This is a genomic window from Hyphomonas oceanitis SCH89 (genome assembly GCF_000685295.1).
Taxonomy (GTDB): domain Bacteria; phylum Pseudomonadota; class Alphaproteobacteria; order Caulobacterales; family Hyphomonadaceae; genus Hyphomonas; species Hyphomonas oceanitis.
Window position 1 is genome coordinate 1 of sequence record NZ_ARYL01000015.1, and the last position, 54634, is coordinate 54634.

Below are 54634 nucleotides of genomic sequence, written 5' to 3' on the forward strand. Positions count from 1 at the left end.
GTCAGTTACACCACGCGCTGGGACACGATCTGGCCGGTCTTTTGCGTGCCATTGAGCCCCTCGTCCAACCCGGCCGCAATCCCTGCAGAATAGTCAGATTTCAAGTCCGATTGGAGGCTGCTGACACCAACCGGAACATAGCCGGCATTCCCCAATGGGAAGTCGGTCGCGCTGTAGGATTCCAGATCATATTTATAGTAGCGCCCACCGACAGTGACACTCCACTTGTCGGTAATGTCGTAACCAACCTCCCCAAAGATCGCGCTCTCTTCCAAGGTTGAATAGAACTTGGAGTAATATTCCAGATCCGCAGCCGGTGAGATGCCGAGATAGGACGAATAGCCGGGTGTGTATTCAGCGGAATAGTTCGCTTGGTCAAACTGGTTATAGAAGGCGCCAACGATCCAGTTGAAACGACTCTCAGTCGTGGACACGAGCCGGACTTCCTGGTTGATCCGGTCCTCCTTGCCTTTTTCATGCGTAAACGCGGTGAACGTCGGAAACAGCTCATAGCTGTATTCAAGGGAGATCAGTAGGTCGGTCTGGTCGCGCTGGCCATTGTCATCAAAGCGCGAATAACCGGTGGCCGATGTCAGTTCGGCAAAGCCGAGATCTGCGGTCACTTCCAGTGCGACCAGCTGGTTCGTAACTTCGTTTGGCTCTTCGACGCGCATGCCGGCTTCATATTTGCCAGCCGGCACCGTTGACCGGGCGCTCGAAATCTGACGGCCTTCGATATCGGCTTTCTGGTAATAATAGGTCAGCGTGCCATCAAGCCAGGAGACCGGTTCCCAGCGCGCCGCGACACGGCCCGACAGGACCTGCTCGCCGTCGGCATCCTTCACGCGCTTGAGGTTTGACCCGACATCTACCGGATCGCTGAAATCGGGGTCTGGCTCAGACACGCCAATCTCGCGCACAACAAAAGGATAGTCCGTAAAGCCGCTATTATCTTCGTAATCAACCGATGCGCGCACGGCGAAATTCGGCGCAATCACCTTGTTCACCGTGAAGCCGGTATCATAGCTGAGGTTTTCCGCCTCGAAATTCTGCGACAGCTCACCGCGCACGTTCAGCATGTCGCCGTCAAATTTCGGCTTGGCCGGGATGTAGCGGATGGCGCCGCCCAGCGTGCCTGCGCCGTAAAGTGTGCCCTGTGGCCCGAGCAGAACTTCGACCCGCTCCAGGTCATTCAGCTTCAGATCCACAAACAGCGGCACTTCGCCGATATAGGTCGCAACCGTACCGCCGCCGTCATTATTGCCGTCGCCGGAGCCAAGTCCGTCAGCATTAAGGCCCCGCACAATGATCGGGTTGCCCTGTCGGCCACCGCGATCGACGACGTTGATGCCCGGAACATAGGCAAGTACATCCGCCAGCTCGTCAAAGCCCTGTTCCTCGATTTGCGCCCCACCGACGGCTGCTATGTTCAGCGGCACGTCCTGCACGCTTTCAGCGCGGCGCGTTGCTGTCACGGTAATTGTCTGGGCGCGAAGCTCGGTGTCATCTGCAGCATCCTGTGCGTGTGCCGCTAATGCAGCACTCGCCACGAGGACAAAGGCACTTGTTGTCTTCAGAAGATTGGTTCTCATGGTGTTTCCCTTGTGATGTGTCGGGCCCGCCTCACACAGGAAGTCTTCGCAAGCGGCGTCGCATAGGCAAGAGACCTGTCCAGAGGACTTCTCTTTTGTCGGAACGCGCGTCAAAATGGGCAAAGCGGGCAGTTTCTGCCTCAAAAAGGGACACACCTGCTAAAGATGTTCGCATGATGACTTTCGGCAACACTCAGCTCCAGGAAGCTGCGGAGCGACTTGGCGCCAAGGACTACAAGTCGGCGCATGCGATCTGCATGGACGTGCTGCGCACGGACCCGGCCTCATCGCAGGCCTATTACCTGCTCGGCATCCTCACCGCAGACCATGCCAATCACGCCAAGGCCATCGAACTGTTCGAGCGCGCGCTCCAGTTCAACCCGGATCACGCCGCCGCCCTCGCCCAGATCGCGCGCAGTCATATCGCCCGCCTGAAACGCGAACCCGCCTTACAGGCAGCGCGGGCATCAGCCGCGCTCCAGCCAAAGGATGCCTTCACACTGGACACGCTCGGCGTCGTCTTCAGCCGCGCCGGCCTCCATGCCGAAGCCGCGCCCTTCTATGCCGCCGCAACCAGCGCCGCCCCCGGCATCGCGGACTATCACTACAATCACGGCGCCGCGCTGCAGTTTCTCGGCGACATGGACGCCGCCCGCGCAGCCTTCGAACGCTGCCTCGCAATCGATCCGCTCGAAACGCGCGCGCTCTCATCCATCGTCCAGATTACGCGGCAGACGGCAGATCATAACCGCCTCGCCGAACTGGAAGCGGCCTTCAACGCCACAAAAGACGACGCCGACCATGCCCTGCGCACCGGCCACGCGCTGGCCAAGGCCCACGAGGATATCGGCAACCCCGCCGAAGCACTCAACTGGCTCGCCCGCGCCAAGACAAAGAAGCGCGAGGTTATCCAGCATGACCCGGCTTTCGACACGGCCCTCTTCAATACCGCGCAATCAACCATCGGTGCACTCGCCAGCAAACCGGGATACGAAGACGCCGCCCCGATCTTCATCGTCGGCATGCCGCGCACCGGCACCACGCTGGTCGAGCGTATCCTCTCCAGCCACAGCGCGATCACATCGGCCGGCGAGCTCACGGATTTTGGCCTTTGCCTGAAGCGCCAGTCCGGTACGCGCTCAAACTATGTGCTCGATCCCGAAACACTAGAGGCTGCAGAAAACCTCGACCTCGCCGCGCTCGGCAAGGCCTATATGGACAGCGTGCGGACTACGCAGAACGTCTCCGGCCGCTTCATCGACAAGATGCCCCTCAACGCCTTCTACAGCGCCGTTATTCTCGCCGCGCTGCCAAATGCGCGCGTCATATGCCTGCGCCGGCACCCGGCAGACACGGTGCTCAGCAACTATCGCCAGATGTTTGCGACCAGCTTCTCCTATTACAATTATGCCTTCAGCCTTGAAGACACGGCGCGTTACTATGTCGGCTTCGACAAGATGATGAAGACGTTTGCCCGCGTCCTGCCGGCAGACCGCTTTTGCGAAGTCCACTACGAGCATGTCGTCGCTGATATCGAGACCGAGACCCGCCGCCTGCTGGACTTCTGCGGCCTGCCCTTTGAGGCCGCCTGCCTTGCCTTCCATGAAAACGCCGCGCCAGTGGCCACCGCAAGTTCCGCCCAGGTGCGCCAGCCGCTCTATACCGGGTCGCTTGCGCGCTGGAAGCGCTATGAGGCGGGCCTCGCCGACGCGCTCGACATACTTGTCGAAGCTGGCTGCATGACCTCGGGTGAACGCACGCTCTAATAGTCGCGCCAGCTCTGGCGCTTGCGCCATTTGCCGCTAGTCTTGATTCACAAACAAAAAACCCTGGGGGAAACCATGAAACATCGTCGTCTCGGCAAAAGCGGCATCTACGTCTCAGACATCTGCATGGGCACCATGACCTTTGGCTCGCAGACCGACGAGAAGGAAGCCTTCCGCATTCTCGATGAATGCTATGATGCGGGCATCAATTTCTATGACGCCGCCGAAAACTATCCCGTCCCGCCTGATCCCAAATGGGCCGGCCGCACTGAAGAGATTGTCGGGCGCTGGATGAAGACCAAGGACCGCGACAGCCTGATCATCGCCACCAAGGTCTCAGGGCCCTCGCATGGCTGGATCAAGTCGTCCCAGCGCGCCGGCATGACCGCCATGGACCGGCACAATATCACCCGCGCTGTCGAAGCCAGCCTTGCTCGCCTCGATACGGACTATATAGACCTCTACCAGACACACTGGCCCGACCATGGCACAGACTTCGACGAGACGATGGAAACCCTGGACGAACTGATCCGCGCCGGCCTCGTGCGGATCATCGGCAGCAGCAATGAAAATGCCTGGGGCACGATGAAAAGCATCGCGACCTCCGAACGTCTCGGGACGGCACGCTACCAGACCATCCAGAACAATTTCAGTCTCAACAATCGCCGCTTTGAGGACGAGCTGGCCAATATCTGCCGCAAGGAAGGTATCAGCCTGATCCCCTATTCGCCCATCGCGGGCGGAGTCCTTTCCGGCAAGTATAATGGCGGCGCGACGCCCGAAGGCGCGCGTTTCTCCAGCTATATCAACAAGGGCGGACGTCACACGCTCATGGCGCAGCGCTTCGTCAACGAAAAGTCGCTGTCAGCCACCGAACGCTATATGGCAATCGCCGAAGAGGCCGGCATGTCACCCGTCACGCTGGCAACGGCCTGGTCGAAACAGCATGACTTCGTTGCCTCCACCATTGTTGGCGTCAGCACCCTGGAGCAAGTCGCTCCAATCCTCGCCGCAGCCGACATGGTCCTCTCCGACGATGTCATGAAGGCCTGCGATCAGGTCTCGAAAGATATCCTCTACCCGATGGGCTGAGGGCTAAAAAAGAAACTCCCGGCCGCTTCTTGTGGCGACCGGGAGCTCGTCTTCTTGCCCACCAAAACTGTAATCAGTCGCTGCTCGGCGCCCCATTGGCCAGCACTTCGCGCCGGCCGGCATGGTTGGGCGCCGAAACGATGCCCTCTTCTTCCAATCGGTCGATCAGGCCCGCCGCCTTGTTATAACCAACCTTCAAGCGGCGCTGCAGATAGGACGTCGAGGCACGCTTGTCGCGAACGACAATGGCGATTGATTGCGCGAACAGGTCTTCGTCATCATCGCCCGTGGACGTACCAAGCATCGCGTCCATCACGGCCGATCCCGTCGAGCCATCTTCCGGCGCCTCAAGGATGTCCATCACATAGTCAGGCTCGCCCTGCTCTTTCAGCCAGTCGACCACGGCGCCCACTTCCTCATCCGAAACGAACGGGCCATGCAGGCGCTGCGATTTCTTGCCCGGCGCCTGATACAGGAGGTCGCCCATGCCGAGCAATTGCTCCGCACCCTGCTCGTTCAGGATGGTGCGCGAGTCGATCTTCGTCGTCACCATGTAGGAAATCCGTGTCGGGAAGTTCGCCTTGATTGTACCTGTAATAACGTCCACGGACGGACGCTGCGTCGCGGTGATCAGGTGGATGCCTGCTGCACGCGCCATCTGCGCAAGGCGCTGCACGCAGCCTTCGATTTCCTTGCCTGCAACCATCATCAGGTCCGCCATCTCGTCGATCACGACGACAATGTTCGGGATATGGTCAACCGGCAGCACTTCCGTCTCGTGGATCGGCTTGCCACGATCATCGTAGCCGGTCTGGACCTTGCGGACCATTTCCTCGCCCGAGGCCCGGTATTTGGCCGCCTTGTCATTGAAGCCAGCCAGGTTCCGCACGCCAGCTTTCGACATCAGCTCGTAACGGCCTTCCATCTCGCGCACGGTCCATTGCAGCGCGTTCACGGCCTTCTTCGGATCGGTCACAACCGGTGCCAGAAGGTGCGGGATGCCTTCATAGATCGAGAGTTCGAGCATTTTCGGGTCGATCATGATGAACCGGCACTGCTCCGGCGTGTGCCGGTAAAGCAGCGACAGGATCATCGCGTTGACGCCCACCGACTTACCCGAACCGGTCGTACCGGCGATCAGCAGGTGAGGCATCTTCGCGAGATCAACAACGGTCGGAATGCCGCCAATGTCTTCGCCCAGCGCCATGGGCAGGCTGGCCCGTGTCGCGGTATAAGGATCGGCCTGCAGCAGCGTGCGCAAGTAGACCGTATCACGGTCATCATTCGGAAGTTCGATACCAATCGCGTTCTTGCCCGGCACAACAGCCACACGCGCAGACACGGCGCTCATCGAGCGGGCAATGTCATCGGCCAGCGAAATCACGCGGGATGATTTCACGCCCGGTGCAGGCTCCATTTCGAAAAGCGTGATCACGGGGCCAGGACGCACTTCCTTGATCCGGCCGCGCACGCCGAACTCCTTCAGCACTTCGGAAAGCCGCGCCGCCTTGGCGATCAACGCTTCCTCGTCGACCGTATCGCCGCGCTCTTCAGGCATCTGAAGCAGGTCGATCGACGGCAGGCGCGTTGCCTTTGTGCGGCGCGACGACTTTGTCACTTTCGGTTTTGCAGAAGGCTTTGGCGCCGTCATGCGCGGGGCACGGATCGGCACTTCCTCGACCTCGTCGAGATCATCCTCGTCGAAGTCTTCTTCCTCGATATCCTCGTCGTAGATCTCCTCGAGATCTTCCTCGTCCTCGTCATAATCGACAGGCGTCTTCTTCGGTATGCGAAGGAAGCGGCGCGCTTCGCCGGAGAGTTCATCATCGCCCTTCACGACGCGGGCACGGTCATTGATGTCCTCAGGCCGGCGCTTCGGCTTCAGGAAACGGCCAAGCGAGGCAAGCAGGCCCACGGCGCCCTGTGCCCGGCGCGCAGCGCGCAGGCCGGATGAGGTCGCAGCCTCCTGTAGCAGATGCGCATCCCTGCGGCGGAAACCGAGAGCCGACAGGGCGGCCCAGATTGCCACAGCGCCGAGAACCAGACCCGCCCATGTGCCAGGTGATGGCAGGAGCAACGCCTTGAACGGCATTTGCGCATAATAGAAGAGCGCATCGCCCACGATACCGCCAAGCCCCGCGCTCAATGGCCAGGATTGCGGAACAGGCCATCCGGCGAAACAGGCCGCCGACAGCGGCACAAAGGCTGCGCCCAGCAGCCAGCGGCGCACGCTCGGCGCGCCGATCAACACGGCCCGCATCGCCCCACCAATCATCAGTGCCAGGCCGGCGGTCCAGCTCGACCAGCCAAACCCCTGGCGTGCAAAGTCCGCAAAGATCGCACCCGGTCCGCCAAACAGGTTCTGCACAGCTGCATCGGTCGCGGCATTCCAGCTCGGATCGCTCGGCACATAGGAACCCACGCTACCGCACACGAAGACGCCTGCACCGAAAGCCGCGGCACCCGTCAGGATCCGCCATACAGGATCGCTCAGGCTCGGGGCATCGTCGTCTGTATAGGCGTAGTCAGTCATGTGTGGGGGCAACTCCGCGTCTCGAGAAGGAAGCGCCCACTTTGCCGGGTCAGCCTTAACACCGCGCAAACATGGAATGTCGCAATTCTGTAGCTTGGTTAACGATTTGGGGGCGATTTTAGGATCCCGTTTACGCTCCCCGCGCGCCTCCATCGAAGGCATAAATCACCCCAAAACGGCGCTCTAACATGAATTTAATGCACGTAATCAGGGAACATGAGGCCCCTGCGGCCCGTTGGTTGCGCATAAGAAACGATCAAGGAGACGACCATGAAACGCCTACTCATCATTCCCGCCACAGTTGCCCTGTTAACAGGTCTGACGGCCACTGCGCAGGAGTCTAACGAAAACGCAGACGCCGTTAAGACTCCCGCCCCTGTCATGGCTGAGTCAAATGACCAAGCTTCGCTTGACGGCATGACCATTGAGCAGCTGAACGCGATGCAGCTTGAACGCTTGCAGACAGGCGCGACAACCACCGCAGACAATGAGTCCACATTTCAGGTGGCCGAGGCTTCCACCTCATCAGCCGACGCTGATACGTCGCCAATGGACATGAATGCCATGGCCGATAGCGAAGCAGACATGGCGGCCACCATGTCGACGGAAACCGTGACGCCTTACGCCGACACGGAAACGACCGAGATGGGCGGTCCAGACTACAAGTCTGAAGCTGACGCCTCGACACATGCTGACATGCCCGGCACGCTTGCACAGGTCGCCATGGACGATGCCCGCTTCACGACGCTGGTCTCGCTGGTCAAGCTGGCCGGTCTCGACGACACACTCACGAATTACGGTCCCTACACGCTTTTCGCGCCGACAAATGATGCGTTCGACAAGCTTGATCCGTCCGTTGTCGCCCACTTGACGTCCGAAGAAGGCAAGCCCGAGCTTGTGGCCCTCCTGAAAGGCCATTTGATCGACGGCAAGTATAAAGCTGCCGACATTGCCCAGGGCGAAACCGACCTGACGACGCTTGCCAGCACCACGATGGACATCGAACGCGCAGGCGACATGGTTACAGCTGACAACGTTGATGTTGTGGCGACCGACATCAAGGCCTCGAACGGTGTCATCCACGCCATCGATACGGTCATCATGGAACCAGCTGATGTCGATGCAACATCCACCGAAGAGATGAGCACCAGCGCCGACATGTAAGGCCAACAGGCCAAGTCCATAGACTGAAGCTGAAACGCAAACATCCCGCAGCACACGCTGCGGGATGTTTTCATTGCGGCAAAGAAAAACCCCGGCGAACGCATGGTCCGCCGGGGTCGATATTCCCTGGAAGGCCCCCTCAGCCCCGAGAGAATTCCGGATAGGCTTCGAGACCGATCTCTGCCTTGTCGAGACCCATTTCTTCGGCCTCGAGGCTGCAGCGAACGCCGATGGTGAACTTCAGGGCCAGCCAGACAACGGTCGAAGCCAGAACAACGAAGACACCCGTCAGACCAACACCGACAGCCTGGCCGAGGTAGGTCGCGCCGTCATTGGTAGCCGCAACGATCAGCGTGCCCCAGATGCCGCACACGAGGTGGACAGGGATGGCGCCGACAACGTCATCGATCTTGAACTTGTCGAGCAGCGGAACCGTCAGCACGGCGAGCACACCGCCCACACCACCGATCAGAACAGCCTGGCCCATGGTCGGGGTCAGCGGCTCAGCGGTGATCGACACAAGACCGGCAAGGGCGCCGTTGAACACCATGGTTGCATCGACCTTGCCTTTATAAAGGACAGCCGTTGTGACCATCGCGAACAGCGTGCCACCGACAGCGGCCATGTTCGTGTTGGCAAAGATCTGCGCGACCGAGTTGATGTCGGCCACAGTGCCGGCAGCAAGCTGCGAGGCACCGTTGAAGCCGAACCAGCCGAACCAAAGGATGAATGTACCAAGGGCAGCGAGCGGAATGTTCGAACCCGGCATCGGGTGAACGACATTGCCGATATATTTGCCGGTACGTGGACCGATGATGATAGCGCCGACAAGTGCTGCCCAGCCACCAACCGAGTGGACCAGTGTTGAACCGGCAAAGTCGGAGAATGACCAGACCGTATCAAGGTAACCGCCGCCCCATTCCCAGGACACGACGATTGGATAGATCACGGCGGTCAGGATTGCCGTGAAGATTAGGAAAGGCCAGATTTTGACGCGCTCGGCCACAGTGCCCGAAACGATTGAGGCAGCCGTTGCAACGAACACCATCTGGAAGAACCAGTCGGAAGCCGGCGCGTAGCCTGCTTCGCTCATCACGCTGAGGTCGCCGCCGGACCATGGTCCGGGCGTCACGCCGAGAAGACCATTCAGGATGGTCGTGCCCGGATAGGCCATGTTGTAGCCGACAACCCAGAACATCAGGCCGGCAACAGCATAAAGAAGTACGTTTTTGGTGGACTGCATGGCAGCGTTCTTCGACCGCACGAGGCCTGCTTCGAGCATGCAGAAGCCGGCCGCCATGAACATGACAATGATGCCGCCAATGAGGAACAGGTAGCTGTTGTCGACATAGGCGCTTGCGCTGCCGTTGACGGTTTCCTCAAGCGCCGCAAGCCGTGTTGCGACATCGTCCTCCTGGGCGTAGGCGAGGACCCCCGCCGTAAGCGCGACCGGCAGCAATGCCGCGCCGCGTATCCATCTTCCAATCGACTGACCCATCAGGCCCCTCCTTCGTCAATGACACTGGAGCTCGGGACCCCCCGCGCTCTCCCAAATGTGATATGATTAGGGCGTTGACTGAAAGTCGCTTGCCGCACGGGGGTCAGGCCGGATTCTGAGCTTGGGTGGTCAATTGATGTGCAGTGTTGCGGCCAATCGCCCAAAACTAGGTCATCGCTGGACGGCTTGGTTACTCCACCCTAACTAGGGAGCATGACTGAAATATCTGACTCCTCATCCCTGAAGGTTGAATTGGCCATTATCGGTGCCGGCCCTGTCGGAACATCGCTGGCCATTCTGGCTGCGCGTGCCGGATTTACCACACTACTGGTGGATGCACGCGATCCCGATGCCGCGCCGCCGCAGGACACACGGAATTTTGCCATTGTGCGCGGCAGCTGGCGCCTGCTCGGCGCGACGGGCGTCCATCAGGCGCTGGCCGGACAAACCGAGCCATTGCTGGGACTGGAAGCAACCGATGGCGGCCGTCATTGGTTCGGCGCGCCCTCTGTCCTGTTTGATACAGTGGACCTTCCCGAGGATGATCAGGGCGAACCGCTCGGTCAGATGGTCCCCGCTGCCGCCCTTCAGGCAGCGCTCGATACGGTTGCCGCGGATGAGCCAAACCTCACCTGGTGGCGCAACACCCGCTTTGCCGGTCTCACAACGGGCCCGGCCCATGCGCTCATCACCATGGAAGACGGACGCACTGTCCTTGCGGGCCTCGTGGCAGCCTGCGACGGCGTCAATTCCGGCGTTCGCAAGGCGCTCGGCATCACCACCGAGGGACGCGCCTACGGCAAGTCTGTTTTCGCGGCAGATGTTAAGCTTTCTCGCCCGCATGAAGGCCTTGCCCGGCAATTGTTCACGCCCGAAGGCCCCTTCGCCACCCTGCCGCTGCCCGGAAATCGTGCAAACCTCGCCTGGTACATGAAGACGGGTGCCGCTGAAGCCATGGCGAAACAGCCCGTGGACGCCATCGAAGCCGAACTGAATGCAAGGTTCTCGAACTTTGCGGGTCCGATGACCCTTGATGGTCCGCCCCTCGCCTATCCACTCCACCTCAAGTTGGCGACCAGACTTGTCGCTCAGCGCGGCGCGCTGCTGGGTGACGCTGCCCACCGGATCAATCCGCTGGCTGGCCAGGGCCTCAATCTCGGCTTCAAGGATGTCGGCGCCCTTATCGACGTGATGACCGAGTCCCGTTCGGTCGGTCTTGACCCGGGCTCAGACACATCACTTCAGCGCTACCAGCAATGGCGCCGCTTCGATGCGGCCACTGCCGCCATGTTCATGGATGTTGTCGACCGCGCCTTCTCGAACGATAACGCGATCCTGAAACCGCTGCGCGGGCTTGCGCTGACTGCGGCCAGCCGTATCGGGCCCATTCGCCGCGCGATGGCCCGTCAGGCCAGCGCCGACCAGCCATCCCTGCCCAGCCTGATGCGCTAGGCGCCGACGGTCAGCCGCCGCAGCAGGTCCCACGTATAAAGCCCACTCGAATGCCCATCGGAAAAGAAGATGCGCAATGCGTAGCGCCCGACGGGTTCGGCCCGCTCCACCTTGATATCGGCGGGTACGGGGGCCTGAACAGGTTTCGGTCCGGAGCCATGCCCCTGCACTTCGGCTGACGGGCTTTCCTCGCGCAGGCGCACATAGTCCACCGTGCCAGACGTGCCATCGTCAAAGGCGGCGCTGAGTTCGCCCGCACCACGCCGGAAAGTCAGCCGCACAGGCCATGCAGGCTGGCTCATGCCGCATCCCCGCCATGGTCGTCTGCATTCAGATCGCGCGCCTCATCCGCCAGCATGATCGGAATGCCGCCGCGGATCGGATAGGCAAGGCCCGCCTTCTTCGAGATCAGCTCTCCGGCGGCACGGTCATAGCTCAGCGGTTGACGCGAGACCGGACAGATCAGGATTTCCAGCAGGCGCGGATCGACGCCCGAGGCGCGTTCAGGATTGACCGGGGTCTCATCGCTCATGGCGCGTATCCTATTGCATCGTCCCGCCGGCATCGTTGCCGGGGACATCCATCTTCAGCAGCGTGATGAGCGTTTCAGCCCGCGCTTTCAAGGTCGGTGCTTCGATCAGCGCCTGTTTCTCCATCGTCGTGAAGGGGCAGCCAGAGCAAAGCGCATTCACCAGCGTCTCGATGGGCGCTTCTTCCACGGCCGACCAGTCCGCGTGCATCTGGTTGATCTCGACATAGGCGCGCAGGGCACCGAGCAATTTCTCGCGGCTTGGCAGCGATACGTTCGTCGCACTGACCAGATCGCCCGCAAACGGCTCCCAGTCCGGCGTCACCTGTCGATAGGGCGTCATCACGTCCAGTTCCTGCGCAATCGCAAAGCGGGCAATTCCCGTCAGCGTGATCAGGTAACGACCGTCATCCGTTTCTGAGTAGGAGGTTATCCGGCCCGCACACCCGACCATCGCAATGTCAGGCCGCGCCTTGTCCCCACCCATGGCCTGAACCATGCCGATCAGGCGGGTGCCCGACATCGCATCGTCCACCATGTTGAGATAGCGCGGCTCGAATATGTTCAGCGGCAGCGGCCAGCGTGGGAATAACAGCGCGCCCGGCAACGGAAACACCGCCAGCGTACCCGGCAGGTCGCTTGTCTTCCTGTAGTCACCAGCGCTCATCGGTCCAGGTTTTGACTCCATCATTCTCTACAAGATGGCCCGAAAGGCCGATCAGGCAAACATCAGCGATGCCAAACGCCGGCGACCTTCAACAGTTGCCGGGTCTGTCGGGCCCGCGGCCTCGAACACTTGCAGCAGCTTTTCCTTCGCCTTGCCGCCTTCCCAGTCGAGCTTCGCACCGAGAATGATCAACAGGTGATCGATCGCATCCTTGTAGCGCGTCGCGCCGGCAAATTTCTCCGCCAGCTCGAACCGTTTGGCATGATCGTTCGGCGCGGCAGTCACCGCTTCAAGCGCTTCGTCAAACTCGCCCGGCGCGGGTGCATCCTCCATCATCTCGATGGCCATCCGCACACCCTTCACGCCCGAATCATGCTTCTTCGACTCCGGTACCATGTCCAGCGTCGCCGAAGCGCGTTCCTTGTCGCCATTGGCGAGGTAGCAGCGCGCGAGGCCCGCGATCGCCGTCACATTCTCCGGGTCTTCCTGGATCACGCTGGCATAGATCTGCGCCGCCGTGCTGATATCGCCCGCCTGGCTTGCCGTTTCGGCCTGCGCCAGCGCTTCTGCAATCACCTGCGCGCTATCCGTGCCGCTCAGTAGTTTGTCGATGAAACCCTTCACCTGGCTTTCCGGCAACGCGCCCATGAACGCATCGACCGGGCGGCCCTTGTCAAAAGCATAGACCGCCGGGATAGACCGCACGCCAAGCTGGCCCGCATAGGCCGGGTTCTCGTCGATATTGATCTTCACCAGTTTGACCGCGCCCTTCTTGCCCTCGACGACGCGTTCGATCACCGGGCCAAGCTGTTTGCACGGCCCGCACCACGGCGCCCAGAAATCAACGATCACCGGCTGCGTGTTCGAGGCTTCGACCACGTCCGCCATGAAATCCTGGTCGGTGCTGTCCTTGGTATTGAGCGCGGCAATATCGGTCATCGCTTGGGTTCCTTTATATACCGGCCAAAGATGGGCCCCTGAGGCCGATTCCGCAAGCAGACACTGTGCGAAGTCCGGAACCGGGCCTACACACCCCGTGTTCATGCTGCGGTCGGTTTGGCCTGCATGGCCCGCCAGCATGAACAGGGCCCAACGAAAAGCGGCCGAAATACCTTTATCCCGCCCTGTTTAGGTGGGGTTCAGGCCCTTAAGTTTAAGCCCATGGTCATAAGGAGGCCGAAACGATGATGAACTTGTTGACAACCCTGGGCGCAATCACGGCGCTGGCCACTGCGCCGCTTGCCGTATCCCTGCAGGGCGCCGCCCCGGCTGCGCCGGCCATCGCCGCACCTGCCACAACCGGCGCCCTCTCGGCGGCCGAGCGCAGCGCCATCCTGAAAGAGGTTGCCAAGGCCCTCTCCGACGTGAAAACGGCCAAGGGCAAATTCGAACAGGTCGCGCCAGACTATTCCGAATCCACCGGCACATTCGCCATCTCGCGCCCCGGCAAGGTCCGCTTCGACTATAACGATCCAACACCGATCCTGATCGTCAGCGACGGCGCCACAGTCGCCATGCAGGACAGCGATCTGGAAACGACCGACCGCGTGCCGCTCAGCTCCACGCCCCTGTCCCTGCTCCTCGACGACAATCTCGACTTCGAACGTGAAGCCCAGGTGCTCGACGTGATCCGCACCAATGGCCGCATCGGTGTCACGCTGCGTGACCGCTCAGGCGAGATGGACGGCACGCTGACGCTTGTCATGTCGGACGTCACCAAGGAGCTGATCGGCTGGCGTACGGAAGATTCCGGCGGCAACATCACCTCGGTTCAATTGTCTGACGTGGAATATGGCAAGAAGCTCAATCCGCGCCTCTTCATCATGAAGGATTTCGAAGACGACTAGGCGCTTTCTGCAGCCATTAAAGCGGCTCGGATGACGTCGGGGCCGTCGCAAAAATTTCATGAACTAAAAAAAGCAAGTCTCTAACATTTATTTTACTTGAAAATATCTGAAGGAGTGACATCTTTGCAACTGTCGATGAAACGGAAATACCCCGCGCAGCACTTGACCCCCCGCTGTGAACCAATCCGCGACATCGCCGCCGGAATTCCCTTGCCGGCGAGACGTTAAGACCCGCGTCAGGCGCGCCCGAACTCCCCCGCGTTCGGGCGCGTTGACGTTTCAGGGATCAGTGCTAGGCAGATCCCATGTCAAAGCCTCTCAAGATCGTCAGCTGGAACATCAACTCGGTCCGCCTGCGCGCGCCGAATGTCGCTGAATTCGTTGCCGCCGAAGCGCCCGATGTCATCTGCCTGCAGGAGACCAAGTGCCAGGACGGCGAATTCCCGGAAAAGCAGTTCCGCGAAATGGGCCTGCCCCACCTCGTGCTGAACGGACAGAAAGGCGGCCATCACGGCGTCGCCATCGCCTCGCGCTTCCCGCTTGAGCGCGCTGACGTGCCGGACCTCTGCCGCCATGGCCATGCCCGCGCCATTGCCGCCCGGGTCAAAGGCATCGAAATCCACAATATCTACCTGCCCGCCGGCGGCGACGAGCCAGACCCGGTCAAGAACGACAAGTTCGCCCACAAGCTCGACTTCCTCGAAAAGCTCGGCCCCGGCTACAAGACACTGAAGAAGGCCCCGCGCATCCTCGTCGGCGACCTCAACGTCGCCCCGCACGAGAACGATGTCTGGTCGCACAAACAGCTCCTGAAAATCGTCTCGCACACGCCGGTCGAAACCGAGTCCCTCGAACATTCGCGCCAGACCGCCGGCTTTGCCGACATTGCCCGCATGGCGGTGCCTGACGAGCAGAAGCTTTATTCCTGGTGGAGCTATCGCGCCAAGGACTGGGCCGCCTCCAACAAGGGCCGCCGCCTCGACCATATCTGGGCTAACCCAGAGGCCCTGCCCGACACGAAAGTCGACACCTACCGCATCCACCTCGCCTGGCGCGGCGGCTGGAAACCCTCCGACCACGCCCCCATCAGCGTGAAGGTGAGCGTCTAGGCTTTCCCCAAGGGAAGAAGGAAGTCGCATCCCCGCCGACCCCTGCGAAGGCAGGGGTCAATGTACTGGCTTCTCCTCACAGCGCTTTGGTAAAGTCCGCTTCATGGATACCTGCCTCCACAGGCATCCCCGGCCCGAGAGCGAGATTCTCAAAGGGCCCAGGCTGAGCGCTTATTAACCCCCCCTCCCCCACGCCGCAGTCCCGGCGAAAGCCGGGACCTCAGGCAATTGAAGAAAGTTTTCACCCGCGAGAGACCCCGGCTTTCGCCGGGGATACGGACGAGATTTGCTCCACCTTATCCAACCCTAATCCCGCCCGGCCTATACTGGTCGCCATGACAAACCCGTCCGCCTTCGTCACCCATGGCATCGCCCAGGCGCAACGCGCCTTGGCGAGTGTTGCCGTGATAACGGAAGCGCACCTCAACCCCTCCACACTGAAGCGCACACTGGCTCAGCGCGCCCGGGCTGAATTGGCCCGCCTCGAAATCATCATCCGGCGCCTGCTCACGCTGATGGCGCTCGGACTCGTGCTGCCTCCGGTCCCTGTTCGGGCATCGTCCGGGCATCATTCGGGCACCGAGCGCGTTGAAACCAAGGCCTCGGGCCGCCTCACAGGCCTGTCGCCCCGCCTCCTGGGGCCAGACATGGACCGGGATGGGCTCGCCACAGCGGCGCGATCCTGCGGACCCGTTCAAGCTGCCCCGATCCTCGCCCGCCTCGCAGCGCTGCAGGAACTGCTCGCCGCCCCGGAAGCTCACGCCAGACGCCTCGCCCGCACGCTGGACCGCCAGCGCAAGGCCGGCGACGCTGCACCCATGGCACTTCCCATGCACTGCACCCACCGCATGCCGCCAGAGCTAGGCGCCATCGCAACCGCGCTGCCGGAACTCCTCCGCACCGCATTCAAAAGCTGGGAAAGCTCAGGCTGAATCCCCCGCATAATCAGACCAGTTTGCCGGGCATCGCAGGATGTTTCCGGTTAAGCGCGCACCCCTCTCCCTCTGGGAGAGGGGCCGGGGGTGAGGGGTCACAAAACGCAAAGCAAACACAAGCCCCTGCCGCAACGCCGCTGCCCCTCATCCCCAACCCTTCTCCCGAGGGAGAAGGGGGCAAGAAGCCCTAAGGCTGCAGCCGATAGCCGCCCGCGTCCGTCAGCAACAGGCGCGCATGGGCCGGGTCAGGCTCCACTTTCTGCCGCAGGCGGTAGATATGGGTTTCCAGCGTGTGTGTTGTCACGGCGGCATTATAGCCCCAGACTTCCGAGAGAAGCTCTTCGCGCGCAACCGACTTGCCGCCCGCGCGGTAGAGGTATTTCAGGATATTGGTTTCCTTCTCCGTCAGGCGCACCTTGCGGCCCTCGGCAGTCACCAGCAGCTTCATCGAGGGGCGGAAATCATAAGGCCCCACCTGGAAGGTCGCGTCTTCCGACTGTTCGAAACTGCGCAGATGCGCCCGCACCCGCGCCAGCAGCACGGAAAACTTGAACGGCTTGGTGACATAATCATTGGCCCCGGATTCGAGCCCCAGGATCGTATCGGCATCGCCATCCTGCCCTGTCAGCATGATGATCGGCGCGCGCACGCCCTTCTGTCGCATCACCTTGCAGGCCTCGCGGCCATCAAGGTCCGGCATGTCGACATCGAGCAAGATGAGGTCGAGCCGCTCGTTCACGGCCAGGTCGATCCCCTCGCGGGCATTAGCCGCCTGCAACGTCTCGAACCCGTCATGCAACTCAAATTGTTCCGCCAGCGCTTCGCGCAGGTCAGAATCATCATCGACAAGCAGGATTGTCTTTTTTGCAGACATTATGGCGCTCCATTCGCTCCAAATTCGTCTTGCACATATCCAAGACACGCAAGGATGTCATAAGAATGTGCCGGAAAGGCGATCACAACACAGGGAGATGCGCGTGAACAGCCACTTCATAGCCCGGTCAGATGGCAGTTTTTTCGGCATGGACATGTCCTGCCGCTGCGCGCTGGGTGTTGGCGGCGTCATTGGCGCCGACCTCAAGCGCGAAGGCGATGGCGCCTCCCCCATCGGCATCTGGCAGACGCGGCGCCTGTTCTACCGGCCAGATCGCACCCAGCCGCCCGAAACGCGCCTGCCCAAGGTGCCTCTCCGCGCCCATGACGGCTGGTGCGATGCGCCAGGCGATCCGCTCTATAACCGTCCCGTCGCCTTGCCCTATCCCGCCTCCGCGGAGAAACTCTGGCGCCCCGATCATGTCTACAATCTCATCGTCGAGCTTGGGTACAACGACGCGCCACCCGTCCCGGGTCATGGCAGCGCGATTTTCCTGCATCTTGCCCGCGAGGCCTACCAGCCGACCGAAGGCTGCATCGCGCTCGCCGAACCCGACCTGCGCAATGTCCTGCGCTTCCTCACACCGGACTCCGTCATCGAGATCGCGATCTAGCGCGCCCCGAAAAGCGCCGTCCCCACGCGCACATGCGTCGAGCCAAAGCTCGCGGCGACGGCATAATCACTGCTCATCCCCATCGAGAGGCCCGTCAGGCCATGGCGTTTGGCGAGCTTCGCCAGCAGCGCAAAATGCGGCCCGGCCGGTTCATCGACCGGCGGAATGCACATCAGGCCCTGCACATCGAGCCCGCATTCCTCTCGCGCACAGGCCAGCAGCGCTTCGAGATCATCCGGCAACACGCCTGCCTTCTGCGGCTCCTCGCCCGTGTTCACCTGAATGAACACCGGCACACGCCGATCAAGCTTGTCCATCGCCTTGGCAAGCGCCCGCGCCAGCTTCTCCCGGTCCAGCGTTTCGATCACATCGAACAGGGCGACCGCATCTTCTGACTTGTTGGTCTGCAGCGGCCCGATCAGGCGCAGCTCAAGATCCGGATATTTCGCGCGACGGTCCGCCCAATGGGCCTGCGCCTCCTGAACCTTGTTCTCGCCGAACACGCGCTGGCCAGCCGCCAGCATCGCCTCGAGCTTTTCGTCAGGCTGGGTTTTCGAAACGGCGACCAGCACCGGCGCGGGATGAGCCGCCGCCGAAAGCTCCGCCAGAATCTCGCTGCGCCGCTTGGCAAGTGTGAGGGAAACCGTATCAGTCATGCTGATGACGTTGAAACGCCAATCCTCGCCAAAGCGCAAGCTCATGACCGCTGCCCGCATTGCCGCAGCGCACCTGCCGGCCGGCTTGCCACCGGTCTTTTTCCTCACCGATCCGCAAAGAACACCCGACCCGGCCAGCATTGCGCGACACCTGCCTGAGGGCTGGGGCATCATCCATCGCCACTTCGGTGCTGCAGACGCGGCAGTCGGCGCCGCACAACTCGCAGACATCTCCCGCCAACGCCGCCTGCGCCTGCTCATCGCGGCTGATCCGCATCTGGCTCTTCAGGTCGGCGCCGATGGCGTGCACTGGCCGCACGCCCGTCTAAGCCAATCCCGCCAATGGAAGGACCGCATGGGCCTCATAACCGCCAGCGCTCATTCGCCCGCAGAGCTACGCGCCATTGCTGGCTTTCCGATCGATGCAGCCCTCGTCTCGGCAATCTTCCCGTCAGCCAGCCCCTCTGCTGGCAAGCCGCTCGGCGCCCCAGCGTTTCGCCGCCTTGCCCTGAGCGCGCCCTGCCCCGTCTATGCCCTTGGCGGCGTCACTGCAGGGAATGCCGCTGAGGTCGCGCCTTTCGCAGGGCTGGCAGCTGTCGATGGGCTCACGCTGTAAAGCACATCAGCCGCCTTCGGCCGGTGTGCCCAGTATGGCGATCATGAATCCGAGAACGGCGAGGCTGGCATAAAGCGCGGTCTTTCCCTTGTGGCCCAGCACCCGGTGGGCTGAAGCGGCCGCAATCGCCGACTGGACGCCATAATAGATCGCGAAGGCCCGTGACGCGTAGGAGATGATCTCGAACAGGTCGACCGTCCACGTAAACACAAGGGCAATCCCGACAAGGATCGCATAGGCTTGCCGCTCGCTGACCACTCCGCCCGTCAGCTCCGCCACCAGCCCGCCCGACCCGCTCGTATCCGCTATCGCCGCGCTGAACTGAGCGGTCAGGGCAGCCGCGACGAGCAGCAAAGGCAGGATCGGCGCGACGACTTTCATCATGTCGATGATTGCCGTCTCTTCGAGGTGAAGCTCATTGCCCTGAAACACATAGGCGACAAAGCCGATATAGATCATGTAGATGGCCGAGGAGACCACCTGCGCGAGCTTCATCGAGCGTATCCGTGTGACGTGATCGTAAGTGGCGCCAAGATAGCGCGATGTCTCAAAGCCCTGAACCGTCACGATCAAACCGAACGCCAGCGAGATCGCCGCCCAGCCAGATGATTTCGGCTCCAGAAAAACAAGCTTGTCCGCGCTCGCTTCCTTGCCGAAGAAGATGGCGAGGCCAACCAGCAGGCCGAGGATGATTGCCAGCTTCACGCTGACCGAGACCTGCTCCATCCGCTCGAGCGCGCGAAAGCCCTTGAACCAGCCAACTGCCAGGATCAGCACCAAGATCGCACTGGTCAGAATGCGGGCTGCGAATTGGGTGTCCCACGGGGTGAGACTGACCCCAAAGGCGCCGAACAGGTTCAGGTAATAGGCAACCGAAATCACGTAAGCTAGGGCAAGGGTCCACGAACCGCCCACTTCGAGCCGCGCCACGAACTTGTCCGGGTCTTCGTCATGCGCGCCGCGTAAGCGGATATTGTGCCGTATCGCCCCGCCAAACAGGTAGGCCCCGACACAGAGCGCCAGCATGACCAGCGGCGCATACTTTCCATATTGGAAATCTAGGATCGGCCCGAGAACCAGGAAGCCACTGCCGATGATCGACGCCAGCGGTGTCATGGTGGCGCGCCACAACTTCACATTCGCCACGCGTGGCCACAACAGGACAGCGCCCGCTATCAGCGTGACGACAAGGATCAAGCCACTCACAAACATGGCGCCACCGATTGTGATTCCCGATTGCGCGCCCGACCGAATGACAGCGCCTGAATAGCAATAGGCCTAACCCCAGTCGCAAGCGTCAGGCAACACGCAAAAAGCCGCCTGCCACGCGATGGCCAAATCGAAAATTGGATAAACTAGAACTTGAAGGCGGACTTGAGCCGGATACCCGTCTCGACCTGACTTTCTTCCCACTGGGTAGAATCATTCAGGCGCTCAGCGCCAAGGCTGACTTCACCACCAACCGAGAAGCGCGGTGTCACGCGGAATGTCGCGCCTGCCTGCATCTGCTCGCGCGGCAAGGGAGACGAATTCGGACGGGTCAGCATATCGAGATTGAGCTGCCAGCGGGCATTGCGGCCGAACTGGACAGAGAAATCATCGGTCGGTTCCGGTTGCCAGACCGGCTTGGTGTCCGCAGGCTTTGGGCGGGCAAACTGGCGATACCAGTCAGCTTCTGCGGCCTTGCTTTCGGAAAGGGATGGCGCATCCACGTTCATGGCGGTTTCTGCCATAGCCGGATCGGCCATGGCTGGCATTGCCAGCACAGCCGAGAACAGCATGAGAGAGAGGACCAAGCCCGATTTCATAATTCTGCACCTTACCCGTAAAGAGAATAGTCAGCGGCCCCAGTAAATAGAAGATTAACATTCGTTGAGGCGGCCAAATTAAAGCGATAGTGTGATTTCTAACACAATACCGTCCGCCGAATCCTCATTTTGAGGCACTCCGAGGGGCAGGACTCGCCTGAAGCGGGTTGTCTGGCTACGGTATCCTCCTGCAACACGCAGGCTGTCGGTAAGTTCCTTTGCCGCTCCAATGCTCCACGATTCGCTTTTGAGCCCTGTCAGGTCGTCCGTGGCCTCGCCATAGTCGACACCGAATTCCATCGAAAAGGCCTGCTTGGTGGCGCCAATCGTCCAGGCGGAATAGTCGCCGCTGCCGGAATCGAGGCCATTGTTGCTGCCCAGCACGCTGGCACCCAGCGTGATCGTGTCGAACTCCGCCGATGCGCCAGCAGACCAGGTCTCGACGGTTCCATAGATATCCGGTCGCAGCGCCGAGCTGACATCCGCGCGGCTATAGGCCAAGGCCCCACGCACACGCACGCCGCTCTCCCGCAACCGGCGCGACACATTTATGGCCGCCTCAGCCGCCGAATCCACGCTCACCTGCGGATTACCCGCCACACGTCGCTCCGGATCGCGGTCCAGTCCGCGCACATCGGCCGTCGGTGTATACGAAACGCCCGCGCGCACGCCAAGGATTCGCGGGCTGGCATAGCTTACCTTCAGCGCAGGTCCCGTCAGGTCATTGTCGGTGCGTATATAGGCTCGGCCGGTCGGGTCGAGCACCGGATTGGCTGTACTGGCCTTCAGGAATAGGCTCGGCGCGCCTTCGTAAAAGCGCGCGGCAACGCTCTTGTCGCGACCAAGCCGCACCTCGCCATAGCCCCCTTCAGCATAGACATAGGCCTGTTCCAGCTGCGCCCGCGTCCCGACATGTTCATGGCCAGTCCCGGGGGCAAGTCCGCTGAAAGCCCCCTGCCCGAGCCCGAAATCGCTGCCTGTCGCGCCGCTGAAGCCCGCCCTGTGGGGATTGTCCTGTTGGAGTTCAAACCGGCCAACGGCGCCGATCTCCAGCCCATTATCCAGAATGCGGTTGGTCGAGAGGTTCAGCGCTGTCGCCCAGGTCACCGGCGCGCCATCAGCAGTCGATGCAGCGACGGCAACTTCGGCCCCGCTTTCGGTTTCCCAGACCTCCCAGTCTTCCTGGGCAATGGCCTGTCCGGCCAATGGGCCCAACAAGGCCAGCAGTGTCAGTGGTTTCCACATGGTTTCTCTCCTGCAAACCCCTCGCGCCCTCTTCGGCATATCAGCACTGGCGAGCCCGGACTCCCCTTGTTATACAAACGCACGTCAACAAGGTCTTGCACTCAGGAACAATCTTCATGGTCAAACACATCCTCACCGCCGCCATGGCTGGCATGCTGATCGTTTCCGGCTGCCAGTTCGGCGGCAGCAAGTCCAACGATGCCAACATCACCCAGAAAAATGTCGGCACTGTGAACCCTTATCTCTGGCGCGCGACCCTGGACACGTTCGAGAACATGCCGGTCGACAGCGCTGATCCCGTCGGCGGCATCGTCAACTATGACTGGAAGTCCTTCCCGGACTCGCCGGACGAGCGCATCAAGGCCACAGTCTACATTCTCGACACGCGGCTACGCGCCGATGGCGTGAAGGTTTCGGTTTTCCGCCAGACCAACACAGACGGCACCTGGACCGACGCGACCGTCGACCCGGAAACCGGAATCCAGCTTGAGAACAAGATCCTTCAACGTGCGCGCACGCTTAAGGCTTCACAGATCGGCTAGAAAGCCACCAATCATACGTCTTTAAAGGAGCGGGACATGGCCACCCGTTATGATCCGCAGGCCGCGGAAAGCAGATGGCGTGCCGAGTGGGACGCAGCAAACCTGTTCAAGGCGAAATCACCGGCTGAGGCCGGGGACGCCCCCAAGGCATACATCCTCGAGATGTTCCCCTACCCGTCGGGCCGCCTGCACATGGGCCATGTGCGCAACTATGCCATGGGCGATGTCGTTGCCCGCCACCGCCGCGCCAAGGGCTATAACGTGCTCCACCCGATGGGCTGGGATGCGTTCGGCATGCCGGCCGAGAACGCCGCCATGCAGCGCGGCGTCCATCCCGGTAAATGGACCTACCAGAACATTGATGCGATGCGCGCCCAGCTGAAAAAGCTCGGCCTGTCGCTCGACTGGAGCCGCGAGTTCGCGACATGCGACCCGGAATATTATGGCGCCCAGCAGGGCCTCTTCCTGAAGATGCTGGAAAAAGGCCTCGTCTACCGCAAGGCCAGCAAGGTGAACTGGGATCCGGTCGATAATACTGTCCTGGCCAACGAGCAGGTCGTTGACGGTCGCGGCTGGCGCTCCGGCGCCGTGGTCGAACAGCGCGAACTGACCCAATGGTTTTTCCGCATCACGCATTATGCCGAGGACCTGCTGGCGGAAGTCCAGAAGCTCGAGCGCTGGCCCGAGAAGGTCCGCACGATGCAGGCCAACTGGATCGGCCGGTCGGAAGGCCTGCAGATGCGGTTCGAGTTCGCAGGCAATGCGCCAGCGAACTATGAAAAAGGCGTTGAGATTTTCACCACACGGCCGGACACATTGTTCGGTGCGAGCTTTATTGCGCTCTCTCCTGATCACCCGCTCGTGCTGCAACTGGCTGAAGGCAATGAAGCGCTCACGGCCTTCCGCGCCGAGTGCGCTGCTGTCGGCACAAGCGAAGAAGCCATCGAGAAGGCCCCGAAGCTCGGCTTCGATACAGGCCTCACCGTGCAGCATCCGTTTGAGCCCGGCCGCACGCTTCCGGTCTGGGTCGCGAACTTCGTGCTGATGGGCTATGGCACGGGCGCCATTTTCGGCTGCCCGGCGCACGACCAGCGCGACATTGAATTTGCCCGCAAGTATGGCCTCTCGGTCACGCCGGTTGTCCTGCCGCCAAACGCAGACGCCGCAACGTTCGACGTCGAAGACGATGCCTATACAGGCCCCGGTACGATCTTCCATTCCGGCTTCCTCGATGGCCAATCCATCGACGACGCCAAGCGCATGGCAATCGCCAAGATCGAATCCATGGGCCTCGGCGAGGGCAAGGTGAACTATCGCCTGCGCGACTGGGGCGTCTCGCGCCAGCGCTATTGGGGCTGCCCGATCCCGGTCGTGCATTGCGAAACCTGCGGTATCGTTCCGGTTCCGGCAGCTGACTTGCCGATCCGCCTGCCCGATGACGTTACCTTCGACGTGCCCGGCAACCCGCTGGAGCGCCATCCGACCTGGAAGCACACGACCTGCCCGAGCTGTAACGGCAAGGCCCGCCGCGAAACGGACACGCTGGACACGTTCGTAGACAGCTCCTGGTACTATGCGCGCTTCGCCAGCCCCGACGACATGGAAGAGCGCGCCTATTGGCTGCCGGTCGATCAATATGTCGGCGGCGTTGAGCATGCCGTGCTCCACCTGCTTTATGCTCGCTTCTTCGCCCGCGCCATGCGCGATGTCGGTGAGCTGGACTTGCCAAGCGGCGAGCCGTTCGCGGGCCTCTTCACGCAAGGCATGGTGACCCACGAAACCTACAAGTCAGACAGCGGCGTCTGGCTGGAGCCTTCCGAAGTCGAACAGCGCGACGGGAACTGGATCGAGATTTCGACCGGCGCGCCTGCAAGCGTTGGCCCGATCGAGAAAATGTCCAAGTCGAAGAAGAACACGGTCGACCCGGACGCCATCATCGGGGCCTTTGGCGCCGATATCGCGCGCTGGTTTGTCCTCTCGGACTCACCGCCGGAGCGCGACGTCGAATGGACACAGTCCGGCGCCGAAGGTGCAGCCCGCTTTGCGCAGCGCATCTGGAGCGTCTTCGATGCCCTGCCCCAAACGGGATCGACCGCTATTGGCGCAGACGATGGCTCGGTCGCACTGCGCAAGACGTCCCACAAGGCCGTCGCCTCCATCGACAAGGCGATCTCCGAGTTCCGGTTCAACTCGGCCGTCGCGACGATCTATGAATGGGTCACCGCGCTGAAAAAGGCTGAGACGGGTTCGGATGAGCTGGTCGGTGCGCGCATGGAAGGCGCTTCGATGCTGGCGCGCTGCCTGACATTGTTCATGCCGCACCTGGCCGAAACGTGCTGGGAACGCATTGGCGGCGAAGGCTTCGTCTCTGCAGCGGCCTGGCCTGAGCCTGACCCGGCCCTGCTGGTGGACGACAGTGTGACAATGGCCGTGCAGGTAAATGGCAAACGCCGCGGTGAAATCACTGTTTCCAAGGACCTCGCCAAGGAAGCCGTCGAGGCTGCAGCCTTCGCGGATCCCGAGGTTGCTGCCTTCCTCGATGGCAAGGACGTCAAGAAAACCATTGTCGTTCCCGGCCGCATCGTGAATATCGTGGTGGCATGAAACACTTCCTCGCTGCCTTCGCCCTGCTCAGCCTGAGCGCCTGTGGCTTCCAGCCGGTCTATGCACCGGGCAATAGTGCTCTGGCAGCCGGTGGGCCCATTACGGTCGAGCCGATCAACGGGCGTTCCGGATACATATTGCGCCGCGCGCTTCAGCAAGAGCTGGCCATCGGCCTGCCCGGCGTAACGGAGCCGGCGACCCTCAATGTGGTCTTGACCGAAAACCTCACGCGCCTGGCTTTCAAACCTGATGGGGCGGCCTCACGATCCAGCCTCTCAGCCGGGGCGCGATACGTCCTCGCACGTGACAACTCAGCCATTTCAGGCTCCACGGATGCGGTGACAGACTTTTCCGTACCGGCGCAGCCCTATGGCGACATCGCCGCTCAAACGAGCGCTGCGGACCGTACGATGCGCGAGCTGGCCAAACGTATCGTCCAGGATTTGCGTCTCCAGCTTATGGCTGACTGATGCTGCTAAAGGGCAAGCAAGCCGTCGCTTTCGCTCGCAGGCCTGATCCCGCCATTTGGGCCGTTCTGGCATTCGGTGAGGACGAAGGCCTCGCAAGCGATGCTGCCAGCAGCCTGATCAAGGCGTGGAAGCCCAGAGCCGGCGAGCTGGAAGTGACCGTCCTCGACGACGACGCCATCAAGAAAGATCCCTCCCTCCTGTTCGACAATCTGGAAGCTGTGTCCCTCCTTGGTGACCCACGGGCAATCCGTATACGGACCAATGGGGACAAGATCGCGGCACTCCTGGCTGAGGCCTTTGCCGAGGGTGACAAGCATCCCGATCGCTATGCGGCACGGCTCGTCATCGAGGCCGGTTCTCTTGCGTCTAAATCAAAGCTCCGCGCAACAGCGAGCAGTGCCAAGAATGCGGCCTGCCTTCAGCTGTTCGCAGATGAGGCTGGCGATATTCAAGAGCGGGTAAAAACGGCTCTTCTGGAAGTCGGCGCAACAATTGATACAGCTGCGCTCCATGCCTTTACGGGCGACCTGCCCGGCCATCGCGGTATTGCAAATGCCGAGATCGAGAAGCTCGCGCTTTATGCGCGCGGGCTGGGTCGCGACGTTTCGCTCAATGACATCCGCTCGCTGTCTGCAACGGATATCGACCACAACCTCTCTGCTGCTATTCGCGCAGCGCTGGACGGAAATATCGTCGCGGCCAATGTCGCCCTTCAGCGCCTCGAAGTTGCTGGCACATCCGCCATCTCGATCCTGCGGGCCCTGCAAAGCGAAACCTTGCGCATGCTCGACGCCCACAAGCGTATAGCCGCAGGCGAAGGCGCCCCCGGCATGAAGCTGCGCCCACCTGTATGGCAGAGCGACTGGCCAGCCTTTCGCGCGCGTCTCGGCAAGTGGCCACAGAAGCGGCTGATGCGGATCATGGAGCGTATCTATGAAGCCGAGCAGCAGGCGAAGTCCGGATCAGGTAGCGCCGACCCTGTTGTGCGTGTACTGATGAATGAGCTCGGCAAGGCTGCGGCCAGCGCGGCCTGATCAGCTACCGCGCTTGGCGGTAAGCCGCCGGCAGACATCATCCAGCTGTTCCAGGTCGCGATACTGAATCCGCAGCTCGCCGCCATTCTTGCCATGACGGATATCCACGGCGAGGCCCAGCGTACGCGTCAGGTCCGCCTCAAGCGCTTCTGTGTCGACATCCTTCTCATCAGCCATCTGCTTGGCTGACTTGGTCTCGACAGGTCCGCCCTCGCGCGCCTCTTTCGCTTTGGCCTCAACTTCCCGAACACTCAGGCCCTTCTCCGCCGCCAGCTTGACGAGCGCCTCAGGGTCCGGTGCGCCAAGTGCAGCGCGGGCATGACCGGCGCTCAGTTTCCCGTCGCGCACAAACGCCCGCGCGCTTTCGGGCAATTGCAGCAGGCGCAGTGTGTTGGCGATATGAACACGGCTCTTGCCGACGCTATTGGCGAGGCTGTCCTGTGTCCGCCCGAAACGCTTCATCAGCGCCTCATAGGCTTCGGCCTCTTCGATCGGGTTGAGGTCTGCGCGCTGCACGTTCTCGATGATGCCGATCTCGAGAAGCTCGAGCTCATCAATATCGCGCACCAAAGCCGGGATCGACTTCAGGCCCGCTATCTTGGCCGCACGCCAGCGACGTTCACCCGCGATGATCTGAAACTTGCCCTTATCCTTCGGATCCGGCCGCACGAGGATAGCCTGCAGCACGCCCTTGCTCTTCAGCGACTCCGCGAGCTCGTTCAGCGCGCCTTCATCAAAGGTGCGGCGCGGCTGGGCCGGATTCCGGCGAATAAGCTCAATATCGATCTCATTCGACGCCACACCCGGCTTGGAAGACAATTCCTTGTCGGAACCGCTACCGGCACCAACAGCATCGACCTCCCCCATCAGGGCGGACAATCCACGGCCTAGCCGTGCGGGTTTGGTCTTTCCCTCTTCGCTCATCGTAATCAGGCCGCTCTCGCTTTTTCGCGTTGCAGGACTTCGGAGGCGAGGCGGATATAGGCCTCGCTGCCAGGACACCGATAATCGTAAAGCAGTGCTGGCTTACCGAAGGATGGCGCCTCGGACAGACGGACATTCCGCGGTATGACCGTGTTATAGACCTTATTGCCGAAATAGGCGCGAACCTGGTCGGCCACTTCGTCCGACAAATTGTTGCGCCGGTCATACATGGTCAGCACCACGCCCTGTATTTCAAGGGCGGGATTAAGGCCCTGACGCACAAGTTCAACTGTCCGCATAAGTTGCGAAAGGCCTTCCAGCGCCAGAAACTCACACTGAAGCGGCACAAGCAGCGCATTGGCCGCCGTCATGGCGTTCAATGTCAATGCCGACAGGGATGGCGGGCAATCGATCAGGATATAATCGTATTTGACGAGGCCGCCCATTTCGGCCCGATCGACATAATTCATCAGCGCTTCGCGTAGGCGATACGAGCGACGGGCGTCCCCGGCCAGTTCCGTTTCGACGCCAGAAAGGTTCTCATCTCCGGGAACGATATCGAGCCGCGGAACGATGGTCGACAGGACCGTTTGTTCCATGTCTACGCGGTCAACGACCAGATCATAACTGGTCAACTCCCGGTCTGCCCGGGAAATACCAAGGCCTGTCGAGGCATTACCCTGCGCGTCGAAATCGACGATCAGAACGCGGCGACCTACAGCCGCCAATGCAGTTCCAAGGTTAATCGAAGTCGTGGTCTTACCGACCCCGCCCTTCTGATTCACCACAGCAAAAATCCTAGGCTTCGCCACCTTGTAGCTCCCTTACGATCAACACGACTCCCGACCCACCGCTTCGGCTCGGAATCGCCTCATGAGCGAATCTCCACCTTTGTCGGGCTTCCGTCAATTCTTCTTCCCAGCGTTCGCCCTTGAGGAACAGCCCTGTTGCACCGTTTTTCATCCAGGGAGAGGCGTAATCCAGAAGTTTGGGCAGCGGCGCAAAGGCCCGCGCGGTGACGAAATCAGCGCGGCTTGCCGGTGCCAATTCCACCCGTCCCTGATACACATCCGCCGATAATCCGGCCGCATCAATCGCCGCGTTCAGGAAGGCCGTTTTCTTGCCCACGCTTTCCATCATGGTCACGTGGCCTTCGGGTCGCGCCGCCGCAATAATAAGGCCGGGAAACCCCGCGCCTGACCCAAGATCCACCACGCGGGCCGTCTCAGGAATGTGGTCAAGCAATTGGAGACTATCCCAGACATGCCTTTGCCAGATATTCGGCCACTCGCGTGGCCCGATCAGATTTGACTTCTTCCGCCAGGAATCGAGCGTGTCGATCACCCGGTCCAAACGGTTAAGCGTTTCACGTGAAACATTATGAGCGGCCAGAAATACCGCGCGGTCATTCTCACTCGTCATCGGTCAGACCGCCTTCGCGCGACGTTTCACGTGGCTGAGCAATGCCGTCAAAGCACCAGGCGTCACGCCTTCAATACGGCCCGCCTGACCCAGTGTTGTCGGCCGGATCAATTCGAGCTTCTGACGGACTTCGTTGGAAAGCCCCCCAACCGCCGCATAATCCAGATCACGTGGAAGCGTCAGACCCTCGTCACGGCGTAGCGCGGCCACGTCCGCCGACTGGCGTTCGAGATATCCGGAATAGAGGGCCTCGATTTCCAATTGGGCCGCAATCTCCGGGGAGATATGAGCCAAGTCCGGCCAAACGATAGCAAGTTCCGCAAAACCGATATTCTTGTAGGCGAGATATTCCCAGGCAGATCGCACCCGGCCGTCCTGATTGATTTCCCACCCAGCCTGCGCCGCTTTGGCCGGTGAGAGCGTCAGGGCCTGGAGCATTTCACGCGCGCGGGTTAATGCATCTTGTTTCACGTGAAACACTTTGGCCCGAATTGGGCCTACACAGCCCATTTCGAGGCCTTTTCGTGTCAAACGCTGATCCGCATTGTCCGCACGGAGGGCCAGACGATATTCGGCACGCGATGTAAACATACGATATGGCTCCGTCACGCCACGCGTGACGAGGTCGTCAATGAGGACGCCGATATAGGCTTCGGCCCGGTCAAACATGACGGGTTCTTTGCCCGCACACGCCCGCGCCGCATTCAGACCTGCGACAAGGCCTTGGGCGCCCGCCTCTTCATATCCCGTGGTGCCATTGATCTGACCGGCCAAATAGAGGCCCGCCTGGGCACGGACTTCCAATGCCGGCGTCAATGCGCGCGGATCGACATAGTCATATTCAATCGCGTAGGCGTATTGCCGGATAACCACGTTTTCGAGGCCCGGAATGGTCCGGATGAATTGATCCTGGACCGTTTCCGGAAGCGACGTGGAAATGCCATTCGGATAGACCGTGTCGTCATCAAGGCCTTCCGGCTCCAGGAATATCTGGTGGCGGTCCCGATCAGCAAAACGGTGAACCTTGTCTTCGATGGACGGGCAATAGCGCGGGCCGCGTCCGGCAATCGCGCCGGAATAGACGGCCGATTGATTGATATTATCGGCGATGATCGCGTGCGTCTCCGCCGTCGTCCACGTGATACCGCACGCGACTTGGGGAACTTCTATTCGATCCGTCATATAGGAAAACGGCACCGGCAATTCGTCTGCCGCCTGCATCTCCAATTGGTCCCATGCAATCGTACTTCCATCAAGGCGCGCGGGTGTCCCGGTCTTCAACCGTCCCATTGGCAGCCCCATGCCATAAAGACGGTCGGACAGTCCTATCGCGGGCGCCTCGCCAACCCGGCCAGCAGGTATCCGTTTGTCGCCAATATGGATCATGCCCTTAAGGAACGTTCCTGTAGTGATAACTACAGATCGCGCATGATATACCGCGCCGGAAAGACCAACGACTCCCGTCAGAATATCATCCTCGATGATCAGGTCTTCAGCGCCGTCTTCGATGATTGTGAGATTGGAATAATCAGCCAGTTCAGCCTGCATCGCCTGGCGATAAAGCGCGCGGTCTATCTGCGCGCGCGGCCCCCAGACAGCCGGGCCTTTGGAGCGATTGAGCATGCGAAACTGGATGCCGGCCTTGTCCGCCATACGGCCCATCAAGCCATCAAGCGCGTCGATCTCGCGCACGAGATGACCTTTGCCGAGGCCCCCAATCGCCGGGTTACAACTCATCTCGCCAATGGTTGATCGCTTGTGCGTCACGAGGGCCGTGCGCGCGCCAAAGCGTGCCGCAGCCGCAGCCGCTTCGCAGCCAGCGTGTCCGCCGCCGATTACAATCACATCAAATTGGTCTGGCATCGCCATCAATAAAGTACCTTGGAATAGGGGGTGTTCTGGCGGCTATATAACCGCGCGGGGCCTCAAACCCTAGGGGTCATTTGCCGATGCAAAACTCGGAGAACACTGCGCCGAGCACATCCTCGACGCCCACCACGCCGATAATTGACCCAAGCTGGCGGAGAGCCATGCGGATGTCTTCAGCCGCAAGTTCAGCCCCGACATCCTGTTCAAGTGCGTCACGGGCGGCCTTCAAACTGCTCAACCCTTGGGTTAGCCGCTCCCTGTGGCGCTGGCGTGTTATCACCGGCGCCTCAACTGAAGCCGCATATTGATCAACGAACCGGGCGATCGCTTGTTCCAGCGCATCGACGCCCGAACCATCCCTGGCCGAGATCACATGGTCAGCGCTCACGCCATCCGGTACGGCGCCAAGATCGCTTTTGTTGACGACAACAAGATCCGTATCCAGCCGGTAATCCGTAGACAGATGGCCTATGTCCGGCGCCGAGGCATCCAGCACGAACAAACGCAAGTCTGCCTCACGCGCAGCCACTTCCGCCCGCCGCACACCTTCGGCCTCAATCTCATCTTCCGTCACACGCAGGCCAGCTGTATCGGCAATCCACACCACATGCCCGCCGAGCACGCGGCGCACTTCAATCACGTCGCGTGTCGTCCCGGCCTTCGCTGTCACGATAGCTGCTTCACGCCGCGCGAGACGATTGAGCAGGGTCGACTTGCCGGCGTTCGGCGCGCCGATAATGGCCACACGAAACCCGTCACGGATGCGCTCGCCAATCCCGCGATCGCCAAGCGCTGTTTCAATCTCGCCAATCAGGCGGCCAAGCTTTGCCAGGATCGGCGCCGTCGTATCCTGCGGCGCGTCGCCCTCATCCGGAAAATCAATGGCCACTTCGACCAGCGCGAGCACACCGGTCAGCTCGGCACGCCATTGGTCATAGGTCTGCGACAAGCCGCCGCCCAGCTGGCGCAGCGCCTGCGCCTTTTGCGCGACCGTCTCGGCCTCGATGATATCCGCAACACCTTCAGCTTCGGTCAGGTCCAATTTGCCTGCCTCGAAGGCCCGGCGTGTATATTCGCCCGGCTCAGCCATGCGAACGCCCTCATGCGCGGTCAGTGTGTCCAGCGCATGCGCGATCACCGCCGCCCCACCATGCAGGTAAAGCTCAAGCGTGTCCTCGCCCGTATAGCTGCCAGGGCCCGGCATGAAGAGCGCGAGGCCCCGATCAATCAGGGCGCCGTCATTATCTGTCATGTCCGTCAGACTTGCATGCCGCGCCGCGGGCAGACCGCTAGCGAGATGGCGCTCCGCCAACGCGCGCACATGCGGCCCCGACAAGCGCAGGATCGCGATCGCAGCCGGCGGCGCACCCGAAGCGAGGGCGCAGATTGTGTCGCGCTCGCTCATGTGCGCTCCATCATGCCTAGTTCTTCATGGCCTCGAAGAACTCGTCGTTCGTCTTCGTCTGGCGCAGCTTGTCGATCAGGAAGTCGATCGCATCGTTCGTGCCCATCGGGCCGAGGATACGGCGCAGGATATAGATCTTGGACAGCTGGTCAGCTGGCGTGATCAGCTCTTCTTTCCGCGTGCCGGACTTCATGATGTCGATGGCAGGGAAGGTGCGCTTGTCGGCAATCTTCCGGTCGAGCACGACTTCCGAGTTACCCGTACCTTTGAATTCCTCGAAGATCACTTCGTCCATCCGGCTGCCCGTATCGATCAGCGCCGTTGCGACGATTGTGAGTGAGCCCCCGTTTTCCACGTTCCGCGCTGCGCCGAAGAAGCGCTTCGGCCGTTGCAGCGCGTTGGCGTCCACACCGCCGGTCAGCACCTTGCCGGAGCTCGGCACGGTCGTGTTATAGGCGCGGCCCAGGCGGGTAATCGAGTCCAGCAGGATAACCACGTCGCGCTTGTGTTCGACCAGGCGTTTCGCCTTCTCGATCACCATTTCGGCGACCTGCACGTGGCGTGTCGCTGGCTCATCGAACGTCGACGCAACAACTTCGCCTTTCACCGTGCGGCGCATGTCGGTCACTTCTTCCGGGCGCTCGTCGATCAACAGCACGATCAGGTAGCATTCCGGATGGTTCTCTTCGATCGCGGCCGCAATGTTCTGCAGCAGCACGGTCTTACCGGTCCGTGGCGGCGCAACAATCAGGGCGCGCTGGCCTTTACCAATCGGAGATACAATATCGATCACGCGGCCCGAGCGATCTTTCTTCGTGGGGTCGCGGCTTTCCATCTTCATCCGCTCTTCGGGATAAAGCGGCGTCAGGTTATCGAAGTGCACCTTCTGGCGGGCCTTTTCAGGCTCCTCGAAATTGATTTTCGACACGTCGGTCAGCGCAAAATAGCGCTCATTGTCCTGAGGCGCCGTGATCGGGCCTTCAACCGTGTCACCGGTCCGGATATTCGCCTTTTTCAGCACTTCCGGGCTGACATAAATGTCGTCCGGGCCGGGCAAATAGTTGGATTCCGGTGAGCGCAGGAAGCCGAAGCCATCCGTCAGCACTTCCAGAACGCCCTGGCCCGTGATCTCGACTTCGCTGTCAGCCAGCTCCTTGAGGATCGCGAACAGCATGTCCTGCGTACGGAGCGCGGAGGCGTTCTCGACCTCAAGTTCCTCGGCATAGGCGAGAAGTTCTTCAGGGGATTTTGCTTTGAGTTCGCGGAGGGTGACGCTGGTAACGTTATCGAGCATGGATGAGGCCAATTAAAGGTGGAATCCGGGTGTGATCTGGGTCGGACTGAAATGTGGGGGACCGGGCGAATAGGACATCGCGCTGCACAAGGACTGTGCGCCGGTTGCAGGGTATATGGGCCTCGGACGCCCGTTTCGTCAAGTCTTCAATGCCTTATGGCCCTCAGAAGGGCTTCACGGCCACCAGGATGACAATCACGATCATCAGCAGGAAGGGCACTTCGTTGAGCATGCGAAGCCGCTTGGCTGGCACGCCATCCCCACCGCGATCCACTTTCTTGCCGAGACCAATGAAATAGCCATGCAGCCCGGAAAGAATCAGAACCAGCAGCAATTTTACGTGCAGCCAGCCTTGCGATAGCAGCGCAGGGTTCATCCACAGCATCGTCAGCCCGAACACCCAGACCAGGATCAGGCTGGGGTTCATGATGATCATCCGCAATTGCTGTGACGACTTTTTCATCGTCTCAAACAGAGGCTCGCCCGGTGTGCTGGACAATTGGTGGATCTTGTAGCGCGGATAGACGAGCAGGCTCGCCATCAGAGACACCACGAAAATGATATGGAGTGCTTTCACGAACAGATAGAGCATTGGCGCGGTCTCCTACTCGGCCTGAACGGCCACGGCCTGGCCAGCGCGGCGCGCGACATCGGCATGCGGGCAACCCGACGCGCCCGTCGGGCAAAGGCGGCTCCCGGCACACGACCGGATCGTATCGTTCATTTCAAGCGCAGCGATGGTTTCGCCCACCAGCGTCCGGATAAAGCCCGGATGCGTGCCCAGGGCTTCAACCCGCGTATAGCTCGCGGCGCCGTGCTGCTCGGCCAGTAATTTATATTCCTCACCGAGTTCGACCAGCGTTTCGATATGCTCCGAAACAAAGGCAATCGGCGCGATCAGAATGTTGCGCTTCTCTTTCGATGTGCGCTCGACTTCCAGATCGGTTGACGGCCCAATCCATTTCAGCGGTCCCACACGTGACTGGTAACAACCGACGACTTCCCAGTCCTGCGGCACGCGCGCGGCAATCATCGCGACCAGCGTTTCACATTGCCACTGATAGGGGTCGCCCGCCTCAACGATCTTTTCCGGCAGACCATGCGCCGAGAGCAGCAGCGATACGTTTTCCGGGCGCCCGGCCCGGTCAAAAGCGGCCATGATCTGGTCGACATGCGCGGCGATGAAGCTCTCTTCAAACGGATAGCAGCACACGGTCCGGGTCGGACCAGGATAATGCTTCTTCCATTCCTTCAGTGACGAGCCCGTCGTTGTCGTGGAGAATTGCGGATAGAGCGGCAGCAGCACAACTTCATCAGCGCCCCAGTCTTTCACCTGGCGGGCAACATCCCGGGTGAAAGGATGCCAGTAGCGCATCGCAATGAAGGTTCTCACTTCATCGCCGGGCAATGACGCCGCGAGCTCAATCTGCAGGGCTTCGGCCTGTTTCTCGGTTTCCGGCAGCAGGGGCGAGCCACCGCCTGCTCCCATCATCGCGTAATTCTTCTTCGCCGATGGCGCACGTGTCTTGGAAATGAAACGGGCCAGTGCCCAGCGGATCGGCAAGGGCGCCTGAATGATCGCCGGGTCATCGAACAGGTTACGCAGGAAGGGTTGCACCGAGTCCGGCCCATCAGGCCCACCCAGGTTGAACAGTACAACAGCAATCTTGCGACCCATGATTGGTCAGCCTTCCCGAATGATTTTCAGGACGCGCTCCACGTTCCCGATAGGTGTTTCCGGCCGGATACCATGGCCGAGGTTAAAGATATGGGGGCGCCCGGAATAAGCTTCCACAAGTTCGCGGACGCGTGCGTCCATACGCGAACCCCCTTCGATCAGCAGCAGCGGATCCAGATGGCCCTGCACAGGCATGCCGGCGACAATTTCAGCATTCACGAAAGACGGCACAGCGGCCGTATCGAGGCCGATCGCGGTCACACCTGTCTCGCGGGCATATTCCGGCAACATGGCGGCCGCCCCGCGCGGAAAACCGATAATCGGCACGGTCACGCCCATCTCCCGCAGCCGCGTCACGAGTTTCTTCGTCGGCGCGATAATCACTTCGCGGAAAATATTGTTCGGCAGGCCTTCAGCCCAGCTGTCGAACAGCATCAGCGCATCGGCGCCCGCCTCCACCTGTTTCAGCAAATAGTGGGCTGTCGCCTCAATCACATGGTCCATGACGGCGGCCAGCTCATCCGGTCTGCCATGCGCCCAGCGCCAGGCGAGCGACTTGTCCGTCTTGCCGCGGCCTTCGATGGCATAAAGGCTAACCGTCCAGGGTGAACCGGCAAAACCGATGAGGGCCGTTTCAGCCGACAGCTCAGCTTTCACGCGCGACACCGTTTCATAGACAGGCGCCAAACGATCCGCCGCTTTCTTCGCACGCACCTTGCCTAGGTCAGCTGCGGAATCGATCTGCTGCACCAGAGGGCCAACGCCCTTTTCGAACTCCACACCAAGGCCCATCGCATCGAGGATCAGCAGGATATCGGCAAACAGGATCGCTGCGTCCATGCCGTAACGGCGAACAGGCTGAAGCGTCGCTTCTGTTGCCATGGAAGGTGTGTAGCAAAAATCGAGAAAGTCTTTGGCCCGTGATCTCAACTCGAGATATTCTGGTAGGTGACGCCCGGCTTGCCGCATCATCCATACCGGAGGCACCTTGGCAGCTTCTCCGCCGAGAACCGATATCAGTTTTGGTGTGCTCGCTTGCCCCATGACTCTCAAATCTCTCATCTCTCAAAAGCCCGTCAGGGCGCTTATTATTACTACCCGGTGATATCAGGGGAGAAAGGCTACTCACAGGATTTGTCCAGCAAATTCCACATGGGAGTCACAGGGTGTCGCACCCCGTTAAGACTTGCTTAACCTTCAATGGCGGCGCTGGTTAATGACCCGTTAACACCCCTTCTGGAGTCACAGGATGGAACATAGGGGGATTCCCTGGGAGTCAGATTCCGCCGCATGTGGATGGATTGTGACTCCCGGTGTGAGGAATCATCTATGCACAGGAACTACACAGGTCTTGTGAAAACGCCCGGCCATCGGCAAGAGAGGAAGCCATGACCCCACCGCAGCGCCCCAGCATCTATTTCAACGTCCACCTTGTCTCAGACAGTACGGGCGAAACCCTCAATGCCGTTCAGCGGGCCGCGTGTGCGCAGTTCGAGAATGTACAGCCGCTCGAGCATAACTACTACCTCGTCCGCTCCGAACGTCAGCTTGAACGGGTGATGCGCGAGATCGAGGCTGCGCCGGGCGTCGTCTGGTATACGATTTCCGATGAAGCCCTGCGGGCGCGGCTGGAAGCCTTCTGCCGCGAGCGCGGTGTCGCCACCCTGCCAGTTCTCGACGCGTCCATCGCCATGCTCGGTCGCCATCTGGGGATTGCGGCCAACCACAAGGTTGCCGGCCAGCACGCGCTCGATCAGGATTATTTCGACCGGATGGAAGCGATCAATTTCACGCTCGCCCATGATGATGGCCAGAATGTCGACGGGCTGATCGGTGCCGACGTGATCCTGCTCGGCGTCAGCCGCACATCCAAGACGCCAACCTGTGTCTATCTCGCCAACCGCAAAGTCCGCGCTGGCAACATTCCGCTCGTGCCCGGTGTTGCGCTGCCTGACTTCATGGAAAAGCTTGGCGAGAAAGGCCCGATGGTGGTCGGCCTCAAGATCAGCGCCGAACGCCTCGTCCAGATCCGCCGCCAGCGCCTGATCTCGCTCAACCAGGACGAACACACGATTTATGCCGACGAGGACGCCGTGCGCGATGAGGTCACACAGGCCAACCGCCTCTTCCAGCGCAACAAGTGGAAGACGATCGATGTCTCCCGTCGCTCGGTAGAAGAAACAGCTGCGGCCATTCTTAACCTCCTGAACGAACGGCGCGGTCAGATATGAGTCTTGCCATCACCCTCGCCTCCGGCAGCGCCAGCCGGCGGGCGCTGCTTGCCGGCGCTGGCGTTGAAGCTGCCAGTATCAAACCGAATGTCGACGAAGACTCTGCCAAGGCCGCCATGCGCGCCGAAGGTATGTCGGTCCGCGACCAGGCCATGCAGCTTGCCGAGCTGAAAGCCGTCAAAGTTTCCAACCGCACCGAAGGCCTCGTCATCGGCGGAGACCAGATGCTCTCGCTCGACCGCGAAGCCTTCGACAAGCCGGTCGATCTCGAAGGGGCCCGCGATCACCTGCGCAAGCTCTCCGGCAAATCGCACACGCTCGAAACCGCCATCGTCATCTGCGAGAACGGCACGCCCGTCTGGCGCCACCTCGCCCGCCCGAAACTCACCATGCGCCCGCTCAGCGAAGCTTTCATCGATGACTATGTCGACCGCGTCGGCGAACCTCTTCTTGCTACCGTTGGCGCCTACCAGCTCGAAGGCCTCGGCGCGCAGCTCTTCACGCAGATCGAAGGCGACTATTTCTCGATCCTCGGCCTGCCGCTCCTGCCGCTGCTCGACTACCTTCGCATTCGGGGAGCCCTCGCCACATGACACAGCTCTACGGCGTTATCGGCGACCCGATCTCTCATTCGCTATCGCCCCTCATCCACAATGCCTGGCTGCGCGAGCACGGCATCGACGCGACCTATGAAGCGATGCAGGTGCCTGACGGCGAACTGGAATCGGCGCTTGATACGCTCACCCGCCAGGGTGCCCGCGGCCTCAACATCACCCTGCCCCACAAGCACACGGCCCTCGCCCTCGCCGAAGAGGCAGGTGATCTCGCCCGCCGCATCGGCGCAGCCAACACATTGATCCGTACAGATGCAGGTGGCTGGCGCGCCGAGAACACCGATGCGCCCGGCTTCCTCCACACGCTCGATCAGGCTGGCATCAGCGTAGCCGGGAAGAACGTGCTCCTCCTCGGTGCCGGCGGTTCTGCCCGCGCCCTCGCCTTTGTCCTGACAGACATGCGCGCCAAACTGACAATCAGTAACAGGACCGTCTCACGCGCAGAAGCCATCGCCGCTGACCTGCTGGACACGCCCGAAGTCTGCTCACTCGAAGACGGCTTGAATCGTCTGCCTGCGGCTGAAATCGTCATCAATACGCTCAGTCTCGGCCATTCCGGCCAATCGCTTGAGCTGCCCCCCGGTCACGGGCGCACTTTCTACGATATCAGCTATGGCGCAGCCGCAAACAAGACATTATCCGCGGCGGCCGCGCAGGATTGGGCCCCGATGGATGGCCTCGGCATGCTGGTCGCCCAGGCCGCCTTTGCCTTCGAACACTGGTTCGGCATTGTGCCCGATATGGAAGCGGCCGAGCGCAAGTGCCGCAAGGTTGTGGAGGCAACATCATGATCATCCTTGGACTGACCGGATCCATTGGTATGGGAAAATCCGCCACCGCCCAGCTCTTCCGCGATGAAGGCGTGCCCGTCTATGATGCCGATGCCGCCGTCCACGAACTCTACGGCAAGGGCGGCGCAGCCGTGGCGCCTGTCGAAGCGGCGTTTCCCGGCGTTGCCGTCGATGGCGCCATAGACCGCCTGCGCCTGCGCGAACGTGTGTTGAACGATGCCGAGGCCATGAAGCGCCTCGAATCCATCGTCCATCCGCTGGCCGGCAAGGCCCAGCATGATTTCCGCCAGGAGGCCCGCGAAGCCGGGGCGCCTTTCGTCGTCATCGACATCCCCCTGCTCTATGAAACGGGTGGCTGGCAGCTCTGCGATTATGTGGTCGTCGTCAGCGCTCCGGCCGAAGTCCAGCGCGAGCGCGTCCTCTCGCGGCCCGACATGACGGTTGAGACCTTCGAATCCATCCTGGCGCGTCAGGTGCCCGATGCAGAAAAGCGCGCCCGCGCTGACTTTGTGATCTCCACGGGCCATGGTTTCGAGTTTGCGCGCGACCATGTCCGGGCCATAATCGGCCTGATGAATCGCAAGGAAGAGGAAGCCCGTTCATGACCCCGCTCATCCGCGAGATTGCCTTCGATACGGAAACCACCGGCCTCAACCCGAACGATGGCGACCGGATCATCGAGATGGGCGCGGTCGAGATGATCAACCACATCCCGACCGGCAAGACATTCCACACCCGCATCAATCCGCGCCGCGCCGTGTCCGAGGCGACCATTCGCATCACCGGCCTGACGGATGATCATCTCAAGGATGCGCCCTTCTTCGAGGAGGAGCATGTCGTCGGCGCCTTCCTGGAATTTGTCGGTGACGCAACGCTCGTTGCCCACAATGCGGGCTTTGACCGGGGCTTCCTCAACATGGAACTTGCCCTCTGCGGCCGAGACCCGATCCCCGACGATCGCTGGCTCGATACGGCTGCCCTTGCGCGCAAGAAATATCCCGGCGCCCCGGCCAGCCTCGACGCGCTCTGCAAGCGTTTCGACATCTCGCTCGAAAGCCGCACGCTGCACGGCGCCCTCCTGGACAGCCAGCTGCTGGCCAGCGTCTATCTGGAACTGCTTGGCGGACGCGCGCGTGCCTTTTCCTTCGATACGCCGGAAACCGAGCTTGCAGCCGGCGAACGCCGCACAGCCCGCCAACGGCCCCAGAAGCTGCCTTCACTGCTGACAGAATCAGAGAAGGCCGCTCACGCGGCCTTCATCGAGACACTCGGTCCCGACTGTCTGTGGAAACAGGCCTGAGGCCTATTGCTGGGTCGGGGTTCCGGCCGCATTGGCGCGGCGCACCTGCGCCTGATACAGCGCCACGAAGTCGACCGGGTCGATCAGCAGCGGCGGGAAGCCACCTTCGCGCGTGATCTCTGCGATGATGCGGCGCGCAAACGGGAACAGAAGGCGGGGCGCTTCGATCAGCAGCATCGGCTCCAATTGGTCCTGCGCAACATTCTGCAGCTGGAACAGGCCGGCATAGTCCAGCTCGGAAATGAACATCACCTTGCCGTCGGCCAGTGCCTTGGCCGAGAGCTTCAGCGAAACCTCGAACAGACCATTGCCGTCCGCATGGGGCGTCGCGCCCACATCGATACCCAGATCGATATTAGGCTGTGACTGAACAGGCGCATGACCCGGGTTTTCGAAAGACAGGTCTTTCACATATTGTCCCAGAACGCGCATGATTGGCGCTGCGGGCTTCTCGCCATTTGGGTCTTGCGGGGGATTGGGGTTTCCCGGTGCGCTCGTGTCTGTCATGATGTTTCCTCTACCTGGATCGCACCGCGCGCCTAGCATGCGGCCTCCAAAGGCGCAACGTTCACTGGCGTTTACGGCCGCGCGTGCCTATCTAGGGGGAAGAGGCCGGATACTTGAAGGAATTCCATAAGACATGTTCGACCCAGTGATCGAGGTTTTAGTTTTGGCAGCCGTGGCGCTGATCGTCCTGTCGCGCCTGTACATGGCGCTCGGGCGTGGCGGTAATGACCGGCCTGTGCAGCGCCCAACCACTTCATCCACGCCCGCTGAAAGCAATGTCGCGGAGCTGGCCGAGCGTCGCGAGCGGCGTGTCATGGCAGAGCGCCCCATATTCACAGGCCCCGCAGCTGGCGGTCTCGAAGACATCTACAATGCCGATAACAGCTTTACCGTCTCCAGCTTCATGCAGGGCGCCAAGTCCGCCTATACGATGATCGTCGCGGCCTTTGCCAAGGGCGACCGGGCGGCGCTGCGGCCGATGCTGGACGATGATGTCTACGAAGCCTGGGACGAGGCCATCACGGCCCGCCAGACAAGCGGCGAGAAAACGTTCGAACTCCTCCGCGTCAAACGCGCCGAGATCGAAAGCGCCGAGCTGGATGGTGATATGGCCCGTATCGTGGTGCGCTATGAAGCCGAGCTCGGCGATGGCGAGATCACCCGCACGGCCAAGGAACACTGGACCTTCATGCGCAATGTCCGCGGCACGGATCCGAACTGGATCCTGGATGACGTCGATACGGTCGCCTGAACGGCCGATCAGTATTTCCTGACAGTTTTGGATGACAGCTGCGCGCAAAGCGGGCCATAAAACGCCTATGCTTCGCACACTGGCTATTGCTTTCCTGTCGCTCGCGCTTGTCTCGTGCCAGAGCACGCAGGCGCCCCGGTCCGTGCCATCACAGGCTGGGCCCGTCCTCTTGCCGCCCGTTGGCGTTGCATCCGGAGCCTACGGGGATTTGCCCGGCTGGTCAGGTGTCAGGCTGATGGACAGCGTTCAGGCTTTCCAGCGCAGCTGCACCAAGCTGCAGGCGCGTCCCAGGAATGCCGATCTCTCCGCAAAGGCCACCTGGGCCGGTCAGGTCGGGGAGTGGCTCCCGGCCTGCGCCGCCATGGCCCGTGTCCGCGACGAGGCAGGCGCCCGTGCTGCCTATCAGAGCCTTTTCACCCCCATCGAGGCGCTCTCGCCTGATGGCAACAGCCGCTTCACCGGCTATTTCGAGCCGACCTATGAAGCGCGCCGTACACCTGTGCCGCCCTTCACAGAGCCGGTCCCCGCCTTGCCGGCAGACCTCATTCCGAACGGCGCGTCGCCGCTACAGCGTCTGCCGGATGGCCGCACCCGCCCTTATCCCTCGCGTGAGGAAATCAGCCGGGCAGGCGTCGCACCGATTGCCTATGCGCATCCATCAGATGTCTTCTTCCTGCAGATTCAGGGTTCCGGCCGGCTGACCTTCCCGGATGGGTCCACAACGCGGGCTGTCTACGCCGCGCATAATGGACACAGGTTCAAGTCGACCGCCAATTGGCTCATGGAAACCGGCCGCATCACACGGGGTGAGGCCAGCATGCAGGGCATCCGTGCCTGGATGGACCGCGCCGGCCCTGCCGAGGCGCGCCTCGCGATGAACCAGAACCCGCGCTATGTTTTCTTCCGCGCCGAGCCTGAAGGCGACCCCACGCTCGGACCCGTAGGTGCCCAGGGCGTGCCACTCACGCCGCTCGCCTCAATGGCGGTGGACACTGATATCCAGCCGCTCGGCATGCCCATGTTCGTCGAGACCATCGCGCCGGGTCTGGGCGGGCATTGGTCAGGCCTTCTCATCTCGCAGGACACAGGCGGCGCCATCAAGGGGGCGGTGCGCGGTGACCTCTATTTCGGTACGGGCACCGACGCGGGTTCGCGCGCCGGCACCATGAACGCGCCCGGCCGCCTTTGGGTCCTCCTGCCTCGGGCGGTGGCTGACAGGCTCCTGCGCAACATGATGGTGTCTGAAGCCCCGGGTCTTGGCGATCCGCCCGCAGCGCCCTAGACGGGCCTCATGTCGAAGCGCCCCCTGACCCCTGAAGAAGCCAAGGCCTGGTCGCGCGTCGCGAAATCCATCAAACCCATCGGCCCGGCGCCGGAAGACTTCGGCGCGTTGATTTCGGCCCTCGAAGCGGGCGAACCGGACCAGAAAGCCCCCGCGAATGGTCCGGGAATACCCACCCGGCGCCCCGCAACGCCCCGTGAAGTACCCGCGAACGGTCCGGGAATACCCGTCGGTGGTCCGGCAAATCGCGGCAAGGAAAAGCGCGTGAAGCGGGGCAAACTCGTCGTTTCAGCGACGTTCGACCTGCACGGACATACACAAGCCACAGCAGCCCGCGCCCTGCCCGGCTTCCTGTCAAATGCCCAGGCAGACGGTTCGCGTTGTGTATTGGTTATTACAGGTAAGGGTCGATTGGGCGAAGGCGTGCTGAAGCGCAATTTCCTCGCCTGGCTCGACACGGATCATGCCCGCACGCTCGTGTCAGGCTATGCCGAAGCGCACCAGCGCCATGGCGGCGCCGGTGCGTTCTATGTGTTTCTTCGTAAACTGCAGTCCTGACTGCAGATCCGGCTAGCTGAAGTCGCGGAAGACGTCGGCCGCAGACACGTCCTTCTTGTGACGATCATCTTCCTGCTCAGCTTCGTATGCAGCCGCATCGTCCTGCGTCGGCACAAGGCCCGGACCTTCCGTATTGAGGCTCTTTTCAGCTTCAATACGGCGGCGCTTATCCGCCGATTTCGCGATCACTTCATCCAGTTCGATCTGGGTGCAAAGGCCCAGCGTCACAGGGTCAACCGGACGGATGTTCTGCGAATTCCAGTGCGACTTGTCCCGCACATTGTTGATCGTCGACTTGGTCGTACCGATCGTCTTGGAAATCTGCGCGTCCGACACTTCCGGGTGGTTACGGATGAACCACGCCACGGCGTCCGGCTTGTCCTGACGGCGAATGACCGGTGTGTAGCGGCTGCCCTTGCGCGGCGGCTGCGGGATGTGCGCGATCTTGGATGCGGCAACTTTCAGGACATAATCAGGGTTCTCTTCGCCGCGCGCGATTTCCTCACGCGACAGGATACCGCCAGCGATCGGGTCAACGCCGCGCATGTTCTCGGCGACGTCCCCATCGGCGATGCCTTTGACCTCAAGATGGTGCAGGCCAGAGAAAGCTGCGATTTGCGTGAAGGTCAGGGTCGTATTGTCCAGCAGCCAGACGGCTGTCGCCTTGGGCATCAGAATCTCGGACATGGGATGTCTCCTTGGAGCACGTTGGGGCCTGAAATGCAGCCGCCCGACACATCGTGCCGGGCGGTCAAGGTTTCAGGCAAGCTTGGAACCTGAAAACATTATAGATCATGCGATGCTGAATGAAAAGGCATACGTCTCAGAGGGTGAGAATGATCTTGCCCGAATGAGCGCCTTTCCCCATGTAGGCCTGCGCCGCCTCGGCCTCCGACATGGCGAACGTCTTGTCCAGAACGGGCTTGATACGGCCAGACACGACATGCGGCCAGAAATCCTTTTCCACCGCGTCGCGGATGCGCTGCTTCTCCGGCACGGGCCGCGCCCGCAGCGTGGTTGCAGCCAGCGTCAGCCGCTTCATCAGCACGGGCGCGAAGTTGACCTCCGCCGTAAAACCATTCTGGTAGGCGATATTGACGATGCGGCCGTCCACTTTCGCCGCGCCGATATTTTTCTGAACGTAATCACCGCCGACCATGTCGAGCGTGACGTCCACGCCGCCCGCCTCGCGCACGACAGCCTCAAAGTCCTCGGTCTTGTAATTGATCGCCCGATCAGCGCCCAGTTCTGCAGCAAGTGCGCATTTCTCGTCGCTGCCGGCCGTGGCGAAAATCTTTCCCGCGCCTGCCACACGCGCCATCTGGATCGCCATGACGCCAATCCCGCTGGTGCCGCCATGGCAAAGGAAATCCTCGCCAGTCTTAAGACCGACCCGATCGAACACATTGGCCCATGCGGTGAAGAGGGCTTCCGGGAAACAGGCAGCATGTGCCATGTCCATGCCTTCAGGAATGGGCAGGAGCGAGCCCTGGTCCACGGCTGCGCGCTCAGCATAGCCACCGCCAGCCAGCAGGCCGCAAACAGCGTCGCCCACCTTCCAGCGCGTCACACCTTCGCCCAGGGCCTCGATATGGCCAGCGATTTCGAGGCCCATGATGTTGGACGCACCCGGCGGCGGCGGATAGGCGCCCTTGCGCTGGATCAGGTCTGCGCGGTTGAGACCGGCGGCGGCGACCTTCACGAGCACTTCACCCTGTTTCAGCGTGGGCACTTCGACGTCACCAAGACGGAGCGGCGCGCCATCCTCCACGATTACGGCTTTCATCATCTCGGTCATGGCGTCGTTCCTTCATGAAAATGGCGGTCAGGGAGTCGCTTCTAGCCCGCCTTTCTGTTTTTATGAAAGCCTACCGGCGTATGCAGAGAAGGAGAGGCCCCGTGTTTGAAGAAGAACCGATCCTGACAAATCGCGGCCAGACACTGGATCAGATGTCGATCGACGAACTGCACGCACGTATCAGCACCTTGCGCGACCAGATCGCGGCATGCGAGACTGAAATCGCAAAGAAAGAGGCCCAGAAATCTGCGGCCGACGCCCTGTTTGGCGGAAAGAGTTAAGGCCTCGGAAACGGGTTATGACTTAAGTATCGAGATTGCATTTTGTGTTCTGAGGTCTTGAAGATGGCGGCAAACGGGTCACCCGAAAACGGCTCCGACAGCCTCAACTCTTTCACCGGCGGTAAACTTTTCGACACTGTGTTCGCGAAGGGCATGGCGCTGGTTGAGGAAACAGCTTCCTATCTCGACGGCCCCGGCCGTGATCACGCCCGCACCCTGCCGCGCGAGGCGGGCCTTACCTATTCCGCATGGAGCATGGAGCTGACAACGCGCCTGATGCAGGCTGCGAGCTGGCTAGTGATGCAAAAAGCCGTGCGCGATGGCGAAATGCGGCGCGAGGATGCTTCGGCCCGCAAGTATCGCGTCAACCGGGATGATCCGCCGCTTGATGCCGATGCGCAGCGCGACAAGGGCCTGCCGCACCGTTTCCTGGAACTCGTCGCACGTTCGGAAGCCCTGTTCGAGCAGATCTGCCGTCTCGATCAGGCGCTCTACAATGCGCCGATGCCTGGTCAGGCCAAGAATGTCGTTTCAGACCAGATTGCACAGCTCCAAAGGGCGGCCGAAACCGGCGCTTTCGATCCCTTGATGGTCTGGCACCGCGCCAAGTAGCCGTCAGGCTGCGGTCGGCGGCGGAGGCAGCAGGCCCGATGAGCGGCTGAATTTCGCCGCTTTGATGCGCAGCCGCATGGGCCTGCGATAAAGCACATTCAGGGGCGTCCCGCGGACCAGTCTATGGAACGCGAGCGACAGGGCCACGGCCACCAAAGCCGTCGCCAGAGCGATCAAACCCGCATGATCCATCTCGCCTTTTGCGATAAGGCCGCGCTGCATCAGCGTGACCGGTATGGCGCATGTCAGATAGATAATCAGGCAATGCCGCCCGGCATATCCAATGATGGACAGCCATTTGACATGTGACAGCATCAGGCCAAACGCAATCATCGCTCCGGTGCCGGCAAAGCCCAGAGCCAGGCTGATCAGCGGCAGGCCCGCGACGTGGAGGCCGACGAAGGCCGCGTTGGCGACCGCCCATCCGATAAGGACACGCCATGTTTGCGCAGTATGTCCGGCAACGCGTTCAGCCATTTCAAAGATGACCGGTGCAGCGACGAAACCGGCAAAGAAGAAGACATACCAGCGGCCGAATTCGTTGAGGACAAGCGATCCAGTGTCTATCCAACCTGTTGCAAAGCCCATCTGTAAAAGGGCCGCCACAGCGAAGACTTTGCGCGCAGGCATGCGTCTTAGAAGCCAGGTCGCGCCGTGAAAAACGGTCAGCATGTAGACAAGGAGCAGGCTATCGCGCGGCTCGACCAGTGCATTTAGCAGGTTGCCCAGAAAGATGTGCGGTGCGGTGAGCAACAGTTCGCTGTTCAGCACCGCATCCTGCAAGACGAGCCACACGGCATAGAAATACACAAAGTGAAGTATCTTGCGGTCAATATAGTGTTTCGGCGGCCCGAAGAGCGTTCTGTTGAGAAAGAGGGCCGCAAGGAAGAAAAATGCCGGCATCAGGAAGGGTTGCGCCCAGCGCATCACCAGGTCCATCCAGTCACTATGCAGGCCTGAGGCGCTGAACCCCTGTGTGGTGAACAGGGTGACAATGAGAATAATACACGCGCCTTTTGCGTGATCGACCCAATTTACACGTCCCAGTGGCATTTCCTGCACTCCCCGTCGTTTTCGGGGGAGCCGTGCAAGATTCATGCAGCTTGGCGGTAAGGGGCGCCTAGAAAGTCGCGTAGACCCTCAGGAAATTGCCCGCCTGTTCGGCACAGAAGCCTTCGCGAACTGGTGCCCTCATGATCATCAGGCGGTGCCAAAGCGGGCCGAGCAGAAGTTCCAGCACTTCATCAAGGTCAAAATCGCGGCGGATCACCTTCTTGCCAGCGAGTTCAGCGAGCAGCATGCGCAACGGTTGGCGGATGTCGCGGCCAATCCAGGCACGCCAGACTTCACCGGCCTCCTTGTCGTCGACGGCGGCGAGCAGTGCCACGCGCAAGACGGCATGTCCCTGCCCGGTGCGTGCCGTCGCCTCCAGCGGCACGATCAGCGCCGTCACACGCTCCTGCGGGTCGCGGCCGCCATCCGGGCTGTCAGGGATCAGTGCCAGCGCGGCATCGACACACATGGCGCCAATCGAAGGCCACCAGCGGTAGATTGTCTGTTTTGAAGCGCTTGCCCGTTTGGCAACGCTGTCCACGCTGAAGCCGCGCCAACCCGTTTCGGCCATTTCAACACGTGTGGCCTCAAGGATCGCGGCTTTCGATTCTTCGCTGCGCGTCGGGCCCTTGCGGGAGGTCTTGGAGCCGTCGGTCGTAGTCGCCATTGAAGTCTCCTGGAAAGGCGAGGAATGGTGATGGGTCTCATGATGCCTATTTTGTTATTATAGACATATCGCTAACAATTTGTCCCAATTCCGCTTGCTGATCGCTCAATATCGATTACGCAAGCCGCGCAGACACAGGAATAAGTCAGATGAAATCGATTGATGACCTGATTTCAGGCTACAGGCGGTTCCGCGCAGGTGATTATGCCCAACAGGCAAATCTCTATCGTGAGCTCGGCCAGGGGCAGGATCCGAATATCATGCTGATCGCCTGCGCTGACAGTCGCGCAGAGCCGTCAGATATCTTCAATGCCGCGCCGGGCCAGTTGTTTGTTGTCCGTAACGTCGCCAATCTTGTGCCTCCCTATCAGCCTGATGGCGGTCTTCACGGTGTCAGTGCGGCGCTGGAATATGCGGTGAATGTACTGAAGGTTGGCCATATCGTGGTGATGGGCCATGGCGGCTGTGGCGGTATTGCGGCATCATTGGATGGTGCGGGCAATCCGGCCATCGGTGAATTCGTGACGCCGTGGGTCCGTCTTCTCGAAAAGGCCCGTGAGCGGGTTGTCGAGAGTGGCTCGGTGAACCCCCAGTTTGCCCTGGAGCTTGAAGGTGTCGAGGTCTCGATTGCCAACCTTATGACCTTCCCGTTCGTTGCAAAGGCTGTGGAGGCGGGAGAGCTTTCGCTTCACGGCGCGTGGTTTGCCATCGTTCATGGCGAGCTGCACTGGCGCAATGCAAAAACGGGTCGTTTTGAAGTGATTTCCGCTACTTAGCGGTTGTGAGGAAGGCCGCGAACCCGGCCGAGACGAGCATTGCAGCAGCGGCCGCGCGGTTGAACCAGAGCGCAAAAGCCGGGTTCTGGAAGCGGTGATTCATGGCGTCGGCGGCCCAGGCATAGACTGTGAGCCCCAGCATTTCTGTGGCCGTGACAGTGGCCATGATAATCGCTGCCTGCATGATGACCGGGTGATCGGCATCGAAATAGCTGGGTAGCAGCAGGCCAAAGAACACAAGCGCGTTGGGATTGAGCAATTGCAGGCCGATGCCCCGGCCAAAGAGGCTCGCTTTCGGTGGGGCTTGCGCGGCGCTGGCGCGTGGCTGGGTTGGATCACCCGTCGCCATGGTCCAGGCAAGCCAGGCGATGAACACCAGTCCGGCAAGTTTCAGCGCCAAGAGAATGGTGGGAGCACTTGCTGCGAACGTGGCGAGGCCTGTTGCGGCCAGCGTAATCCAGACAAGATTGGCAGTGGATATACCGACGGCGGGAATAAGCGCCGTTACTGCGCCGTAGCGCAGGGACGTACTCATCACCATCATCACAGCGGGGCCGGGCGTCAGGCCGCCTGCAAAGAACAAGGCCAGCAGTGCAAGCCAGACGGTTAAGTCCATGAATGCGACCGCCGTCTGGCTTTAGCTTTTTTTACCGCGCTCTACGGCGAGCGAAATCAGCTCGCGCGCTTTTTCGATGCCATACCAGCCTTCGATGCGCGTCCACTTACCTTTTTCGAGATCCTTGTAGTGCTCGAAGAAGTGCGCCGTCTTGTCGATCAGCGTCTGTGGCAGGTCGTGATAGGTGGCGATCTTGTCGTAATAGGACGTCAGCTTGTTATGCGGCACGGCGAGGATTTTCTCGTCGGGGCCCTTGTCATCAGTCATCATCAGGACGCCGACGGGGCGCGCGCGCACGACACTGCCCGGAACCAGCGGGCGATTGCCAACAACCATCACGTCAATCGGATCGCCATCGAGGCTAAGCGTGTGGGGCACGAAGCCGTAATTACACGGGTAGCGCATCTCGGTGTAGAGATAGCGGTCGACGAACATGGCGCCGGAGGCCTTGTCGATCTCGTACTTGATCGGATCGCCGCCCAGCGGCACTTCGATCAGGACGTTCAGGTCATCAGGTGGGTTCTGGCCGGTTGTGATCTTGGAAAGGTCCATGGGACGAAGCTCGCTTGTCTGATCAGGGAGGAATTGATTTTGCTGGCGAGCCGGATGGCCTGTCGCAGCGCTCAGGTCAAGAGTTCGCAGTGTCCCAGAGGGTTAACCGTGCATTCACGACACCGGCCACGGGTGCGATTCGAATATGGCCAGTTCCACGTGCTCGGGTGACAGCTCGCGCATCTGATCGATAAAATCCATATTTTCAGGAAGGGCGATATGCGCCTTCATCGCGGCGAGATCCGACCAATACTCAAGAAAAACAAGGCGCGCAGCATTCTCGCAATCGACGTGAACATTGTGCCCAAGACAGTCAGCTGCCGCGCGCGCGCGTTTGGCATGTTCAAGAGCGAGCCCGAGGATACGGTCATGCTTATCTGGTGTCGTCGTGACGCCGCCTGTGACAATGATCATCTGAAATATCCAGTGTTTGCGGGGCTAATCCCGTTTGACGGCATAGTTGAAACTGATGGAAATCCGGGGAATGTCGCTCCGGTTTGGCATCACTTCGTGGCGCAGCCAGCTTTCCCAGAACATGGCGTGTCCCTGGGTGGGGGTGACGTAGACGAAGCGGCGGGCGGCTTCCGGGGCGTCGTCTTCAGGTTGTGGGGCGGCCATCATGAAGGCCAGGCGGGGGTCTTCGAATTTGAGCTGTCCTGCCCCTTCCGGAATGGTCACGTAATAGGTGCCGGAGATGACGCTGCCGGGGTGGATATGGCCGGAATGGCTGCCGCTTTCGCCGAGGATATTGACCCATAGGCCGTTCAGCTCAAGTGTCTGATCCTGCATATCCCAGTGCAGATCACGGGCATAGGCCTCTGCTTCTGAATCGAGGAAAGCCTTGAGTTCTGCGATCTCCGGAAAGCGCTCCGGCAGGTCATCGAGCGAGGCATAGGATGTGTAACCGTCATAGCCTTCGCTGTCGCACCAGTCATTGCCGGCCTCGTCCTCATCTTCGAGCAGCCAGCACACTTTCTCGAGGGACGCCCGCAGCGGATCATCCCCGATTGCGGCATGGCGGATGAGGGTCGGGAAGAGCGTCTGCAGGGGCATTAAAGGGTATTCTCGGGTCGTTGCGTGGGCTTCACGGGTTATTCGGGGTGCGCCGCATGGGACTTCGCGGACCGTTCCCGGTCCGCGAAGCGTGTCTTCCTATTCCGGTTTGACGAATTTGAGCGTCATCCGGTCGCTCTCGCCGATATCGGCATAAAGCGTTGGGTCAAAGCCTTCCGGTGTATTGCCATCGGAATCGGTCGTTGTGCTGACCGGAGGCAGCGTCCAGACGCCAAAGGGGTGGTCTGTCGTATCAGCCGGGTTGGCGTTGATTTCGCTCGAGCCGACAAATTCGAAGCCCGCCGCAATGGCGCGCGCCTTGATAAAGTCTTCGTGCACATAGCCGGTCGAGCCGGTCGGATCCTGCGTCGCGGTGGACGGCAGGCGGTGCTCGACCACGCCGAGCACGCCGCCCGGTTTCAGGGCTGCAAAGGCATCGGTGAAGAACTTCTCGGTATAACCGCCCGACATCCAGTTATGCACATTGCGGAAGGTCAGCACGGCATCGGCCGTACCGGCTTCGGTCAGCGGGCCGCTGACGCCGGAAAAGACGCTGTATTCAATCGTGCCGTAATGCGGATCGGTATAATTGGATTTGAACTCGGCGAGACGATCAATCGTGCGCTGCTTGCGCTCCTCGTCCGGTGCTGCAGCCGGATCGAAGCCTGCTGCGACGAGCTTGCCGCCACCGGCCGCGAGATAGGGCGCGAGGATATTGGTGTACCAGCCACCGCCGGGCCAGATTTCGACCACGGTGTCAGTTGGTTCAACGTCGAAGAATTCGAGAGTTTCGACAGGGTGACGCCAAACGTCGCGCGCCTTTTCAGCGTCGGACCGGCCTGCATCATTGACCGCTTCCTGGAGCGGGCTGAGCGCAGCGACTTCGGGGGCCTCGGCCGGCGGTGTTTCGACGGGGGCCGGTGTCTCCGGTTGCCCACACGCAGCGAGCAAGCCAAACGCGGCACCCGCCAACAGGAAATTCTTCATCGCCTTCTCCTTCATTGACATCTTGAACACCCCCTTACGCTACCCAAATACTAATTGTCACGGTGCCGCAATGCGGGCCGGGACCGGGAAATGTGCCAGCGCCGATGACGGGCTGGGTGTTCACATGGCCCGAGACGAACCGAGGGCCTGTTTGCTGCAGGTCCCTCACAGTTGCTTCAGACTAGAGGACTGTTTCCATGAGCAATATCGATTTGACCCCCCTTTACCGCACGATGGTTGGCTTTGACCGCATGGCCACGATGATCGACACCGCATCGCGTCTCGACGGTACACAGGGCTATCCCCCTTATAATATTGAGCGTTCAGGCGAGAATGCCTTCGCCATCGAAATTGCCGTTGCCGGATTTACCGAGGCCGATCTCGACATCGAGACCAAGGAAGGCCAGCTGACGGTCGCCGGCAAGAAAGGCGAAAACGAGGATGGCGACGGACGCGAATTCCTGCATCGCGGCATTGCGCAGCGCAGTTTCATTCGTCGCTTCCAACTCGCCGATCACGTGATCGTGACCGGCGCCGCGCTCCACCATGGTGTCCTTCGCATCGATCTGGTGCGCGAGCTTCCTGAAGAAAAGAAGCCCCGCAAGATTTCGATTGGCACGGACGAAGCCCGGTCTGAGCCGAAGCTGATCAGCAAAAAAGCAGCAGGCAGCGCCGCCTGATTCTGCAGCTTTCATGAAATGAAGAGCGGCGCGTCCCACGGGGCGCGCCGTTTTTTATGCCTTGGCAAGGTGTTTGCGCGCACCCGTCCGCTCAAGGAATTTATTGAGGCCCTCATCGCCGGCGGTGGTCGACACAGCCGCGCGCAGGGATTTGAAGGAACGCGCCGCATAACGCTGCGTGCCCTGTTCAAAAGCGCCATCTGTGAGCGTGACGGAAAAGCGCTTGCGATTGCGCGACGCGCTGGCCGCGTTGGCGCTTGCCCATGGCAGATAAGTGACGCTGAGTTCTCTCTCGAAAAGCGGGGCGAGCGTTTCTTCCAGTGCGCCGAGATCTGCGAACGGACCGCCTGCCTGTGGGGCTTCCATAAAGGCGCACCAAGCGGCCACGAAGGGTGCGCGATCACGGAGCCAGTTACCGGGCGTGGGGTCCAGCAACATCTGCTGGAATTGCGCAGCAAGGGCAAAGTCTGCCACGGAGGGACGCGTGCCGAAGAGGCAGAGATGATTCGTCAGATGGTCATTCAGGCAAAGGGCAAAGCGGCGCCAGGAGGCGTCGAGGGTTGCGGTATTGTCTGCCTCGGCGCCGACCAGTGAAAGCCGCGCGGTCATGCGCTCGACAATCTGCTTCTGCGGCGCCTTGCGGGCGCGCGGCGGCTTGCCGTCATAGAGCTGGGCGAGGACGCGCAAGGCGGCGGCCTCGCGGTCTGGCGACTGGCCCCAGCGCTGTTGGAACATGCATTTGTTCAGCCATTCGTCGGCAAAATCCTCAAGGATGAGCGCGAGCATTGCGCAGGCTGGATCATCAGGAACCGAAGAGGGCTCTGGATGGTCAGCCTCGATCGCTGCCAGCATGGCTGTTGAATCCTGGCTGACGGGCCGTGTCGGTGAAACGAGGAGGGGAACGGTCGCTATGGTCTGCGCATTCGCCTGGAAATCGGCCTCATTGCTGCGCGAACGCGTGACCCATTCGAAGGGCAATTCCTTGTAGGTGAGGAAGGCTTTCACCTTGAGCGAGTATGGAGACGTGTCTGCGCCAAACAGACGATAATTGGTCATAACGCTACCCTTCAAGTCTGGCCCCTCTCTAGGGACTTCACCTCGAACTGCCAAGCAGCGTTTGCCGCCTGCGCCGATAATGGGTATGCGCTCCATCAAATGCTGGGGTGGCAGGAAATAAAGGACGAATGAAATGCGTGTAATGCATGTCATGGCAGGCGCGGCAGAAGGCGGCGCGGAAAACATCATGCTGGAATCGGTGCTGGCGCTAGCCGAGACCGATCTTGCGCAGCACGTCGTGACGCGGCCTGACAATGCGTTCCGGATCCAGAAATTTCGCGAGGCTGGCATCGGCGTCGATGTGGCAGCGTTCAACAATAGCTGGCCTTTCCCCACACAGCGCGTGATCGCGGATGCCATCAAGCAATTCGAGCCGGATGTGATCGAATACTGGATGGGCCGGGCCGGACAGTTCGCGCCAAAACAATACCGCACACGGTCCATCGGCTGGTATGGCGGCTATTACAAGCTGGCGCGTTTCAAGAATTGTGAATGGCATGTCGGCCTGACCATCGACCTGCTACGCCACATCCGCGAACAGGGCGTCAGCGACGAGCGCTCGGCCATCGTACATACATATGCAGACTTCACCGGCGCAGACCCGGCGAGCCGGAAGGCGCTGAATACGCCAGAGGATGCGCCAGTCGCGCTGGCGCTCGCGCGCCTCCACGAGAAGAAGGGCCTCGATACGCTGCTCGATGCGACGGCGAAGATTGACGGGCTCTATGTCTGGATTGCCGGCGAAGGCCCGCTTGAGCAGGAATTAAAAGCGCATTGCGCGCGGCTCGGCCTTGATGACCGCGTGCGCTTCCTTGGCTGGCGCAATGACCGCGGCGCGCTGCTGGCGGCGTGTGATGTTGTGGCCTTCCCGTCGCGCTATGAACCGTTCGGCACCGTGACGGTGGATGCGTGGGCGGGGTCTCGCCCGCTGGTCGCTGCTGATGCCGTTGGCCCGGCTGCCTATGTGAAGGACGGCGTCAACGGGCTGCTGATTCCGAAGAATGATGTTGATGCCCTGGTGGACGCCTTGCGCAAGGTTGTGACGGACAAGGATCTGGCGGCGAAGCTCGTGGCTGGCGGCCGCGCATCCTACGAAGCGCAGTTCACCAAGGCTGTCTTCCAGCGGGATTCGATTGCGCTGTATGAAAAGATCGCTGCCCATGCGGGGCCGTTTGCTGGCTAGGCCTTGGCGGCATGGACCGTTCGGAAGAAGCCCCGGTAGAGACGCGCG

At 60.9% G+C, this 54634-nt stretch carries 59 protein-coding genes (1 of these 59 cut by a window edge); 26 read left to right on the forward strand and 33 right to left on the reverse strand.

The window, feature by feature from the left end; translation table 11 throughout:
* Positions 1 to 5 precede the first annotated feature (5 nt).
* On the reverse strand, positions 6 to 1592 hold the full coding sequence (locus tag HOC_RS10790) for a TonB-dependent receptor (protein WP_084146264.1): 1587 nt from the start codon (positions 1590 to 1592) through the stop codon (positions 6 to 8).
* A gap of 173 nt (positions 1593 to 1765) precedes the next feature.
* Here HOC_RS10790 and HOC_RS22180 point away from each other — a divergent pair, with 173 nt between their 5' ends.
* The gene (locus HOC_RS22180) at positions 1766 to 3358 is read left to right on the forward strand and encodes a tetratricopeptide repeat-containing sulfotransferase family protein (protein WP_051624775.1); all 1593 of its coding nucleotides are present in this window, start codon (positions 1766 to 1768) and stop codon (positions 3356 to 3358) included.
* 75 nt (positions 3359 to 3433) lie between these two features.
* Entirely contained in the window at positions 3434 to 4450 is a 1017-nt protein-coding gene (locus HOC_RS10800) for an aldo/keto reductase (protein ID WP_035538409.1), read from the forward strand.
* Positions 4451 to 4523: 73 nt separating this feature from the next.
* On the opposite strand, the gene HOC_RS10805 is transcribed toward HOC_RS10800, so the two are convergent.
* Entirely contained in the window at positions 4524 to 6983 is a 2460-nt protein-coding gene (locus HOC_RS10805; RefSeq protein ID WP_035538411.1) for a DNA translocase FtsK, read from the reverse strand.
* Positions 6984 to 7253: 270 nt separating this feature from the next.
* Between HOC_RS10805 and HOC_RS21235 the strand changes: the two genes are divergently transcribed.
* Positions 7254 to 8147, forward strand: a complete 894-nt coding sequence (locus HOC_RS21235) for a fasciclin domain-containing protein (protein ID WP_051624777.1) — start codon at positions 7254 to 7256, stop codon at positions 8145 to 8147.
* A 139-nt stretch (positions 8148 to 8286) separates the two neighbouring features.
* Here HOC_RS21235 and HOC_RS10815 read toward each other — a convergent pair whose 3' ends face one another.
* Positions 8287 to 9645 (reverse strand): ammonium transporter family protein, encoded by a 1359-nt coding sequence (locus tag HOC_RS10815; RefSeq protein ID WP_035538413.1) that lies wholly within the window; start codon positions 9643 to 9645, stop codon positions 8287 to 8289.
* A 213-nt stretch (positions 9646 to 9858) separates the two neighbouring features.
* Between HOC_RS10815 and HOC_RS10820 the strand changes: the two genes are divergently transcribed.
* Positions 9859 to 11097 (forward strand): FAD-dependent monooxygenase, encoded by a 1239-nt coding sequence (locus tag HOC_RS10820; RefSeq protein WP_241766976.1) that lies wholly within the window; start codon positions 9859 to 9861, stop codon positions 11095 to 11097.
* On the opposite strand, the gene HOC_RS10825 is transcribed toward HOC_RS10820, so the two are convergent.
* The 4 genes from HOC_RS10825 to trxA are packed head-to-tail and all read right to left on the reverse strand — an operon-like array spanning position 11094 to position 13232.
* Positions 11094 to 11399 carry a gamma-butyrobetaine hydroxylase family protein gene (locus HOC_RS10825; RefSeq protein ID WP_035538415.1) on the reverse strand — a complete coding sequence of 102 codons (306 nt, stop codon included), beginning with the start codon at positions 11397 to 11399 and terminating at the stop codon, positions 11094 to 11096. The genes HOC_RS10820 and HOC_RS10825 overlap by 4 nt on opposite strands.
* Positions 11396 to 11629 carry a Trm112 family protein gene (locus HOC_RS10830; RefSeq protein ID WP_035538418.1) on the reverse strand — a complete coding sequence of 78 codons (234 nt, stop codon included), beginning with the start codon at positions 11627 to 11629 and terminating at the stop codon, positions 11396 to 11398. Before HOC_RS10830 ends, HOC_RS10825 begins: the two co-directional genes overlap by 4 nt.
* 10 nt (positions 11630 to 11639) lie before the next feature.
* Positions 11640 to 12293 (reverse strand): LON peptidase substrate-binding domain-containing protein, encoded by a 654-nt coding sequence (locus HOC_RS10835; RefSeq protein WP_035538419.1) that lies wholly within the window; start codon positions 12291 to 12293, stop codon positions 11640 to 11642.
* A 51-nt stretch (positions 12294 to 12344) separates the two neighbouring features.
* The gene (gene trxA / locus HOC_RS10840; protein WP_035538421.1) at positions 12345 to 13232 is read right to left on the reverse strand and encodes a thioredoxin; all 888 of its coding nucleotides are present in this window, start codon (positions 13230 to 13232) and stop codon (positions 12345 to 12347) included.
* Between the two features lie 245 nt (positions 13233 to 13477).
* Between trxA and HOC_RS10845 the strand changes: the two genes are divergently transcribed.
* From HOC_RS10845 to HOC_RS10855, 3 genes are all read left to right on the forward strand, one after another.
* Positions 13478 to 14140, forward strand: coding sequence for a LolA family protein (locus HOC_RS10845; protein WP_035538422.1), 663 nt, complete (start codon positions 13478 to 13480; stop codon positions 14138 to 14140).
* Positions 14141 to 14445: 305 nt separating this feature from the next.
* Complete coding sequence (locus tag HOC_RS10850) at positions 14446 to 15249, forward strand: exodeoxyribonuclease III (RefSeq protein WP_035538424.1); 804 nt, start codon at positions 14446 to 14448, stop codon at positions 15247 to 15249.
* A 335-nt stretch (positions 15250 to 15584) separates the two neighbouring features.
* The gene (locus HOC_RS10855; protein WP_035538426.1) at positions 15585 to 16181 is read left to right on the forward strand and encodes a hypothetical protein; all 597 of its coding nucleotides are present in this window, start codon (positions 15585 to 15587) and stop codon (positions 16179 to 16181) included.
* Between the two features lie 190 nt (positions 16182 to 16371).
* On the opposite strand, the gene HOC_RS10860 is transcribed toward HOC_RS10855, so the two are convergent.
* Positions 16372 to 17058: a response regulator transcription factor gene (locus HOC_RS10860; RefSeq protein ID WP_035538430.1), complete on the reverse strand. Its 687-nt coding sequence runs from the start codon at positions 17056 to 17058 to the stop codon at positions 16372 to 16374.
* A 97-nt stretch (positions 17059 to 17155) separates the two neighbouring features.
* Here HOC_RS10860 and HOC_RS10865 point away from each other — a divergent pair, with 97 nt between their 5' ends.
* The gene (locus HOC_RS10865) at positions 17156 to 17671 is read left to right on the forward strand and encodes a L,D-transpeptidase family protein (RefSeq protein WP_035538433.1); all 516 of its coding nucleotides are present in this window, start codon (positions 17156 to 17158) and stop codon (positions 17669 to 17671) included.
* Here the strand turns inward: HOC_RS10865 and HOC_RS10870 are convergent.
* Positions 17668 to 18327, reverse strand: a complete 660-nt coding sequence (locus tag HOC_RS10870; RefSeq protein ID WP_035538586.1) for a YggS family pyridoxal phosphate-dependent enzyme — start codon at positions 18325 to 18327, stop codon at positions 17668 to 17670. The two genes, HOC_RS10865 and HOC_RS10870, sit on opposite strands and share 4 nt — an antisense overlap.
* Between HOC_RS10870 and HOC_RS10875 the strand changes: the two genes are divergently transcribed.
* Positions 18326 to 18943 carry a thiamine phosphate synthase gene (locus HOC_RS10875; RefSeq protein WP_084146267.1) on the forward strand — a complete coding sequence of 206 codons (618 nt, stop codon included), beginning with the start codon at positions 18326 to 18328 and terminating at the stop codon, positions 18941 to 18943. The two genes, HOC_RS10870 and HOC_RS10875, sit on opposite strands and share 2 nt — an antisense overlap.
* Before the next feature lie 6 nt (positions 18944 to 18949).
* Here HOC_RS10875 and HOC_RS10880 read toward each other — a convergent pair whose 3' ends face one another.
* The 3 genes from HOC_RS10880 to HOC_RS10890 all read right to left on the reverse strand — a co-directional run bounded on the left by HOC_RS10880 (position 18950) and on the right by HOC_RS10890 (position 21996).
* Positions 18950 to 20155, reverse strand: a complete 1206-nt coding sequence (locus HOC_RS10880; protein ID WP_035538436.1) for an APC family permease — start codon at positions 20153 to 20155, stop codon at positions 18950 to 18952.
* Positions 20156 to 20298: 143 nt separating this feature from the next.
* Positions 20299 to 20751 carry an NtrZ family periplasmic regulatory protein gene (locus tag HOC_RS10885; protein ID WP_156950466.1) on the reverse strand — a complete coding sequence of 151 codons (453 nt, stop codon included), beginning with the start codon at positions 20749 to 20751 and terminating at the stop codon, positions 20299 to 20301.
* Between the two features lie 78 nt (positions 20752 to 20829).
* A complete protein-coding gene (locus tag HOC_RS10890) occupies positions 20830 to 21996 on the reverse strand; it encodes a porin (protein ID WP_035538440.1) in 1167 nt (388 codons plus the stop codon).
* Positions 21997 to 22112: 116 nt separating this feature from the next.
* Here HOC_RS10890 and HOC_RS10895 point away from each other — a divergent pair, with 116 nt between their 5' ends.
* Genes HOC_RS10895 through holA form a run of 4 tightly spaced genes read left to right on the forward strand, consistent with a single transcriptional unit; the run spans position 22113 to position 26646 of the window.
* Complete coding sequence (locus HOC_RS10895) at positions 22113 to 22538, forward strand: DUF3576 domain-containing protein (RefSeq protein WP_084146269.1); 426 nt, start codon at positions 22113 to 22115, stop codon at positions 22536 to 22538.
* 36 nt (positions 22539 to 22574) lie between these two features.
* Positions 22575 to 25142, forward strand: coding sequence for a leucine--tRNA ligase (gene leuS, locus HOC_RS10900; RefSeq protein ID WP_035538442.1), 2568 nt, complete (start codon positions 22575 to 22577; stop codon positions 25140 to 25142).
* A complete protein-coding gene (gene lptE / locus HOC_RS10905; protein WP_051624780.1) occupies positions 25139 to 25612 on the forward strand; it encodes an LPS assembly lipoprotein LptE in 474 nt (157 codons plus the stop codon). The genes leuS and lptE overlap by 4 nt, the downstream gene beginning before the upstream one ends.
* Entirely contained in the window at positions 25612 to 26646 is a 1035-nt protein-coding gene (gene holA, locus HOC_RS10910) for a DNA polymerase III subunit delta (RefSeq protein WP_035538445.1), read from the forward strand. The genes lptE and holA overlap by 1 nt, the downstream gene beginning before the upstream one ends.
* On the opposite strand, the gene HOC_RS10915 is transcribed toward holA, so the two are convergent.
* The 9 genes from HOC_RS10915 to hemE form a co-directional block, all read right to left on the reverse strand.
* Positions 26647 to 27570 carry a ParB/RepB/Spo0J family partition protein gene (locus HOC_RS10915; protein ID WP_035538449.1) on the reverse strand — a complete coding sequence of 308 codons (924 nt, stop codon included), beginning with the start codon at positions 27568 to 27570 and terminating at the stop codon, positions 26647 to 26649. It abuts the gene before it with no gap.
* Positions 27571 to 27575: 5 nt separating this feature from the next.
* Entirely contained in the window at positions 27576 to 28382 is an 807-nt protein-coding gene (locus tag HOC_RS10920; RefSeq protein ID WP_035538452.1) for a ParA family protein, read from the reverse strand.
* On the reverse strand, positions 28369 to 28992 hold the full coding sequence (gene rsmG / locus HOC_RS10925) for a 16S rRNA (guanine(527)-N(7))-methyltransferase RsmG (protein ID WP_051624781.1): 624 nt from the start codon (positions 28990 to 28992) through the stop codon (positions 28369 to 28371). The genes HOC_RS10920 and rsmG overlap by 14 nt, the downstream gene beginning before the upstream one ends.
* A 3-nt stretch (positions 28993 to 28995) precedes the next feature.
* Positions 28996 to 30855, reverse strand: coding sequence for a tRNA uridine-5-carboxymethylaminomethyl(34) synthesis enzyme MnmG (gene mnmG / locus HOC_RS10930; protein ID WP_035538595.1), 1860 nt, complete (start codon positions 30853 to 30855; stop codon positions 28996 to 28998).
* Positions 30856 to 30931: 76 nt separating this feature from the next.
* Complete coding sequence (gene mnmE / locus HOC_RS10935) at positions 30932 to 32266, reverse strand: tRNA uridine-5-carboxymethylaminomethyl(34) synthesis GTPase MnmE (RefSeq protein WP_035538454.1); 1335 nt, start codon at positions 32264 to 32266, stop codon at positions 30932 to 30934.
* 16 nt (positions 32267 to 32282) lie between these two features.
* Entirely contained in the window at positions 32283 to 33560 is a 1278-nt protein-coding gene (rho, locus tag HOC_RS10940; protein ID WP_034737674.1) for a transcription termination factor Rho, read from the reverse strand.
* A 163-nt stretch (positions 33561 to 33723) separates the two neighbouring features.
* Positions 33724 to 34152, reverse strand: a complete 429-nt coding sequence (locus HOC_RS10945; RefSeq protein WP_035538455.1) for a CopD family protein — start codon at positions 34150 to 34152, stop codon at positions 33724 to 33726.
* A gap of 12 nt (positions 34153 to 34164) precedes the next feature.
* On the reverse strand, positions 34165 to 35238 hold the full coding sequence (gene hemH / locus HOC_RS10950; RefSeq protein ID WP_035538456.1) for a ferrochelatase: 1074 nt from the start codon (positions 35236 to 35238) through the stop codon (positions 34165 to 34167).
* A gap of 6 nt (positions 35239 to 35244) precedes the next feature.
* Complete coding sequence (hemE, locus tag HOC_RS10955; protein WP_241766981.1) at positions 35245 to 36300, reverse strand: uroporphyrinogen decarboxylase; 1056 nt, start codon at positions 36298 to 36300, stop codon at positions 35245 to 35247.
* A gap of 326 nt (positions 36301 to 36626) precedes the next feature.
* Between hemE and HOC_RS10960 the strand changes: the two genes are divergently transcribed.
* The 5 genes from HOC_RS10960 to dnaQ are packed head-to-tail and all read left to right on the forward strand — an operon-like array spanning position 36627 to position 40174.
* Complete coding sequence (locus HOC_RS10960) at positions 36627 to 37469, forward strand: pyruvate, water dikinase regulatory protein (protein WP_035538458.1); 843 nt, start codon at positions 36627 to 36629, stop codon at positions 37467 to 37469.
* Positions 37466 to 38062: a Maf family protein gene (locus tag HOC_RS10965; protein WP_035538459.1), complete on the forward strand. Its 597-nt coding sequence runs from the start codon at positions 37466 to 37468 to the stop codon at positions 38060 to 38062. The genes HOC_RS10960 and HOC_RS10965 overlap by 4 nt, the downstream gene beginning before the upstream one ends.
* The gene (gene aroE / locus HOC_RS10970; RefSeq protein ID WP_035538461.1) at positions 38059 to 38874 is read left to right on the forward strand and encodes a shikimate dehydrogenase; all 816 of its coding nucleotides are present in this window, start codon (positions 38059 to 38061) and stop codon (positions 38872 to 38874) included. Before HOC_RS10965 ends, aroE begins: the two co-directional genes overlap by 4 nt.
* Entirely contained in the window at positions 38871 to 39479 is a 609-nt protein-coding gene (gene coaE, locus HOC_RS10975; RefSeq protein WP_035538463.1) for a dephospho-CoA kinase, read from the forward strand. Before aroE ends, coaE begins: the two co-directional genes overlap by 4 nt.
* Entirely contained in the window at positions 39476 to 40174 is a 699-nt protein-coding gene (dnaQ, locus tag HOC_RS10980; RefSeq protein WP_035538464.1) for a DNA polymerase III subunit epsilon, read from the forward strand. The genes coaE and dnaQ overlap by 4 nt, the downstream gene beginning before the upstream one ends.
* 3 nt (positions 40175 to 40177) lie before the next feature.
* Here the strand turns inward: dnaQ and secB are convergent, their stop codons facing one another.
* On the reverse strand, positions 40178 to 40681 hold the full coding sequence (gene secB / locus HOC_RS10985) for a protein-export chaperone SecB (RefSeq protein WP_035538465.1): 504 nt from the start codon (positions 40679 to 40681) through the stop codon (positions 40178 to 40180).
* Positions 40682 to 40814: 133 nt separating this feature from the next.
* Here secB and HOC_RS10990 point away from each other — a divergent pair, with 133 nt between their 5' ends.
* The 3 genes from HOC_RS10990 (at position 40815) to HOC_RS11000 (ending at position 43272) form a co-directional block, all read left to right on the forward strand.
* Positions 40815 to 41432, forward strand: a complete 618-nt coding sequence (locus HOC_RS10990; protein ID WP_035538466.1) for a Tim44/TimA family putative adaptor protein — start codon at positions 40815 to 40817, stop codon at positions 41430 to 41432.
* A 67-nt stretch (positions 41433 to 41499) separates the two neighbouring features.
* Positions 41500 to 42714: a murein transglycosylase A gene (gene mltA / locus HOC_RS10995; protein WP_051624793.1), complete on the forward strand. Its 1215-nt coding sequence runs from the start codon at positions 41500 to 41502 to the stop codon at positions 42712 to 42714.
* A gap of 9 nt (positions 42715 to 42723) precedes the next feature.
* Positions 42724 to 43272, forward strand: a complete 549-nt coding sequence (locus tag HOC_RS11000) for a Smr/MutS family protein (RefSeq protein ID WP_035538468.1) — start codon at positions 42724 to 42726, stop codon at positions 43270 to 43272.
* A 12-nt stretch (positions 43273 to 43284) separates the two neighbouring features.
* On the opposite strand, the gene HOC_RS11005 is transcribed toward HOC_RS11000, so the two are convergent.
* Entirely contained in the window at positions 43285 to 43959 is a 675-nt protein-coding gene (locus tag HOC_RS11005) for a DUF1013 domain-containing protein (protein WP_034737698.1), read from the reverse strand.
* Between the two features lie 136 nt (positions 43960 to 44095).
* Positions 44096 to 45070, reverse strand: a complete 975-nt coding sequence (locus HOC_RS11010; protein ID WP_035538471.1) for an NAD(P)H-quinone oxidoreductase — start codon at positions 45068 to 45070, stop codon at positions 44096 to 44098.
* 101 nt (positions 45071 to 45171) lie between these two features.
* Between HOC_RS11010 and HOC_RS11015 the strand changes: the two genes are divergently transcribed.
* Positions 45172 to 45351, forward strand: a complete 180-nt coding sequence (locus HOC_RS11015) for a DUF1192 domain-containing protein (protein WP_241766982.1) — start codon at positions 45172 to 45174, stop codon at positions 45349 to 45351.
* Positions 45352 to 45414: 63 nt separating this feature from the next.
* Positions 45415 to 45963, forward strand: coding sequence for a DUF1465 family protein (locus HOC_RS11020; RefSeq protein ID WP_035538476.1), 549 nt, complete (start codon positions 45415 to 45417; stop codon positions 45961 to 45963).
* Positions 45964 to 45966: 3 nt separating this feature from the next.
* Here HOC_RS11020 and HOC_RS11025 read toward each other — a convergent pair whose 3' ends face one another.
* Entirely contained in the window at positions 45967 to 47016 is a 1050-nt protein-coding gene (locus HOC_RS11025) for an acyltransferase family protein (protein ID WP_035538478.1), read from the reverse strand.
* 67 nt (positions 47017 to 47083) lie between these two features.
* Entirely contained in the window at positions 47084 to 47683 is a 600-nt protein-coding gene (locus HOC_RS11030; RefSeq protein ID WP_034737708.1) for a TetR/AcrR family transcriptional regulator, read from the reverse strand.
* A 149-nt stretch (positions 47684 to 47832) separates the two neighbouring features.
* Between HOC_RS11030 and HOC_RS11035 the strand changes: the two genes are divergently transcribed.
* On the forward strand, positions 47833 to 48459 hold the full coding sequence (locus HOC_RS11035; RefSeq protein WP_035538479.1) for a carbonic anhydrase: 627 nt from the start codon (positions 47833 to 47835) through the stop codon (positions 48457 to 48459).
* Here the strand turns inward: HOC_RS11035 and HOC_RS11040 are convergent.
* The 5 genes from HOC_RS11040 to HOC_RS11060 all read right to left on the reverse strand — a co-directional run bounded on the left by HOC_RS11040 (position 48452) and on the right by HOC_RS11060 (position 51688).
* On the reverse strand, positions 48452 to 49075 hold the full coding sequence (locus tag HOC_RS11040) for a LysE family translocator (protein ID WP_035538482.1): 624 nt from the start codon (positions 49073 to 49075) through the stop codon (positions 48452 to 48454). The two genes, HOC_RS11035 and HOC_RS11040, sit on opposite strands and share 8 nt — an antisense overlap.
* A 21-nt stretch (positions 49076 to 49096) precedes the next feature.
* On the reverse strand, positions 49097 to 49627 hold the full coding sequence (gene ppa / locus HOC_RS11045; RefSeq protein WP_035538484.1) for an inorganic diphosphatase: 531 nt from the start codon (positions 49625 to 49627) through the stop codon (positions 49097 to 49099).
* 114 nt (positions 49628 to 49741) lie between these two features.
* On the reverse strand, positions 49742 to 50041 hold the full coding sequence (locus tag HOC_RS11050) for a putative quinol monooxygenase (protein ID WP_035538486.1): 300 nt from the start codon (positions 50039 to 50041) through the stop codon (positions 49742 to 49744).
* Positions 50042 to 50065: 24 nt separating this feature from the next.
* On the reverse strand, positions 50066 to 50680 hold the full coding sequence (locus tag HOC_RS11055; protein ID WP_035538488.1) for a TIGR02466 family protein: 615 nt from the start codon (positions 50678 to 50680) through the stop codon (positions 50066 to 50068).
* A gap of 99 nt (positions 50681 to 50779) precedes the next feature.
* Entirely contained in the window at positions 50780 to 51688 is a 909-nt protein-coding gene (locus HOC_RS11060) for a class I SAM-dependent methyltransferase (protein ID WP_241766984.1), read from the reverse strand.
* Positions 51689 to 51864: 176 nt separating this feature from the next.
* Here HOC_RS11060 and HOC_RS11065 point away from each other — a divergent pair, with 176 nt between their 5' ends.
* Entirely contained in the window at positions 51865 to 52347 is a 483-nt protein-coding gene (locus HOC_RS11065; protein WP_035538490.1) for an Hsp20 family protein, read from the forward strand.
* A 54-nt stretch (positions 52348 to 52401) separates the two neighbouring features.
* Here HOC_RS11065 and HOC_RS11070 read toward each other — a convergent pair whose 3' ends face one another.
* The gene (locus tag HOC_RS11070) at positions 52402 to 53403 is read right to left on the reverse strand and encodes a glutathione S-transferase family protein (protein ID WP_035538491.1); all 1002 of its coding nucleotides are present in this window, start codon (positions 53401 to 53403) and stop codon (positions 52402 to 52404) included.
* A 133-nt stretch (positions 53404 to 53536) separates the two neighbouring features.
* On the opposite strand from HOC_RS11070, the gene HOC_RS11075 reads away from it, so the two are divergent.
* Complete coding sequence (locus HOC_RS11075; protein WP_035538494.1) at positions 53537 to 54586, forward strand: glycosyltransferase; 1050 nt, start codon at positions 53537 to 53539, stop codon at positions 54584 to 54586.
* On the opposite strand, the gene HOC_RS11080 is transcribed toward HOC_RS11075, so the two are convergent.
* A protein-coding gene (locus HOC_RS11080; protein ID WP_035538496.1) for a bifunctional diaminohydroxyphosphoribosylaminopyrimidine deaminase/5-amino-6-(5-phosphoribosylamino)uracil reductase RibD crosses the window boundary here: on the reverse strand, positions 54583 to 54634 show its 3' portion. 404 nt of this gene lie beyond the right edge of the window; the window shows 52 of its 456 coding nt (coding positions 405-456); its start codon lies beyond the right edge, outside the window; the stop codon is at positions 54583 to 54585. The genes HOC_RS11075 and HOC_RS11080 overlap by 4 nt on opposite strands.

What these genes read in the sequence shown, in the direction of transcription:
- HOC_RS10790 (WP_084146264.1), bottom strand. Translation starts at nt 1,592, where the DNA reads ATGAGAACCAATCTTCTGAAGACAACAAGTGCCTTTGTCCTCGTGGCG.
- HOC_RS22180 (WP_051624775.1), top strand. Translation starts at nt 1,766, where the DNA reads ATGATGACTTTCGGCAACACTCAGCTCCAGGAAGCTGCGGAGCGACTT.
- HOC_RS10800 (WP_035538409.1), top strand. Translation starts at nt 3,434, where the DNA reads ATGAAACATCGTCGTCTCGGCAAAAGCGGCATCTACGTCTCAGACATC.
- HOC_RS10805 (WP_035538411.1), bottom strand. Translation starts at nt 6,983, where the DNA reads ATGACTGACTACGCCTATACAGACGACGATGCCCCGAGCCTGAGCGAT.
- HOC_RS21235 (WP_051624777.1), top strand. Translation starts at nt 7,254, where the DNA reads ATGAAACGCCTACTCATCATTCCCGCCACAGTTGCCCTGTTAACAGGT.
- HOC_RS10815 (WP_035538413.1), bottom strand. Translation starts at nt 9,645, where the DNA reads ATGGGTCAGTCGATTGGAAGATGGATACGCGGCGCGGCATTGCTGCCG.
- HOC_RS10820 (WP_241766976.1), top strand. Translation starts at nt 9,859, where the DNA reads ATGACTGAAATATCTGACTCCTCATCCCTGAAGGTTGAATTGGCCATT.
- HOC_RS10825 (WP_035538415.1), bottom strand. Translation starts at nt 11,399, where the DNA reads ATGAGCCAGCCTGCATGGCCTGTGCGGCTGACTTTCCGGCGTGGTGCG.
- HOC_RS10830 (WP_035538418.1), bottom strand. Translation starts at nt 11,629, where the DNA reads ATGAGCGATGAGACCCCGGTCAATCCTGAACGCGCCTCGGGCGTCGAT.
- HOC_RS10835 (WP_035538419.1), bottom strand. Translation starts at nt 12,293, where the DNA reads ATGAGCGCTGGTGACTACAGGAAGACAAGCGACCTGCCGGGTACGCTG.
- trxA (WP_035538421.1), bottom strand. Translation starts at nt 13,232, where the DNA reads ATGACCGATATTGCCGCGCTCAATACCAAGGACAGCACCGACCAGGAT.
- HOC_RS10845 (WP_035538422.1), top strand. Translation starts at nt 13,478, where the DNA reads ATGATGAACTTGTTGACAACCCTGGGCGCAATCACGGCGCTGGCCACT.
- HOC_RS10850 (WP_035538424.1), top strand. Translation starts at nt 14,446, where the DNA reads ATGTCAAAGCCTCTCAAGATCGTCAGCTGGAACATCAACTCGGTCCGC.
- HOC_RS10855 (WP_035538426.1), top strand. Translation starts at nt 15,585, where the DNA reads ATGACAAACCCGTCCGCCTTCGTCACCCATGGCATCGCCCAGGCGCAA.
- HOC_RS10860 (WP_035538430.1), bottom strand. Translation starts at nt 17,058, where the DNA reads ATGTCTGCAAAAAAGACAATCCTGCTTGTCGATGATGATTCTGACCTG.
- HOC_RS10865 (WP_035538433.1), top strand. Translation starts at nt 17,156, where the DNA reads ATGCGCGTGAACAGCCACTTCATAGCCCGGTCAGATGGCAGTTTTTTC.
- HOC_RS10875 (WP_084146267.1), top strand. Translation starts at nt 18,326, where the DNA reads ATGCTGATGACGTTGAAACGCCAATCCTCGCCAAAGCGCAAGCTCATG.
- HOC_RS10870 (WP_035538586.1), bottom strand. Translation starts at nt 18,327, where the DNA reads ATGACTGATACGGTTTCCCTCACACTTGCCAAGCGGCGCAGCGAGATT.
- HOC_RS10880 (WP_035538436.1), bottom strand. Translation starts at nt 20,155, where the DNA reads ATGTTTGTGAGTGGCTTGATCCTTGTCGTCACGCTGATAGCGGGCGCT.
- HOC_RS10885 (WP_156950466.1), bottom strand. Translation starts at nt 20,751, where the DNA reads ATGAAATCGGGCTTGGTCCTCTCTCTCATGCTGTTCTCGGCTGTGCTG.
- HOC_RS10890 (WP_035538440.1), bottom strand. Translation starts at nt 21,996, where the DNA reads ATGTGGAAACCACTGACACTGCTGGCCTTGTTGGGCCCATTGGCCGGA.
- HOC_RS10895 (WP_084146269.1), top strand. Translation starts at nt 22,113, where the DNA reads ATGGTCAAACACATCCTCACCGCCGCCATGGCTGGCATGCTGATCGTT.
- leuS (WP_035538442.1), top strand. Translation starts at nt 22,575, where the DNA reads ATGGCCACCCGTTATGATCCGCAGGCCGCGGAAAGCAGATGGCGTGCC.
- lptE (WP_051624780.1), top strand. Translation starts at nt 25,139, where the DNA reads ATGAAACACTTCCTCGCTGCCTTCGCCCTGCTCAGCCTGAGCGCCTGT.
- holA (WP_035538445.1), top strand. Translation starts at nt 25,612, where the DNA reads ATGCTGCTAAAGGGCAAGCAAGCCGTCGCTTTCGCTCGCAGGCCTGAT.
- HOC_RS10915 (WP_035538449.1), bottom strand. Translation starts at nt 27,570, where the DNA reads ATGAGCGAAGAGGGAAAGACCAAACCCGCACGGCTAGGCCGTGGATTG.
- rsmG (WP_051624781.1), bottom strand. Translation starts at nt 28,992, where the DNA reads ATGACGAGTGAGAATGACCGCGCGGTATTTCTGGCCGCTCATAATGTT.
- mnmG (WP_035538595.1), bottom strand. Translation starts at nt 30,855, where the DNA reads ATGCCAGACCAATTTGATGTGATTGTAATCGGCGGCGGACACGCTGGC.
- mnmE (WP_035538454.1), bottom strand. Translation starts at nt 32,266, where the DNA reads ATGAGCGAGCGCGACACAATCTGCGCCCTCGCTTCGGGTGCGCCGCCG.
- rho (WP_034737674.1), bottom strand. Translation starts at nt 33,560, where the DNA reads ATGCTCGATAACGTTACCAGCGTCACCCTCCGCGAACTCAAAGCAAAA.
- HOC_RS10945 (WP_035538455.1), bottom strand. Translation starts at nt 34,152, where the DNA reads ATGCTCTATCTGTTCGTGAAAGCACTCCATATCATTTTCGTGGTGTCT.
- hemH (WP_035538456.1), bottom strand. Translation starts at nt 35,238, where the DNA reads ATGGGTCGCAAGATTGCTGTTGTACTGTTCAACCTGGGTGGGCCTGAT.
- hemE (WP_241766981.1), bottom strand. Translation starts at nt 36,300, where the DNA reads ATGAGAGATTTGAGAGTCATGGGGCAAGCGAGCACACCAAAACTGATA.
- HOC_RS10960 (WP_035538458.1), top strand. Translation starts at nt 36,627, where the DNA reads ATGACCCCACCGCAGCGCCCCAGCATCTATTTCAACGTCCACCTTGTC.
- HOC_RS10965 (WP_035538459.1), top strand. Translation starts at nt 37,466, where the DNA reads ATGAGTCTTGCCATCACCCTCGCCTCCGGCAGCGCCAGCCGGCGGGCG.
- aroE (WP_035538461.1), top strand. Translation starts at nt 38,059, where the DNA reads ATGACACAGCTCTACGGCGTTATCGGCGACCCGATCTCTCATTCGCTA.
- coaE (WP_035538463.1), top strand. Translation starts at nt 38,871, where the DNA reads ATGATCATCCTTGGACTGACCGGATCCATTGGTATGGGAAAATCCGCC.
- dnaQ (WP_035538464.1), top strand. Translation starts at nt 39,476, where the DNA reads ATGACCCCGCTCATCCGCGAGATTGCCTTCGATACGGAAACCACCGGC.
- secB (WP_035538465.1), bottom strand. Translation starts at nt 40,681, where the DNA reads ATGACAGACACGAGCGCACCGGGAAACCCCAATCCCCCGCAAGACCCA.
- HOC_RS10990 (WP_035538466.1), top strand. Translation starts at nt 40,815, where the DNA reads ATGTTCGACCCAGTGATCGAGGTTTTAGTTTTGGCAGCCGTGGCGCTG.
- mltA (WP_051624793.1), top strand. Translation starts at nt 41,500, where the DNA reads ATGCTTCGCACACTGGCTATTGCTTTCCTGTCGCTCGCGCTTGTCTCG.
- HOC_RS11000 (WP_035538468.1), top strand. Translation starts at nt 42,724, where the DNA reads ATGTCGAAGCGCCCCCTGACCCCTGAAGAAGCCAAGGCCTGGTCGCGC.
- HOC_RS11005 (WP_034737698.1), bottom strand. Translation starts at nt 43,959, where the DNA reads ATGTCCGAGATTCTGATGCCCAAGGCGACAGCCGTCTGGCTGCTGGAC.
- HOC_RS11010 (WP_035538471.1), bottom strand. Translation starts at nt 45,070, where the DNA reads ATGACCGAGATGATGAAAGCCGTAATCGTGGAGGATGGCGCGCCGCTC.
- HOC_RS11020 (WP_035538476.1), top strand. Translation starts at nt 45,415, where the DNA reads ATGGCGGCAAACGGGTCACCCGAAAACGGCTCCGACAGCCTCAACTCT.
- HOC_RS11025 (WP_035538478.1), bottom strand. Translation starts at nt 47,016, where the DNA reads ATGCCACTGGGACGTGTAAATTGGGTCGATCACGCAAAAGGCGCGTGT.
- HOC_RS11030 (WP_034737708.1), bottom strand. Translation starts at nt 47,683, where the DNA reads ATGGCGACTACGACCGACGGCTCCAAGACCTCCCGCAAGGGCCCGACG.
- HOC_RS11035 (WP_035538479.1), top strand. Translation starts at nt 47,833, where the DNA reads ATGAAATCGATTGATGACCTGATTTCAGGCTACAGGCGGTTCCGCGCA.
- HOC_RS11040 (WP_035538482.1), bottom strand. Translation starts at nt 49,075, where the DNA reads ATGGACTTAACCGTCTGGCTTGCACTGCTGGCCTTGTTCTTTGCAGGC.
- ppa (WP_035538484.1), bottom strand. Translation starts at nt 49,627, where the DNA reads ATGGACCTTTCCAAGATCACAACCGGCCAGAACCCACCTGATGACCTG.
- HOC_RS11050 (WP_035538486.1), bottom strand. Translation starts at nt 50,041, where the DNA reads ATGATCATTGTCACAGGCGGCGTCACGACGACACCAGATAAGCATGAC.
- HOC_RS11055 (WP_035538488.1), bottom strand. Translation starts at nt 50,680, where the DNA reads ATGCCCCTGCAGACGCTCTTCCCGACCCTCATCCGCCATGCCGCAATC.
- HOC_RS11060 (WP_241766984.1), bottom strand. Translation starts at nt 51,688, where the DNA reads ATGTCAATGAAGGAGAAGGCGATGAAGAATTTCCTGTTGGCGGGTGCC.
- HOC_RS11065 (WP_035538490.1), top strand. Translation starts at nt 51,865, where the DNA reads ATGAGCAATATCGATTTGACCCCCCTTTACCGCACGATGGTTGGCTTT.
- HOC_RS11070 (WP_035538491.1), bottom strand. Translation starts at nt 53,403, where the DNA reads ATGACCAATTATCGTCTGTTTGGCGCAGACACGTCTCCATACTCGCTC.
- HOC_RS11075 (WP_035538494.1), top strand. Translation starts at nt 53,537, where the DNA reads ATGCGTGTAATGCATGTCATGGCAGGCGCGGCAGAAGGCGGCGCGGAA.